Origin of the sequence: Mesorhizobium sp. M0904 (assembly GCF_040319475.1) — a bacterium.
Classification (GTDB): domain Bacteria; phylum Pseudomonadota; class Alphaproteobacteria; order Rhizobiales; family Rhizobiaceae; genus Mesorhizobium.
The window spans coordinates 1-57,671 of sequence record NZ_JAMYOC010000009.1 but is presented as its reverse complement, the minus strand read 5'-3'; the positions used below and the strand labels follow the sequence as shown (position 1 = coordinate 57,671).

The following is a 57,671-nucleotide window of genomic DNA, read 5'->3' as shown; positions in this document are numbered from 1 at the left end:
GGCGGCATCGGCGACGAAAGAGCCGGTCATCTTCACATCGGCCCGCGCCGCGCTTGCGCCAGCAAACGCAAGAAACACCGTCCCCCATATCGCCCAAATCCGCATTCCGGCACTCCTCGTGATTCACGCCGCAAGCTAGAAACTTGCGACATGTCAGAATTACGATTTCTTTCGCCGGCCGTAAAAACAATCGCCAGCGCATTGAGAGGCTCCCGCGTGGTCGATCAGGATCCGCCCGCCTCCACCCGTTCCGTCAGGGTGCGCAGCAGATCAAGCGAGGCTTTCAGCGCGTCGGCGTCCATACCCTCCGAAATGCGGTTCGCCCAAACATGCTGGCGTGTGCCGATATTCTTGACCGCTGCCCGGCCGGCATCGGTTATCGACAACAGCTTGGCGCGGCGATGCGCCGGGTTGTCGGCGTAGACGGCAAGCCCCTCCGCAGCCAGTATGTCGGCCAGCCGCTGTACACTCTGACGGGCGAGACCCATGTCGCGGGCGATGTCGGCCACAGATTTCGGCTCCTTCAAAACTGCACCCAAAACCTGCCAGCGCGCTGCCGTCAGCCCGGTTGGAGCGGCCAGCCGGTCGGCCGCGTCCAGAAGACTGCCGTTCATCCTGAACACGGCAAGCACCAGTTCGGTGAGCACATTTGCCGCTTCGGTCCTGGTCGTCATTTCTGGCCGGCCTCGATGGTCGCGACGAAATTATTAACGGCTTCGGCTACGACCTCGGGCTTGTCAAGCATCACCCAATGGCCGCTGCCCGCCACGATCTGGCGCGGAATGTCCGTGCGCAGCCGGTGGAGCGCGGCTGGAGTGTCACTGGCCTCGGTAGCCAAAACGAACATAGGCCCGCGATACGCATCGAGTGCCGGCTCCGGGTTCCATTCGGCCAGCGCCTTGCCGACACCTGCCCTCGCCGCCGGATCGACCACTGCCGCATCGGCCAGAACACGCTGGCGAACAGCCGCGTTAGGGCCGGCAATCGACGTGTAATAGGCGTTCAGGACATCACGGCCTTGCGGACCGGCCAGATCGCGGACAAAGCCGTCACGAATCGCCTGCGGCAGCGCACGAGGATCGGTCGCCGGGTCGACGAGCAAGACACCGGCGACCCGGTCGGCATGGCTGGCGGCATAAGCGAGCGCCACGCCACCGCCGCCGCTGTGCGCGACAATGAGAAACCGCTTCAGGCCAAACGCGTCGGCCACGGCACCGACATCCATTGCACGACCGTCATAACCGTAGTCACCGTCCTGCGCCGGCGCGGAGGCGCCATGACCGCGAAAATCGAAGGCTACCGCCTCGCGGCCTTCGACGGAGAGCTGCATCACGCGGTCCCAGTGGGAAGCGCGGCTGCAATCTCCATGCAGGAACATGATCGGCAGGCCATTGCCGGCCTTGATCCTGTAAGTGGCAAGCTGGCCTTGCGGGCCTGGAACAGTGGACGTCATCATGGTCATCTCCCTGGTTTCCTGACTGAAAGCAGCAATCCCTGACAACAGGGTGGCCGTCGTGAAGGCGAAGCCCGCCAGCAAGATTGCACGCCGCGAAATGGCCCCGGTGGTTTTCACAGTCATACCGCCAATCTGCCGCTGACCATTTGACAGTATGCTGTCATGCAATCACATTGACAGCATGCTGTCAATTACGTCGAATGGGCACCTACGTCCCTTGACGTCGATCGCTGCGTCGCCCAACAGTCGCCGACGGGAGCGAGACATGCCATTTGACAAGCAGAGGATGCTGGCATCGCCGACGGGCGCCGAGCTCAACCTTTATGTGAAACACGCCAGCGGCCAACCGCACGCCATTGTCCAGATCAATCACGGGCTGGCCGAGCACGCGGCGCGCTATGCCCGCTTCGCCGATTTCCTCGGCGAGCGCGGCTACCAGGTCTACGCGCACGACCACCGTGGCCACGGCGCCACCAAGGCGCCCGATGCGCCACCGGGCAGGTTCGCCGATGCGGATGGCGGTGCCAAGGTCATCGCCGATGTCGCCGCCGTCCATGATCTCATCGCCAGGGAACAACCTGGCCTGCCGGTCATCGTCTTCGGTCACTCCTTGGGCGCGTCGGTCGCGCTGAACTTTGTCCTCCGCCACTCGCCACGCATCCATGCCGCCGCGATCTGGAACGGCAATTTCTCGGCCGGACTGCTCGGCCAAATCGCGCTGGGCGTGCTTGCCTGGGAAAGGTTCCGGCTTGGCTCAGACGTCCCGTCGCGCATGCTGCCCCGGCTGACGTTCCGGGCCTGGGGCAAGGCAGTGCCCGATCGCCGGACGCCATTCGACTGGCTGTCGCGCGATGCCGCCGAAGTCGAGAAATACATCGCCGACCCGCTCTGCGGCTGGGACGCATCGGTGTCGATGTGGCAGGACATCGTCAAGATGACGCTGCATTGCGGCAGCGACCGCAATTTTTCCGGCGTGCGGCGCGACCTGTTCGTCAATCTGGTCGGAGGCGAGCAAGATCGGGCCTCGGACAGCGGCAAGGCGGTCAGCCATCTTGCCGGCCGGATGCACATGATGGGTTTTTCGAATCTCGTTTCAAAGGTTTACGCCAAAACTCGCCATGAAAGCCTGAACGAGATCAACCGAGACGTCATCATGGAGGATTTTGCCGCCTGGGCCGACCGCGTGCTGAGGGCACAGTGATACTGGCCCATTGCAAGGGCCGTGACAGCGGCGCGCGGGATTGATAGAGGCTGCGCTTTCGACCAACCATGGTGATCCATGACTGAGCCGCCGCTCAAAGGCATCCGCGTCATCGAACTCGCACGCATCCTTGCCGGGCCATGGGCCGGGCAGCTGCTTGCCGACCTCGGCGCCGACGTGATCAAGGTCGAGAGCCCGGACGGCGGCGACGACACCCGCAAATGGGGACCGCCCTTCGTCATCGGCCATGACGGCGAGAACCTTTCAGCCGCTTATTACCATTCCTGCAACCGCGGCAAGCGCTCCATCGCTATTGACTTCTCGACGCCCGAGGGTGCCGAGACGGTGCGCCGGCTGGTCGCGACATCGGATGTGCTGATCGAAAACTTCAAGGTCGGCGGACTGAAGAAATACGGCCTCGATTATGACAGCCTGAGGAAAATCAACCCACGGCTGATCTATTGCTCGATCACCGGTTTTGGCCAGTCGGGGCCGTACGCGCCGCGCGCCGGCTATGATTTCATCATCCAGGGCATGGCCGGCATGATGTCGATCACCGGCGAAGCCGGGCGCGAACCGCAAAAGGCGGGCGTCGCTATATCGGATGTTTTCACCGGGCTTTATTCGGTCATCGCCATCCAGGCGGCGCTTCCCCATGCCGAGAAGACGGGCGAAGGCCAGCATATCGACATGGCGCTCTACGACACCCAGATCTCGACGCTCGGCAACCAGAACCTCAACTACCTCGTCTCCGGACAGTCGCCGGTGCAGATGGGCAATGCGCATATGAACATCGCGCCCTACGAAGTGGTGCCGGTGAAAAATGGCCACATCATCCTGGCGGTCGGCAATGACGGCCAGTTCGCAAAGTTCTGCGCTGCCGTCGGCCTCGACGAGCTGGCGTCGAATCCTGACTTCGCCACCAATCCCGCCCGCGTCGCCAACCGGGCAAAGCTGCGCGAGCACATGATAGAGGCGCTGAAGGCCTTCGATCGCGATCCGCTGCTGGCCAGGCTCGAAGCCGCTGGGGTTCCTGCCAGCCCGATCAATAACATCGGCCAGATGTTTGCCGACCCGCAGACCATAGCGCGCGGCATGCGGCTCGACCTCGATGACGGCCATGGCAATCTCTTGCCCTCGGTGCGGGCGCCGATGGTCATGTCCGGCACGCCGCTGGTCTATGAACGTCCGTCACCGCGTCTCGGCGAACACACCGAAGAAATCCTTGCCGAACTGGAGAGGTCAGGAAAATGAAGACCGGCGGACAACTCATCGTCGATGCGCTCGAAGCCAACGGAACGGACCGTATCTATTGCGTGCCCGGCGAATCCTATCTGGCGGTGCTCGACGCGCTGCACGACTCGCCGATCCGCACCATCGTCTGCCGCCAGGAGGGCGGTGCCGCGATGATGGCCGACTGCCACGGCCGCCTGACCGGCAAGCCCGGCATCTGCTTCGTCACCCGCGGCCCAGGCGCCACCAATGCCTCGGCCGGCATCCACATCGCGATGCAGGATTCGGTCCCCCTGATCCTGTTCATTGGCCAGGTCGCCAGCCACGCCAAGGGGCGCGAGGCTTTTCAGGAAGTCGACTACGTCAGGTTCTTCGGTGATATCGCCAAATGGGTGGTCGAGATCGACGACGCCGCACGCATCCCCGAATTTGTCACGCGGGCCTTTTCGGTGGCGACCTCCGGCCGGCCCGGCCCGGTCGTCATCTCGCTGCCCGAGGACATGCTGACCAGCCTCGCCGAGGCACCGCAAGCCCGGCATTACACCCCTGTCGAGACGCGGCCCGGCGAAGTCGAGCTCGACGCGCTGGAAGTGTTGCTCAACAAGGCAAAGCAGCCCTTCGTCATCCTTGGCGGTACGCGCTGGGATGCGCAGGCTGTTGCCCAGATGCGGACGATAGCCGAAGCCTGGTCGCTGCCGGTCGGCTGCTCCTTCCGCCGCCAGATGCTGTTCGACCATCTCCACCCGAATTATGCCGGCGATGTCGGCATCGGCATCAACCCCAAGGTAGCAACCGCCATCAAGCAGGCCGACCTCGTGCTGCTCATCGGCGGCCGTATGGGCGAGATGCCGTCATCCGACTACACGCTGCTGAAGAGCCCCTACCCCGACCAGACGCTGGTCCATGTCCATGCCGACGCCGGCGAGCTTGGTCGCGTCTACCGGCCGGCGCTGGCGATCAATGCCTCGCCTGCCGCTTTCGTCGAAGCCTTTGCCCGGAGCAAGCCGGCTGCAACGCCGGTGTGGGCGGCTGAGGCAGCGAAGCTGCATTCCGCCTATCTCGACTGGTCAACGCCTCCGGAGAGCGGCCCCGGCGCCGTCCAGATGGGGCCGATCATGAATTATCTCGAAACGATACTGCCGGACGACGCCATCCTCACCAACGGTGCCGGCAACTACGCCACCTGGGTGCATCGTTACCATCGCTTCCGGCGTTTCGGCACGCAGGCAGCACCCACATCCGGCTCGATGGGCTACGGCACGCCGGCGGCGGTCGCCGCCAAGCAGCTCTATCCGGATCGCGACGTGATCGCCTTTGCCGGTGACGGTTGTTTCCTGATGAACGGCCAGGAATTCGCCACCGCCGTGCAATACGCACTGCCGATCATCGTCATCGTCGTCAACAACGGCATCTACGGCACGATCCGGATGCACCAGGAGCGCGAATATCCCGGCCGTGTCGTCGCCACGGATCTGAAGAATCCCGACTTCGCGGCGCTCGCGCGTGCCTATGGCGGTCATGGCGAAACAGTCGAGAAGACCGCCGACTTCGCGCCGGCCTTCGAACGCGCCCGCGCGAGCGGCAAACCGTCGATCGTCGAGATCAGGCTCGATCCCGAGGCAATCACGCCGACGCGGACCATGACCCAGATACGGGACAGGGCCTAAGCGCCAAAGGGATAGGTCGAATTCCCTTCCCAAACTTCAACAGGTTGATACAGCGCTATGATCGCTGCGCTACATCGTCGATGGCGCCTTTTCGATCTGCCCGCGGATCTCGCCATCCGCGTGGGCCGCGGTGTGGATGTTGACGTAGTACTTGCCCGCCTCCAAATCGGTCGCCTGGGCATCGGTCAACGTCGCCGAGCCCTTGATCGGGCTCCTCAGCTTGCCTTCGAACGGTATCACCGGGTCGGCGTTTTCGCCCTTTGCCGCCGGGCCGTGAATGTGTGCGGCCTTCGCCGGCCCGCTGAGGCCGGAATATCTCACTGTCCAGCTGAGTTTCTTGGTTGTGGTGTTGAACCTGAGCGTGGCGGTGCCCTTGCCCTTCGTTGTGACGGGCGGGCTCTGCTGAGCACCATCGAGCGTCGCAGTCATCTTTATGGTTTCGGCCAGGGCCGGTGAAGCAGAGAAGATGGCTGCAGAAATGGCCAGCGCCGAAAGCATCGGCGTGAAGGACTGGATGCGCATGGAAACCTCCGTTGTGACACCCTTGAGGCGGATGCACCGGCACAACGATTTTGCGAGCGGATGTTTCCGCCGGTAACGTTCATTTTACATCCCACTAAAAAGGGGCGGTCGCCCGCCCCTTTTCCGCTACAAGCCAGTTTGACAGCCCTATTTGATGGCCTTGTCGGTGATCGCCGTCGTGTAGGCGCCGGTAGGCTCCTTGCTGATGATCTTCTGGTCGAGCAGCGCCTTGGCGGTGCGCTCGTAGGTCGCCGGATCGAGCTTGCCATCGGCATTGTCGATCAGCTTGGCGACTTCGCCCATCATGCGTTTCTGGTGATTCTCGTCCTGGCCGCCATTGTCCATGACGATGCCGGCCGCTTCGTCGGAATTGTCGACGGCGTATTTCCAACCCTTCATCGAAGCGCGCACGAAACGCACCATCTTGTCCTCGAAGGCCGGATCCTTGAGCTTGTCCTCCAGGGCATAGAGCCCGTCTTCGAGCAGATCGTTGCCCATGGCGGAATAGTTGAAGACGGTCAGCTCTTCCGGCTTGTAGCCGGCGTCGATGAGCTGCCAGTACTCGTTATAGGTCATCACCGAAATGCAATCCGCCTGCTTCTGGATCAGCGGCTGCACGTCAAAGCTCTGCTTGAGCACGGTGACGCCGTCCGGCCCGCCATCGGTCTTGAGGCCAAGCTTGTTCATCCAGGCATAGAACGGATACTCGTTGCCGAAGAACCAGACGCCGAGCGTGTGGCCCTTGAAGTCGGCTTCTGTCTTGACCGGCCCGTCCTTCGGGCAGACCAGCTCCATACCGGCTTTCTTGAACGGCTGGGCGATGTTGACCAGCGGCACGCCCTTTTCGCGGGCAGCCAGCGCGCCGCCCATCCAGTCGACGATAACGTCGGCACCGCCGCCGGCGATGACCTGCTCCGGCGCAATATCAGGACCGCCGGGCTTGATCTCGACGTCGAGGCCTTCGGCCTCATAGAAGCCCTTGTCCTTGGCGACATAATAGCCGGCAAACTGGGCCTGCGTGACCCATTTCAGCTGCAGCGTCACCTTGTCCGCGGCCATCGCCTGGAACGCGGCAAGCGACATCGCGCCGGCCAGCATCGAAACAACTAGTCTTTTCATGTTTTTACCCTCTGAAGTTAGCGCCCTAAACCCACCGCCCCTATCCACCACGGACAGAGGGATGCCAAAACGTGATTGCTCTCTCGAAAAAAGCGACCACGCCATAAAAGACCGAACCCGCAAGTGCTGCAACTGCGATTTCGGCCCACACCATGTCGATGTTCATCCGGCCGACTTCCGTCGAAATGCGGAACCCCATGCCGACCACCGGGGTGCCGAAGAACTCGGCGACGATGGCGCCGATCAGCGCCAGCGTCGAATTGATCTTCAACGCATTGAAGATGAAGGGCGCGGCCGCCGGCAGCCGCAGCTTGAACAGCGTCTGCCAATAGCTCGAGGCATAGGTGCGCATCAGGTCGCGCTCCATATGGCCGGAGGCGGCAAGCCCGGCGACGGTGTTCACCAGCATCGGGAAGAAGGTCATGATGATGACCACCGCTGCCTTCGACTGCCAGTCGAAGCCGAACCACATGACCATGATCGGCGCGACGCCGATGATCGGCAGCGCCGATACCATATTGCCGATCGGCAAAAGCCCGCGCCGCAGGAACGGCACGCGGTCGGCGGCGATGGCAACGAGGAAGCCGGCGCTGCTCCCCACCACATAGCCGAAGATGACCGCCTTGAAGATGGTCTGCCTGACATCGGCCCCCAGCACCGGCAGCGAGCCGACGATGCGGGCACCGATGGCGCTTGGCGGCGGCAGCAGGATGAAGGGAATGCCGGCACCACGCGTCACCGCTTCCCAGATGATCAGGATCCAGGCGCCGAAGATGGCCGGAATGATCAGGCGCAGGGCGGTTGACGCCCAGCGCGATATCGGGCGAAACGACGACAAGACCGTGACGCAGCGCCAGGCCAAAAACCACGCGGCGGCGAGCAGCAGATAGAAGGATGCGCGAGCGCTGCCCTCATTGCCGGTTATGCCGGCGAGCAGCATCCACGCCGCGCCATGCGCGCCAAGGAACAGCAACATCACCCCGATCATCGGTGGAAAGTTGTCGGCCTCGATTGCCACGAGCAGCAGAATGAAAATCGAAAGCGTAGTCGCCATGCCGTAACCGGGCGTAGCACTGACGAGCGGCAAAACAAGCAGCGCGCCGACAAACAGGACAAGCGCGGCATACCCCTGCCAGGATCGAGGCGTGATTGAGGAAAGGCTCAGGAGCGAGCTCATGCCGGCCTCCCGCCCATGGCGCGGTCGACAAGGCGCCCGGCAATGCCGACCAGCATAACCAGCAGCGCCGCGACCACCGACCCGGCAACCAGCGCCGACCAGATGTCGATGGTCTGGCTGTAATAGGCACCGGCGAGCAGTTTGGCGCCGATGCCGGCGACGGCGCCGGTCGGCAGCTCGCCGACGATGGCGCCGACCAGGCTGGCGGCCACCGCCACCTTCATCGAGGTGAACAGGAACGGCACCGAGGCCGGCACCCGCAATTTCCAGAAGGTCTGCGAAGGACTGGCATTATAGGTGTGCATCAGGTCGAGATGGGTAAGCTCGGGCGAGCGAAGCCCCTTCACCATGCCGACCGCCACCGGGAAGAAGGACAGATAGGTCGAGATCAGTGCCTTCGGGATCAGCCCGGTGATGCCGACAGCCGCCAGCACAACGATGATCATCGGTGCCACCGCCAGGATCGGAATGGTCTGCGACGCGATGATCCACGGCATCAGGCTGCGGTCGAGCGTCGCCACATGCACGATGCCGACGGCGATGACGATGCCGAGCGCCGTGCCGAAGGCAAAGCCGAGCAGCGTCGACGACAGCGTCACCCAGGCATTGTAGACAAGGCTGCGGTTCGAGGTGATGCTGCGCAGAAAGGTGTTTTCGAAAAAATTCACTGCCACCTGATGCGGCGCCGGCAGCGTCGGCTTCGGCTGCGCCAGCGTCTTGCCGATGAATTCCACAATACCCGGTGTCTGATTGGCGCGGCGGTCGAGATCGCGCTGGAACGGCGTGTTGAGGATGACAGCCATAACGTACCAGACGACGACGACGCCCAGGAGGATCGAGGTCACCGGAACGATCTTGTCGCGAAACGAGTCCATTCTAGCAGGCCTCGCCGGGTAAGCGCCCTCCTCTCCCCAACGGGGAGAGGGTGGCTGGAGCGAAGCGGAGGCCGGGCACTTTCGCCCCGGCATTCGTTTCTTTCGAAGGGCGGAGCAGCCGCGAAGCGGCGTGCGTAAAGGGCGCCCCCAACCACCCCTTCGTCATCCTAGGGCGCAGCGAGGAGCGAAGCGACGCGGCGCAGACCCAAGGATCCATTCCGTTACCTTCCCGTTCCGAAGCGGTGCTGAAAATAGCTCCCTCTCTGGAAGGAACGGCGCTTGCGCTGGCTTGCCCGGCGCTTATTCTCGACCGCTTGCGCGTTTCGGCCGACGTCACGGCATGGATCCTAGGCTCTGCGCACGCCGCTTCGCGGCGGCTCCGCCCTAGGATGACGAATGCACGGTTAGCGCCTCCCTCGCGAGGGCGATGCACCTCCGAAGGCGCAAGCCCGTTCCGCGCCGCCTCAATCATCATAGCTGTGCCCTGCTCTCAGCCCGTCGCGCACCCGTGCGGCGATCGCCAGGAACTCCGGTGTCTCGCGGATGTCGAGCGGCCGCTTCTTCGGTAGCGTGGAGTCTATGACGTCGCTGACGCGGCCGGGGCGCGGCGACATGACCACGATGCGCGTCGACAGATAGACCGCCTCGGGGATCGAATGGGTGACGAAGCAGATGGTCTTGTTGGTCCGTTCCCAAAGCTCCAGCAGCTGTTCGTTGAGATGGTCGCGCACGATCTCGTCCAGCGCACCGAACGGTTCGTCCATCAGCAGAAGGTCGGCATCGAAAGCGAGCGCCCGTGCGATCGAGGCGCGCTGCTGCATGCCGCCCGACAGCTGCCAGGGATATTTCTTCTCGAAGCCCGAGAGGTTGACGAGATCGAGCGTGCGCTTGATGCGCGCCGCCTGCTCGGCCCTGGACAGGCCCATGATCTCCAGCGGCAGCGCCACATTGCGCTCGATCGTGCGCCACGGATAAAGTGCGGCCGCCTGAAAGACATAGCCATAGGCGCGGCTCTGGCGCGCCTGCTCGGGCGTCATGCCGTTGACGGAGATGGCTCCCGATGTCGGCTTCTCCAGATCGGCGATCACGCGCAGCAAAGTTGTCTTGCCGCAGCCGGAGGGCCCGATGAAGGACACGAATTCGCCCTTGCCGATGGTCAGGTCGACATTAGACAGCGCCTGCACCGGACCATCGTTCGTCTGGAAGGTCAGGCCAAGCTTGCTTGCCGAAACAACGGCTGGCGATACTCCCGTCATCGGCCGTAGCCTGTCGCTTCCGGCCACTGCGGCGCCGGCCGGAATCCCATTGATTTTACCCCGATGTTGCTTTCCACTCGCCCAGTCCTACTCGCCCCAGTTCGACGCGCCCTTGTCCCATCAGATAGACGCCCGGAGTTGCCCCGATGTCGCCCAAACCGACGTGCCATCTTATCCGCCCTGAAAGCTCTTATGAAGGCAAACAGGGCCTGAGTTATTTCGCCGGCATCGCCGCCGAAACAGTCGGCTCGTCCGGCATCTGCATGCATCTGCTGACCATGCCGCCGGGTGCCCGCGCCAAGGCGCATTTGCACGAAAACCATGAAACCGCGATCTATGTGCTCTCCGGCGAAGTCCATACCTGGTATGGCGACCGGCTTGAACAGCATATCGTGGTCAAGGCCGGCGATCTTTTCTACATTCCGGCCGGCGTGCCGCATCTGCCGGCCAATCTGAGCGACAGCCCCGCCTCGGCGGTCATTGCCCGCACCGATCCCAACGAACAGGAAAGCGTCGTCCTGCTGCCGGCACTGGACGGGTTGGTCGCCTGAAGCCGGCATCGAGGCGGCGGCCGTCATCGGCACCGTCACGAACATGATTTCAGCGGCCCTATCTCATCAAGGCCGGGGATGGTCACGAAGAAACCGTCCTCTCGTTTGTTGACGACCTTGACGACATCCGTGGTCGTCCCCTCCTCGCCCTCGGCGAAACAGGTGGAGTTCAACAACTGGGTGCCAGGCATCGTCGTCAATCGCTGTGCGAACTCGCAGCCGCTGCCATAGGTTTCGACGCCGTCGGCGGTCAGCACGACATAATCGTCGCTGTCCTGATAACCGAGCCGTACGCCGGCGCAACCGACCTCATTGCCATAGGAACCGGCAAGGACGTCAGCCGCCGCCGGCCCGGCGGCAAGGATCACCGCGGCCAGTGAGATAATCACACCGTGGCTCGCCAAGCTCAAACGCCCGTCGCCGGGATGCCTGTACGTTCCACCTTGCGCGGCGCGGAAATCTCCTTCCAGGTCGACAGTGCCCGGTTGACCGCCGCGTTGGGCTCGCGAGCGACGAACTCGCCATGGCCGGGCTTTGCCTTGACTTCGTTTTCCTCGATCGACAGTTCGCCGCGCGAGAAGACGAAGCGCGGCAGGCCGGTCACCTCGAAACCTTCGAAGACGTTGTAGTCGATCACCGACTGCTGCTTCTTGGCCGTGATCTTCTTCTTGCGCTTCGGGTCCCAGACGAGGATGTCGGCGTCCGCGCCTTCGACGATGGCGCCCTTCTTCGGGTACATGTTGAGTATCTTGGCGATGTTGGTCGAGGTCACCGCGACGAACTCGTTCATCGTCAGCCGGCCGGTGTTGACGCCGGTCGTCCACAGCACCGGCAAACGATCCTCGAGCCCGCCGGTGCCATTCGGAATCTTGGTGAAGTCGCCGACGCCGTTGCGCTTCTGTTTGGTGGTGAAGGCACAATGGTCGGTCGCCACCACTTGCAGCGACCCGGCCTGCAGGCCGGCCCACAGCGAATCCTGGTGCCATTTGTTGCGGAAGGGCGGGCTCATGACACGGCGCGCCGCATGGTCCCAGTCCTTGTTGAAATACTCGCTCTCGTCCAGCGTGAGATGCTGGATCAGCGGCTCGCCGAACACCCGCATGCCTTTCTGCCGCGCGCGGCGGATGGCCTCGTGCGCCTGCTCGCAGGAGACATGCACGACATACAGCGGCACGCCAGCCATGTCGGCGATCATGATGGCGCGGTTGGTCGCCTCGCCTTCCACTTCCGGCGGGCGCGAATAGGCGTGCCCCTCCGGGCCGTTGTTGCCCGCCGCCAGCAGCTTCTGCGACAGGGCGGCCACCACGTCGCCATTCTCGGCATGGACCAGCGGCAGCGCGCCAAGATCGGCGCAGCGCTGGAACGACGAATAGAGCTCGTCGTCGTCGACCATCAGCGCGCCCTTGTAGGCCATGAAATGCTTGAACGAGGTAATGCCCCTGTCGACGACGGTGGCCATTTCGTCGAACACCTGCTTGCCCCACCAGGTGATCGCCATGTGGAAGGAATAATCGCAGGACGCCTTCGAGGTCTTGTTGTCCCACATCTGCAGGGCCTCGAGCAGCGATTGCTGCGGCGACGGCAGGCAGAAATCGACGACCATCGTCGTGCCGCCGGCAAGGGCCGCGCGGGTGCCGGATTCGAAGTCATCGGCCGAATAGGTGCCCATGAACGGCATTTCGAGATGGGTGTGCGGATCGATGCCGCCCGGCATCACATAGCAGCCGCTGGCGTCGAACTCATGGTCGCCGTGAAGATTGGAACCGATGGCGACGATCTTGCCGTGCTGCATCAGCACATCGGCCTTCCAGGTGCGGTCGGCTGTGACGATGGTGCCGTTTCGGATGACTTTGGTCATTTTCTTGTTCCCTTGTTCTCTCGCGCTTCTTGTGAGCGTCTTGTTGGTGTTACAGGTGGGGTCAGGACCAACGGGGCTGTAAATGGCCTCTACATGACTCCAACTTCCCGCAGTATCTCTTCGATACACCCGTCGAAAGATTCCGCCAGATCTCCGGTCGAAAACCGCAGCACACGATAGCCCTGCCGGCTAAACCATGCATCGCGTATCCGATCCTTGTCCATTTGCTCCGGCGTGAAGTGATGCTCTCCGTCTACTTCGATGACGAGGTTCTTCTCATGCAGAACGAAGTCCGCAATGTAAGGCCCGATTGGCGCCTGCTTCCTGGCATGCAGGCCGTAGAGATGACGGAACTCTTTCAATTCCGACCAGAGCTTGCGTTCGCCATCCGTCATGTTTCGGCGTAATGCCCTGGCACGTTTGATGGCGGCGGGGTCGATACCGGTCGGTGCCAAAACGAGTACCCCCACCCTCAATCTCTTCCCGCAAAGGCAGAGAAATCGCGTACGAATTTTTTGCGAAGAGGGACCCCCACCCTAACCCTCCCCACAAGGAGGAGGGAATGCTGCCGCGCAATCCGACTTACGACCTTGGCGTTGGAAACGTTGGTAATTTGCCGCAAATCGGCGCTGACAGGAGTTCCCTCCCCCTTGTGGGGAGGGTTAGGGTGGGGGTCCCTCTTCGCAAGAATCCGTCTGCTCCAGCCCAAACCTCTCACCCTACGATCTCCGCCGTGTCCACCACCGCATGGAACAGCACGTCGGCGCCGGCCGCTGCCCATTCCTTGGTGATTTCCTCGGCCTCGTTGTGGCTGAGACCGTCGACGCAAGGGCACATCACCATTGCGGTGGGCGCAACGCGGTTGATCCAGCAAGCGTCATGGCCGGCGCCCGAGACAATATTGCGATGCGTATATCCCAAGCGCTCCGCCGCATCCCGCACAGCCTTGACGCAGCCCGCGTCGAAGGTGACCGGGTCGAAATGGCCGACCTGCTCGATTTGATATTTGATGTCGAGCGCCTCGCAGATCGTGTCGATGCCTTCGCGGATGCGCCCGTCCATGGCGTCCAGCACCTCCTTTTCCGGCGAGCGGATGTCGATGGTGAAGACGGTGCGCCCGGCGATGATGTTGCGCGAGTTCGGATAGACCTCCATATGGCCGACCGCGCCGACGGCGTCGGGTTGGTAGTCCATGGCGATCTCGTGCACCAATTCGATCACCCGCGCCATGCCGAGCCCGGCATTGCGCCGCTTCGGCATCGGCGTCGAGCCGGTGTGCGCCTCCTTGCCGGTCAGCGTCACCTGTAGCCATTTCAACCCTTGCCCATGGGTGACGACACCGATGTCGATGCCCTCGTCCTCGAGGATCGGGCCCTGCTCGATATGCAATTCGAAGAAGGCGTGGATCTTGCGGTCACCGACTTTCTCGGTGCCCTTCCAGCCGATCCGTTCGAGTTCCTCGCCGAATTTCTTGCCGTCCTTGTCGACATGTGAATAGACGTCGGCCTGGTCGAGCACGCCGGCGAATACCCCCGACGCCATCATCGCCGGCGCAAAGCGCGCGCCTTCCTCGTTGGTCCAGTTGGTGACGACGATCGGGTGCTTGGTCTTGATGCCGAGATCGTTGAGCGAGCGCACGACCTCCAGGCCGCCGAGCACGCCGAGCACGCCGTCATACTTGCCGCCGGTCGGTTGGGTGTCGAGATGGCTTCCGACATAGACCGGCGGCAGGCTGGGGTCGGCGCCTTCCCGACGGGCAAACATCGTGCCCATCTCGTCGACGCCCATTTCGAGCCCCGCCTCATCGCACCAGCGCTTGAACAGGTGCCGCCCTTCGCCGTCCTCGTCGGTAACGGTCTGGCGATTATTGCCGCCGGCGATGCCGGGGCCGATCTTCGCCATCTCCATTATCGAATCCCACAAACGGTCTGAATTGATTCGCAGATTCTCGCCGGGGGCGGCCATATTCTAAAACCTCATCGGTTGCGGCACGCCAGCCTCCCCCTCCCCCTCGAGGGGAGGGTGGCCGCGAAGCGGTCGGGTGGGGTCGGCTGACATGCGCGCGACCTTCTCCTTGACCACCTGTGCGACATGCCAAGCGGTGTTTATGACATCGGGCTCATCGACGCGAAAGATATCGAACCCAAGCGATCGCAGATAGGCATCACGGACGGCGTCGTGCCGTTTGCCCTTCTCCTGTTCGTGCAAGTCGCCATCCACTTCCACCACCAGCTTTACAGCGAGGCAAGCGAAGTCGACGATATACGGTCCGATGGGGCACTGGCGCCGGAACTTGATGCCGGCCGATTTCAGCTCGCGCAGTTCATACCAAAGCAGGGATTCGCCCTTGGTCGCGTGAACTCGCAGCGCCCGTGCCTTTTGGCGCATTTCGAAGCTCACACGGGTACGGGGCATCAAAAACGACCTCGCAGCAAAAGATCAGGTCGGCGCACTGCCGCACCGACCCCACCCGGCCGCTTCGCGGCCACCCTCCCCTCAAGGGGGAGGGATATCCGCGCCCGGTTCTTCAATCCACCGCCCTCAGCACTTCGCGCACATGGTCGATCAATTCGTTGATCTGGCCTTTGGTGATGATCAGCGGCGGTGACAGCGCGATGATGTCGCCGGTGGTTCGGATCAATGCACCGCGCTCGAACGCCTTCACAAAAGCCGAGAAGGCGCGTTTCGTCGGCTGGCCGGCGATCGGCGCCAGTTCGATCGCACCGATCAGGCCGATATTGCGGATGTCGATGACATTCGGCTCGCCCTTCAGCGAATGCAGCGCGTCCTCCCAGTACGGCGCCAGTTCCTCGCCGCGCGTCAGCAGCCCCTCTTCCTTGTAGGTGTCGAGCGTGCCCAGCGCCGCGGCGCAGGCGATCGGATTGCCCGAATAGGTGTAGCCGTGGAAGAACTCGATCATGTGCTCGGGCCCGGTCATGAAGGCGTCGTGGATTTCCTTCTTCACGAACACCGCGCCCATCGGGATGACGCCGTTGGAGACGCCTTTGGCGGTGGTCATGATATCGGGCGTGACGCCGAAATAGTCGGCGGCAAACGGCGTGCCGAGACGGCCGAAGCCGGTGATGACCTCATCGAAAATCAGCAAGATGCCATGCTTGGTGCAGATCTCGCGAAGCTTCTGCAAATAGCCCTTCGGCGGCAGGATGACGCCGGTGGAACCGGCAACCGGCTCAACGATGACGGCGGCGATTGTCGAGGCGTCGTGCAGGGCAACGATACGCTCTAATTCGTTCGCCAGTTCGGCGCCATGTTCGGGCACGCCCTTGGTGAAGGAGTTCTTTTCCGGCAGATGGGTGTGTGGCATGTGATCGACGCCGCCGAGCAGCGTGCCGAACATCTTGCGGTTTGTAACGATGCCGCCAACCGAAATGCCGCCGAAATTGACGCCGTGATAGCCGCGTTCGCGGCCGATCAGGCGGGTGCGCGAGCCCTCGCCTTTTGCGCGGTGATAGGCGATGGCCATCTTCAGCGCGGTCTCGACCGATTCCGATCCGGAATTGGTGAAGAACACATGGTCCATGCCCTTCGGCGCGATATCGACCAGCCGATTTGCAAGCTCGAACACGATCGGGTGACCCATCTGGAACGCCGGCGCATAATCGAGCTCTGCCGCCTGGCTCTGGATCGCCTCGGTGATTTTCGGACGGCAGTGGCCGGCATTGACGCACCACAGGCCGGCGGTGCCGTCGAGAACCTTGCGCCCGTCGCTGGTCGTGTAATGCATGTCCTTGGCGGACACGAACATGCGCGGCGCCTGCTTGAACTGCCGGTTTGCCGTGAACGGCATCCAGAATGCGCTGAGATCGTTCGGCGTGACTTTCAGCCGGTTGGACATGACCAAGACTTCCCCTTGTAACCCGTTTCGGTGCGGCTAACGCCTGGTCTTTCCAACACTTGGTCTTTGCTGCGTTTTCGTGCTACGCAAATTTTTGACCGGTTGGACAAACGTTAGCACCGCCTTATCAGCGGTCAAGGGATTACTAGCGGAAATGCGGCTTTCGAAGTGCGCTCCACAGGGCGGAGAAAAACTGGTCCAGAGAATTGGTCCAGACACTCCTCGCGGCGAAGGTTTTTCGAGGTGACGGGGGCGGTCGAAAGCTCCGCTCCTCGCCGCACCCGCATCCAGCTGGAAAAGCGCGAGCTCATCCTAGAGGCAGCGCTCGAAGTCTTCTCCACCAACGGTTTTCGCGGCTCGACCATCGACCAGATCGCCGAAGCCGCCGGCATGTCGAAGCCGAACCTGCTCTATTATTTCCGCCGCAAGGAGGACATCCACGAGACGCTGATGCAGCGGCTTCTCGACACCTGGCTGGCACCGCTGCGCGAACTCGACGACATTGGCGATCCCTTGACCGAACTGCGCAGCTATATCAGGCGCAAGCTCGAAATGGCGCGCGATTTCCCGCGCGAGAGCCGGCTGTTCGCCAACGAGATCCTGCAGGGCGCGCCGCGCATCATGCCGATGCTGGAGGGCGAATTGAAGACATTGGTCGACGAGAAGGCCAACGTCATCAAGGGCTGGATGCGCGCCGGCAAGATTGCCCGCACCGACCCCTGGCACCTGATCTTCTCGATCTGGGCGACGACGCAGCACTATGCCGATTTCGACGTCCAGGTCCGCGCCGTGCTCGGCCCCGATCGCGGCGGTGACGGCCGCTTCGAGGATGCCGCAAGGTTTCTCGAGCAACTGTTCATTGACGGGCTGAAGCCGAAGGGCTGAGGCTTCAGCGAAGCGATGGGCATCACGCGCTGCGCCGCTCGGCCGGAAGCGTCTCCAGCAGTTGTTCGAGCTTGGCGATCGAGTTTTGCTCGGCGAGCGGCGTGTAGACGATCAGCTTCATGTCCGAGCCGTCGTCGATCGACAGGCTCATATGCTCGAACGCCATGGCGCCCGCTATCGGGTGCCGGACATGCTTCACACCCGATAGGTTGCGGGCCACGTCGCGTAGCGGCCACCAGGCGCGAAACTCCGGGCTCGAGCGCGTCATCAGCGCGATCAGCCGCTCGAAATCCGGATCGCCGACATATCTGGCGCTTTCTGCCCGGAATGACGCCAGCACGGCACGCGCCAGTTCCTCCCAGTCGACGAGCAGGCGCCGGTGCTGCGGGCTGGTGAAAACCATATGGACGATGTTGCGGGCATCGCCCTCCAGCAGACCATAGTCGCCGAACACGGCTGCCGCGGCAGAGTTCCAGGCCAGCACGTCCCAGCGCCGCCCAAGGACATAGGCCGGCTGCAGGACCAGGCTCTGCAGCATGTGCAGTAACGGGCTATCGACTTTTTCCGGCGCGTCGACGCGACGCTCCGGCTGCGGTCGGCCGGCAAGGATGAACAGATGCCGTTGCTCGGCCGTGTCCAGGCGCAGCGCCCGGCTGAGCGCCGTCAGCACCTCTGCCGATGGCCGAACGTCGCGGCCCTGCTCCAGCCAGGTGTACCAGGTCGTGCCGACGCCGGCGATCATCGCCACTTCCTCACGCCGCAGCCCGGGCGTGCGCCGGCGCAATCCGGTCGATATGCCGGTGGCCGAAGGCGTCAGCCTTTCGCGCCGCGAGCGCAGGAAGGCGCCAAGCTCGCGGCGGCGGCTGTCTTCGGCGGAATGCGTGGTGGAATCCATCGGCGCTATTATAGCAGTACCGATACCAGGATAAAGTTTGAACTGTTTGGCAAGTGGCTGGTGCCCCATCTTTCCGCTCAGAGCTACGAGATGGAGGCTCCGAACATGGAACTGAAAAACAAGACAATCCTCATCACAGGGTCTACCGACGGCGTCGGCCGCGTCGTCGCGCAAAGGCTCGGCGCCGGCGGTGCGCGCATCCTGGTGCATGGCCGCGACGCGACAAGGGGCAAGGCGATCGGGGCCGAAATCGAAGCCGCCGGCGGCAAGGCCGAGCTGCTGGTCGCCGATCTCTCCTCCCTGGCGGAAGTTCGCCGCCTCGCCGAGGCCGTGCGCGCAAGGACCAAGCGGCTCGATGTCCTCATCAACAATGCCGGCGTCGGCACCGCCGGCCCAAACGCGAAACGGCAGGTCAGCGCCGACGGCTACGAGTTGCGCTTTGCCGTCAACTATCTCGCCGGTTTCCTGCTCACCACGGAGCTGCTGCCGCTGCTCAAGTCCAGCGTGCCGGCGCGCATCGTCAACGTCGCCTCGGCCGGCCAGCAGGCGATCGACTTCGACGACGTCATGCTGACCCGCTCCTATGGCGGCGTCCGTGCCTACTGCCAGAGCAAGCTGGCGCAGATCATGTTCACCATCGATCTGGCGGAGCAGCTGAACGGCACCGGTGTCACGGTCAACAGCCTGCATCCGGCAAGCTACATGAACACTACGATGGTGCGGCAGGCGGGCATCACACCCTGGAGCTCCGTCGAAACCGGCGCCGAGGCCATCATCAACCTCGCCACATCGCCGGCGCTTGAGGGGCGAAGCGGCCTCTATTTCGACGGCCAAAGAAAATCCCGCGCCGATGCGCAAGCCTATGACGCTAAGGCGAGGCAGCAGTTGCGCGAATTGAGCCTCGGCCTTGTCGGGCTCGCACCCGCTTCCGCAACATCGAAGAAAGAAAATTCATGATCGAGAAAACGCAGCACGCCGTGATCGTCGGCGGCTCCTCCGGCATCGGCCTCGCCACCGCGACAAAGCTGCTCGGCCCGGGGATGAAGGTGACGATCACCGGGCGCAGCAGGGAAAAGCTCGACAACGCATGGCAAAGCCTTGGCGGCACAGTCGAAAAAGCTGCCTTCGACGCCGCGAAGCCGGACGAGGTTCGCCGGTTCTTCAGCGATCTCGGCCCTTTCGATCACCTGGTGCTGGCCGCCAGCGGCGGCAAGGGCCTCGGCGCGTTCGAAACGCTTGACCTGACCGACATCGGCGGCGGCGTCGACGAGAAAGTCCGGCCACAGCTCTCCTGCCTGCAGGCCGCCTTGCCGACGCTGAACAAGAGCGGCTCGGTGACTTTCATCTCGGCGGTGTCGGCGCAATTGTCGGCGCCGGGTGTCGCCGGCATCGCCGCCGTCAACGGCATGCTGCTGACCGTGGTGCCGATCCTGGCAATGGAGCTGAAGCCGTTACGCGTCAATGTCGTGGCGCCAGGTGTCATCGACACGCCCTGGTGGGACTTTTTACCCGATGAACAGCGCCATGCGGTGTTTGCCGATTATGCCGGCAGGACGCCGGTCGGCCGCATCGGCCGCGCCGAGGACGTCGCCGAGGCGATCGCGTTCCTGGTTTCGAACAGCTTCGTCACCGGCCAGATCCTGACCTGCGACGGCGGCTTGCGGTATGCGGCGTGAGCGGCTGCCTCCAAGAGGCATCAGTCGTTGTCAAAGCGACTGCGCGATCAGCGCCAGAAATCCTCCGGCCAGCGCGACGTTGCCGACAAAGCCATTGATGCGGGACGCGCGCTCCGGGCCCTGATGATGCCAGAAGTTATGGAACATCGGCGTGGCGACGATCAGGAACAGGATCAGGCATGCCGCCGCCGGAGCGGTCCAGATGCCCGCGATCACCAGTGCTCCGGCGATGATCTGCAGGACGATCCCCAGCCACAGCACCGGCCGTGCCTGCGGCACGCCGCGCGTCGTCATCAATTGGCTCACCAACGCCGCATTCTGGATGTTGCGCAGGCCGGCAAAGACAAAGGCGCCGCCAAGCAGCAGGCGGGCGGCGAATAGGATCTCACTATCAAAGTTTAAAAACATGCTGTCGGGGGTCCTTGGGCAGAAAAGAGGCGCGCGGCGCAAGGCCGCGCACCTTGTCCTCAGGCGGCCAAGACCGCTGGCATCGGATGGATTGCATGGAACGGAACGCAAAGCCGGTTCCAGGTGTTGATCATGCCGAGCGCCACCGAGAGCTTGACCAGCTCCTCTTCCGAGAAATATTCGAGCGTCCTTGCATAGAGTTCGTCCGACACACCGTTGTCGGCAATCCTGGTCAGCGCGTCGGTCCAGGCCAAGGCCGCGCGTTCGCGCTCTGAAAACAGCGGCGATTCCTTCCAGGCGGAGACGAGATAGAGCCGCTGCTCGCTTTCGCCGTCGCGGCGCGCTTCGCGGCTATGCATCTCGACGCAATACGAGCAGCCGTTGATCTGCGACGCCCTGAGCTTGATCAGATGCAACAGGCTTTTTTCGAGCCCGCATTCGTCGACTGCCTTGTTGAGCGCCGACACCGCCTTCATGATCTCCGGCGCCGCGCCGAAAAATTGCAGCCTCTGTTTCATCGTCTGTAGCCTTTCATGCTTGCTTGGTTGAACTTGATTTCTGCGGCCGCCGATGGCGCTCGACGAAGGCGCAGTTCGCGGCGACCGAACGGGGATCGGCATCGGCCGTGTATTCTGCAACGATGTCGGACAGCCGGGCGTCGGCGAGCGCGGCGCGATAGGCACGCTCGGCCTTCAGCATGGCTACGTTGATGCCGCAGGGTTTGACATAGACCGAGGCATCGAGCTTCGCTGGGCCGCGCTGGCGGATTTCGGCGCAGCGGAACGCCGGTTCACGCCCCTCGACGGCCAGCACGATATCGAGCAGCGTTATGCGCTCCGCCGGCCGCGCCAGCCGGTAGCCGCCGGACGGCCCCGGCACTGAATCCAGAATGCCGGACGCAGTCAGCGCGTTGAGATGCTTAAGCAGATAGCTCGGCGACAGCCCGAACGCTTCGGCCATGGCAGCACCTGGCAAGGTCGCGGCGCCATCAACGCCGGCAAGCATAGCGGCGCAATGAATAGCCGCCTCGACCCCTTCGCCCAGCTTCATTTCGCTCTCCTGTTCATGGATATAGATTATCGTGGATAACTTTTATCTGCAATAGGAAAGTTAAAAAGCGGCGCCCATGAACGCCGTTTTTTTTCCGCAATGCTACTCCGCCGCCACCTTGGCCATCGGATTGTTCGGATGCGTCGTCCAGTTGGCATAGATCGGCGACACCGGCCTGCCGGTGCGCTGGTCGATCACGCCGGCCGCCAGCGGCTCCATGGTGATGCAATTCTCGACCGGACAGACATTGACACAGAGATTGCAGCCGACGCATTCGGCCTCGATCACCTCGAAATGCCTGACGCCGTCGACCATGCTGGTGATCGCCTGGTGCGAGGTGTCCTCGCAGGCGATGTGGCAGCGGCCGCATTTGATGCAGGCGTCCTGGTCGATATGCGCCTTGGCGACGTAGTTGAGGTTGAGATACTGCCAGTCGATGACGTTGGGCGTGGCGCGGCCGACGATGTCGTCCAGCGAGGCATGGCCCTTCTCGTCCATCCAGTTTTCCAGGCCGGCGATCATCTCCTGCACGATCTTGAAGCCATAGGTCATCGCCGCCGTGCACACCTGCACATTGCCGGCGCCGAGCGCCATGAACTCGGCGGCGTCGCGCCAGGTGGTAATGCCGCCGATACCGGAGATCGGCAGGCCATGCGTTTCCGGATCGCGCGCGATCTCGGCCACCATGTTCATGGCGATCGGCTTCACCGCCGGGCCGCAATAGCCGCCATGCGAACCCTTGCCGTCGATCGTCGGCTCCGGTGCGAAACTATCGAGATTGACGCCGGTGATCGAATTGATGGTGTTGATCAGCGATACCGCGTCGGTGCCGCCGGCAAGGGCAGCGCGTGCCGGCTTGCGTATGTCGGTGATGTTGGGCGTCAGCTTGGTGATGACAGGCATGCGGGTGTTGGCCTTGCACCAGCGCACCACCATTTCGATGTACTCCGGCACCTGGCCGACTGCCGCACCCATGCCGCGTTCCGACATGCCGTGCGGGCAGCCGAAATTGAGTTCGATGCCGTCGGCGCCTGTCTCCTCGACTACCGGCAAGATCGCCTTCCAGGCATGCTCCTCGCAAGGCACCATCAGCGAGACGACGATCGCCCGGTCGGGCCAGTCCATCTTGACCTGCTTGATCTCGCGCAGATTGACCTGCAGGTCGCGGTCGGTGATCAGCTCGATGTTGTTGAGGCCGAGCAGACGACGGTCGGCGCCCCAGATCGCGCCGTAGCGCGGACCGTTGACGTTGACCACCGGCGGGCCCTCTTCGCCGAGCGTCTTCCATACCACGCCGCCCCAGCCCGCCTTGAAGGCGCGGATGACGTTATAGGCCTTGTCGGTCGGCGGCGCCGAAGCCAGCCAGAACGGGTTCGGCGACTTGATGCCGACGAAATTGTTGCGGATGTCTGCCATGCTCATGCCCTCCCGTTCGAGGTCAGTGCCCGATGAATGCTCTCCGCCGCATCGCGGCCTTGCGCGACAGCTGAAACAGTCAAGTCATCGCCGCCGAAAATGCAGTCGCCGCCGGCCCAGACGTTTGGCAGCGAGGTGCGCCCTTCCGCATCGACCTTGATGCGGCCGGCTTCCAGCGCGACCTCCGCACCGCTGCCGTTGAGCGCAGCCGGGACAAAACTCTGGCCGATCGCCTTGAACACCTGGTCGGCGGTCAACGTCAGCCGCTCGCCGGTGCCGACGAGCCGGTCGCCGTCCATCGCGGTGTATTCGAGCTCGATCGCCGACACCTTGCCAGCGTCGGCAATGACCCGCTTCGGCTGCAACCAGTGCCGGATGATGACGCCGTTGGCTGCAGCCAGATCCTGCTCGAATTCGGAGGCATTCATGTGCTCCGGGCCGCGCCGATAGCAGATCGTCACCTCTTCGGCTCCGAGCAGCTTCGATTGCACCGCCGCGTCGATCGCCGTCATGCCGCCGCCGATGACGACAACACGCCGGCCGACCGGCAGGCTGGCCAGATCACTGGCCTGACGAAGCTCGGCAATGAACTCGACAGCATTGCTGACGCCCGGGGCCTCCTCGCCATCCGCTCGCAAGGCATTGACGCCGGCAAGCCCCATGCCGAGGAACACCGCATCGTAATTCCTGGTCAGGTCCGACAGCTGGTAATCACGGCCGAGCGCCTTGCCGTTCTGGATGTCGATGCCGCCGATCGACGTGACATAGTCGACTTCGGCCTGGGCAAAATTGTCGACGCTTTTATAGGCGGCTATACCGTACTCATTGAGGCCGCCGGGCTTCGGGCGGGCTTCCAGGATGGTCACGTCGTGGCCATGACGGGCAAGCCGATGCGCGGCCGCAAGCCCGGCCGGTCCGGCGCCGACCACGGCGACCGTTTTGCCGGTCGGTTCGGAGCGCTTGTAGAACTGCTTGTTTTCGGCCATGGCGACATCGGTGGCGTAGCGCTGAAGGCGACCAATCTGCACCGGCTTGCCTTCGGCCACCTCGCGCACGCAGACTTCTTCGCATAGCGTCTCGGTCGGGCAGACGCGGGCGCACATGCCGCCCAAAATGTTTTGGTCAAAAATAGTCTTGGCCGAGCCGATCGGATTGCCCGTCGAAATCTGGCGAATGAACAGCGGGATGTCGATCGAGGTCGGGCATGCATTCATGCACGGCGCATCATAGCAGAAATAGCAGCGGTCGGACTCGACCAGCGCCTCGTGATGATCGAGCGGCGGGTGCAGGTCGGCGAAATTGTCGGCATATTGGTCCGGCGAGAGCCGCCCGCCGGCAATGCCTTGCTTGAACTGGCCTTCTGGCATCGTCAGTTCCCCATGTTCTTGTTTTGGGGAAGGCTAGCACGTTTTATTTTTTTATCAATTGGTCAATTTTCGGCGCAACTCGCTGAAACCTCTCGATAAAAACATGATAAATGCGCTCATGTTTTTGAGCACCGTCCGTTGCGCCTCAATGGATGCGGCGCCCAGAATTGGCTACCAGTGGCGACAAGCTGTTCGAAAGCGCTTACGGGGCGGTAGGCGCTTGAGCATCGTGCGCGATTTTCAAACATTGGAGAAGGTGATGGACATTGTTCAGGAGGCGGTTCAGCGGTGGGAGCCTGTGGAAGATTTACCGCTGGCTGCCTGTCAGGTGTGACGTCTGAAATCCGACAACTACTTTGAATTGGCCGTCGAAGGCGACTTCTTCGTCGGGGCATCCGAACGAACCCTCAAGATCAACTTCCACGGAGTGCTAGCACTTTCGGCTCATGACGACATGTTGGGAGTGACCCATGTCAGCGCTAGCAGCTCAATCCCATTGATTGGCTCTGGCGGGCAAGCCTCCTATAGATGGCCCCTCCTCCGAGTCGAGAACTCGCACTGGTTGCGATCAATACCCGGGCCGACAGACGACTGTTCGCATTTCCTATTGCTCAGTCTCGAATGCACGGTAGAGGTGATCGCTCGTGAAGCCATAGCTGCTTGGATCTGACCCCTCGCTTCGCACCACGCCTTCCACAACCATTCCGGGCAGCGGGATAGGCCTTAGACTGGTGATGGTCCGCTCTGGTCAGGGAATGAGCGACATCCGGCGCATGGATCAACAACCCCTCGTTGACTGAGAGCAAAGTCGAAAACCGCAGGGCGCGCAACCCGGTAACATTTCCAATTTGCCGTCATCTTTTTTGGCCGCTGTCGGATTTTCGTCGTGAAGATCGTCCTAGAATGGATCGCGCATGATCGATGTACAAACCGCAAGGAGCACGACAATGCCACAGTCCCCCATGCCCTTCTTCTGGTACGAGCTGATGACCACCGATCTCGACGCCGCCGAGGCGTTTTACACCTCCGTGGTGGGCTGGAGGGGGCAGCCTTTCGAAGGGGCCCAGGGCATGCCGCGCTATATCGTCATGAATGTCGGCGAGCGCGGCGTCGGCGGGTTGATGACGCTGCCCGATGACGCGCGCAAGATGGGCATGCCGCCGGCCTGGGTCGGTTATATCCTCACCAGGGACGTCGATGCCGCAACGGCCTCCCTCAAGAAGGCTGGTGGCGCGGTTCACCGCGAACCCGACGACATTCCTGGCGTCGGCCGCTTCGCCGTCGTTGCAGACCCGCAAGGCGCGATGTTCAACTTCCTGCAGCCCAGCGGCCCCGACCAGCCGCCGCTACCGTTGGCGACCCCCGGCAACATCGGCTGGCATGAGCTCTACACGTCAGACTGGAAGGCGGCGTTCGATTTCTATTCCAGCCAGTTCGGCTGGGAGAAGGGCGACGCCATGGACATGGGTCCGATGGGCGTCTACCAGCTTTTCGCCTTCGGCGGCGAGCCCGTTGGCGGCATGATGAACAAGCCCGAGCAGATCCCGGCGCCGGTCTGGCAGTTCTATTTCAACGTGCCCGGCATCGACGCGGCAGCCAAGCGCGTCACCGACAATGGCGGCAAGATCCTGATGGGTCCGATGGAGGTCCCCGGCGGCAGCTGGATCGTACAGTGCACAGACCCGCAAGGTGCCCATTTCGCGCTGATGGCGCCGGTGCGGTAGGCGTCCTGACCAACCGAGTGCTGCTGCTGGATCATTCCAGCATCAGCACCGCAACTTTGAGACCGGCCTTTTTGGCGCCTCAAAGAACGTCTGCGCACTCATGGGCGAGGGTGTTGAGAGACCTTCAGACTTTGATGGCATCGGCTATGTGTCGTTCGGCGACGGCAAGAATTGGGAGCGCGAGTTAGCGAAAGAGCTTCGGGGAGCCGGAGTACCATTCGATCCGGGTGACGTTCTTTAGGCGAAATCTATCGTGCCCATGGCGGCGGTTCGCCCGCATTTCGCGCTGATCGCGCCGGGACGCTGAACCAGCCCGATACCTATCAAAATTGAACAGCCGCACCGCACCGTTGGTGCGATGCGAGCAAATGAATTGTCTCAGGGCGCAAAGTCATTCCGGCGCCAGCACCGCAACCTTGAGGGTCTCTTTCTTGGCGCCGCTGAGCTGGATAGTCGCCGGGCCGGCGGCCAGCTTAAAGCGCACGCTCTTGCGGATCCCCGGACGGGTCTTCATACCACTGAACCCCGCCGACTTCACGGCTTTGCCGTCCTGAACGACATCGATCCAGGCCTCATTAGACAGGCTGATCTGGAGCTCTCCCTCCAGGGGCACGGCCACGCTTGCCGTCGCGCCGAATGTACCGGCTGCAGGCGCACGTTCCGGCGGAACAGCAAAGCCGATCGTATCGACCGCTGCGAGCGTGAAATCCACCGCCTGCCCGATCGTCAGGGCACCGCCGGACTGTGCGGAGGGCAATGCCGGAAACAATGCCTGCTCGCGTGTCACCGGCCATTTGAAGGCATCACAGCCGGCGTCCCCGGCCATGGCGAAGCTGGTACCTGCAAGGATTGCGAATAGGCTGATGACGACTTTTTTCGTGGCGAAGTGAACCCACGTGTCTGGAGTATCTATGCATCAATACAACCATAGATATGTAAATGCAACCATAGAGAGAGCACATATGAAAGTCAGACTGGGGAATCATTTTCAATCACCGATTGTTGATGGCAGGCCATGGGAAGTGAGTAGTCCATTTCCGGGCGATAATTTATGGCCGGTCCGGGAGGGGTAAAATGGAGTTTGGATGAAGCTTTTTGACGGTCTTGCCAGATATCAGCCGCAGGCTTTGGCCGCATTGCGCATCATGACGGCGCTGCAGTTCATCGAGCATGGTACCCAGAAACTGTTCAATTTTCCCGTCAGCGATCACGCGGGCGCTCTGACCGGGCTGACGCTGACCGCTGCCCTACTTGAATTCGCCGGTGGCATCCTGCTGGCATTGGGGCTTTTGACCAGGCCGGTGGCGTTCCTTCTCTGCGGCGAAATGGCGATCGCCTATTTCATGGCGCACATGCCGCAGGGTTTCTTCCCGGTCAACAATGGCGGCGATTCGGCGATCTCGTTCTGCTTCATCTTCCTCTATCTGGTGTTTGCCGGCGCCGGCGCCCTGGCGCTGGACAACCGCCGCGGTGCCTGAAACGTCACCCACGCATCCGCTCGAAATTCGCGTCGAACAGCGGGATCGGCTGCATGCGCGCAGCGTGGCGTTTGCCCAGAAGCTCAATCTCGAAACCGTAGGCCTCGTCGGCGATCTCTTTCGGCACATAACCGATGGCGACAGATTTTTTGGAATGATGTGCGTAGCCGCCGGACGTGACCCAGCCGCGCACGGCGCCGCCATACCAGATTGGCTCGTCGCCGATGACGTCGGCATCGGCAGCATCGACGACAAAGGCCCGCAGCCGCAGTCTGCCGCCTTGCTTGCGCTCGGCCAGCGCCGCCTGCTTGCCGATGAAATCGGCCTGCTTGCCGTAGGCGACGAAGCGGTCGAGGCCGGCCTCCAGCGGCCCATAGATCGGCCGGTATTCGCGCGCCCATGAGCCGTAATTCTTCTCGAGCCGCAGCGCATTGAGCGCGCGCGAGCCGAACAGGCCGATGCCGAATTCCTCGCCCGCCGCCATCAGCGCCTGATAGGCGGCACGCTGATATTCCGGCGCCACCCAGATTTCGTAGCCGAGGTCGCCGGTGTAGCTGACGCGCCCGACCAGGCACGGCGCCATGCCGATATCCATCCTGCTGATGGCCATGAATGGAAAGGCCGTATTCGACACGTCAGATCGTGTGACCTTTTCAAGAAGCTTCCGCGCGCTCGGCCCGGCGATCGATAAGCCGGTGAGTTTTGCTCCCAGCGCCTCGATGCAGACAGAGCCGTCCTCCGGCAGATGCGCTTCGAACCAGCGCATATGGTACTGCTCGGCGACGCCGGAGCCTGCCAGGAACCAATCGTCACTTTTAGAATTGCCGAGATTGGCCAGCGTGAAATCGCCGATCAGCCTGCCGTCTTCCTTCAGCATCGGCGCCAGCGTCATGCGGCCGGATTTCGGCAGCTTGCAGGCAAGCAAGCGGTCGAGCCAGGCCGCAGCGCCCTCGCCGGTTACCCTGTATTTGGCGAATGACGAGATTTCCGACAGACCAACGCCTTGCCGAACCGTCTCCACTTCTTTCGCGACATGCTCGAAATCACTCGAGCGGCGCCAGGAGAATTCGTCCTTGACCCCTTCGGGCGCGTACCACAGCGGCACCTCCAGCCCATAGGCGACCCCCCATTGCGAGCCCTTCGCCGACAACAGATCGTAGACCGGTGTCGTCTTGAGCGGCCGGCCGGCCGGTAATTCCTCGTTTGGGAAGCGGATCGAAAACCGCCGCGAATAGTTTTCGCGCACCTTGGCGTTGGTGTAGGCCATTGTGGCCCAGTCGCCGTAGCGCGAAACGTCCATCGCCCAGATATCCGCGCCGGGATCGCCTTCGATCATCCAGTTCGACAGCGCCAGCCCGACGCCGCCGCCCTGCGAGAACCCCGCCATGACACCACAGGCCACCCAGAACCCCGGCAGGCCGCGCACCGGCCCGACCAGCGGATTGCCGTCCGGCGCAAAGGTGAAGGGTCCGTTGATGATCTGCTTGATGCCGGTGTTCTGGAACGCCGGGAAATGCCGGAACCCGACCTCCAGCGACGGTGCGATGCGGTCGATGTCGGGTTCGAGCAGTTCGTGGCCGAAACTCCATGGCGTCTGGAACTCGGACCATGGCTTGTTGGCCTTTTCGTAAGTGCCCATCAGCATGCCGCCGCGCTCCTGGCGCAGATACAGCTCGCCGTCGAAATCGACTGCATGGATGATCTCCGTACCAGTCTTCTGGTTCCAGGCGGCGACTTCCGGCATGTCCTCGGTGATCAGGTACATGTGCTCCATCGCCAGCACCGGCAGCTCCAGCCCGACCATGCGGCCGACCTCACGCGCCCACAGGCCGCCGGCGTTGACGACATGCTCGGCCACCACCTCACCCTTGTTGGTGATGACACGCCACAACCCGTCGGCGCGCCGCACAATGTCCTCGACCTTGGTGAAACGCTCGACCTCGGCACCAAGCTTCCTCGCCGCCTTGGCGTAGGCATGGGTAACGCCGGACGGATCGAGATGACCGTCCTCCTTGTTGCGCACGGCACCGACGAACTGCTTGGGATCGAGCAACGGCATCAGCTCGGCCGCCTCGTCAGGCGATATCTCCTCGAGCTCGATGCCGAGATAGCGGCCCTTGGCGACGACGCCGCGCAGCCAGTCGAGCCGCGCCTCCGTCGCTGCCAGCAAGACGCCGCCAGTCAAATGCACGCCGGTCGCCTGGCCGGACAGTTCCTCGATCTCCTTGTAGAGCGAGATTGTGTATTTCTGCAGCTTGGCGACATTGGGATCGCCATTGATGGTGTGCATGCCGCCGGCGGCGTGCCAGGTCGAGCCGGAGGTCAATTCATCGCGCTCCAGAAGCACGATGTCGGTCCAGCCGTGCCGGGCCAGATGGAACAGCACGGAGCACCCGACGACGCCACCACCGATAACCACGACCTTTGCATGCGATTTCATGGGATTCTCTCTGACGTCAACGAGTTGGATGGAAACGATGAATTCGGGGAGGAGCCCCACGAGCGCGAGCCTTCGATCATCACGGCTCGCTTTGCCCGATCGCTTCCTTGCGCTTGGCCACGTATGCCTCCAGCGCTTCGCGCCTGGAGATTTCCATCACCGGCTCGACATAGTCCTCCAGCGCCTTCTTCCAAAGCCTCGTCGCCCGCGCCGTGGCATCGAGCCCGCCAGCCTCCTGCCAGGCCTCGAAATTTTGCCAGTTGGACAGCATAGGCTGGTAGAAGGCCGTGGCGTAGCGCTCCAACGTGTGCGGCTCGCCGAAGAAGTGGCCGCCGGTCGGTACCGCACCCAGAGCTTCGACGGCGAGCTCGGCCTCGTTGACTTCGATCGGGCGCAAAAACTCCATCATGTGCTGGATCATCTCGACGTCGATGATGAACTTTTCGAACGACGCAGTCAGCCCGCCCTCCTGCCAGCCGGCGGCGTGGTAAATGAGGTTGCCGTGGCCGAGCACCGCGCCCCACAGCGCCATCAGCGTCTCATAGGCGCCTTGCGCGTCGGCGGCATTGGAAGCCGAGCCCGGCGTCGTGCGGTAAGGCAGCTTGTAGCGCCGCGCCAACTGTCCGGACGCTATATTCGCCTTGGTGTTTTCAGGCGTGCCAAAAGCCGGCGCTCCCGATTTCATATCGACATTGGAGGTGAAGGCGCCATACATCACCGGCGCGCCGGGGCGGACGAGCTGCGTCAGCACCACGCCGAACAGCGCCTCGGCATTCTGCTGGGCGAGCGCGCCGGCAAGCGTCACCGGGCTCATCGCCCCCATCAGTGTGAATGGCGTTACCGCCACCGACTGGCCGAACTCGGCCATTGTCATCAGCCCCTCGGCCATCATCTCGTCGAAGCGGCGCGGCGAGTTGACCGAAATGATCGTGGTGACGCCGGGATCGTCGCGCATCCCGTCAGGCGTCAGTCCGCGCGCGATTGCCATCATTTCGATGCCGTCGAGCGCCCTGCCGCGACCGATGGCCGAGACGTGAAAGCTTTTGTCGGTCAGTGTCAGATTGGCGAAATAGGTGTCGAGATGACGGGAATTCGCCGGCAATTCCACCGGCGCGCAGACCTGGTTGCCTAGCATGTGGATGCAGTTGAAATGCTGCGCCAGCCGGACGAGATCGGAATAATCGCGCAAATTGCCGGCACGGCGGCCGCGCTCCATGTCGTGCACATTCGGCGGCCCGGCGACAAGCGTGAAGTTGATGGTATTGCCGCCGAGGTGGACGGCATGGGCGGGATTGCGCGGCGTAAGCGTATAGCTGGACTGCGTCGTCTTCAGCGCTTCCTCGATCATGCCGCGATCGATGCGGACGTTCATCGAGGCATGATCGACCTTGGCCCCGGCCTTCTCGAATAGCCACAGTGCCCGCAGGCTCATCACCTCGATGCCGAAATTCTCCAAAATATGCATAGAGGCTTCATGGATCGCCTCGATCTGGTCGGCCGAGAGCATCGCCATCGGCGGATAAGGGTTTGTCACCCGCCTGAGCGGCAGTTGTGGGATGGCGGTCGGTCCCCTGTTGCTGGTTCGCTCGGCGCCGCGCTTGCGTCTTGGTTCGCTCATGCGGCGCATCAAAGCGCCGGCATGAGCATCGGGCTGTCAGAAATCCGCCATTTGCGGGCGTGATTTTAGCCAAGGCGCCATTGTGAGAATTTCACGTCGGTAAAAGCGACAGCAAACGTCGGAATATTTATACCTGTTCAGTGTCGGCCAAAGCGGCCGATGAGCCGTTAAGGAAGACAGCAAGATTCCTTTTATGTTTTCGGCCTAATGCTTTTCCAATGCGTAGGTCGAGTTTTAGTAAAATTGTAGCGATTGCCGTGCCGCTGGCGCTTTCGGCCTGCGCGACGCCGCCGAACCACATCAACGATGTGTGCGCCGTTTTCGACCAGAATGACGGCTGGTTCGACAATTGGCAGGCGGCGGCACAACGCACCGAGCAGAAGTACGGTGTGCCGGTTCCCGTGCTGATGGCGACGGTGCGCAAGGAGTCCGGCTTCAAGAGCAATGCCAGGCCGCCGCGCACCAAGCTGCTGGGCTTCATTCCCTGGAAACATATCTCCAGCGCCACCGGCTTCTCGCAGGCACTCGACGGGACCTGGGCGCAATACCAGAACGAGACCGGCAGCTGGGCGGCGCGCCGCACCAGGTTTGCCGATGCCGTGGATTTTGTCGGCTGGTATCATTCCAAGACCGCCGACACGCTCGGCGTCGCCCGCAACGACACATACAATCTGTATCTCGCCTACTATCTCGGCTGGAATGCCTATAAGCGCGGCAATCGCGGCGACGCCGACGTGCAGCGCTATGCGCACGCCACGGAGCAGATGGCGCAGGACTACGCCGCTCAGCTACGGCAATGCGCGCCCTAGCCTACTAACGGCTCTCAGCCGCCCTTGGGTTTGCGTGGCTTGCGCGTGGCGTCGTCCGCCTGGCGGCCGTCGCCGACTGTCGGCGGCATGATTGGTGCCGACGCGCTATCGGCAGAGCTTGAGGTGCCGCCGGTCTCTGAAACCTCGTCGCGAACCTCATGACGGCGGGCTTTGGCGACCGCTTCTCCATTCTCCGCTACCTCGCCCTCGGCATCGGCTTCAACGCTGCCAGTCTTGCCATGCGGGCGCTTGGGCGGATCTCCGGCAAAGCCCGGGCCAACACCGTGGTTTGCATCATCCGGCACGCCCTCATTCGCGGCGTGCTCCTTGTCGAATTTGATCACCGGCTCCATTTTCGCCAGCACGTCGTCGGACAGCCAGCACAAGCTCATATGGCCGTCGCCGAGATTTTTGACTGGCGGCACCGTGGTTTCGCAAAGGTTGTCCGGCACCAGTTTCTTGTAGCCGCAGCGCGTCTGGAACGGACAGCCGGACGGCGGGTTCATCGCCGAAGGGATGTCGCCCTCCAGCACGATGTGCTTCTTGACCACGCTTGTGTCGGCGATCGGGATCGCCGACAGCAATGCCTCGGTATAGGGGTGATAGGGCGGCGCGAATATCTGGTCGGTCGTGCCTTGCTCAACGATATAGCCGAGATACATGACGACGACGCGGTCGGCGATGTAGCGCACCACCGACAGATCGTGGCTGATGAACAGCATCGTCGTCTTGTTCTTGCGCTGGATGTCCATCAAGAGCTCGGTCACCGCGGCCTGGACCGACACATCCAGTGCCGAGACCGGCTCGTCGGCCACCACCACCTTGGCGTCGCCGGCAAAGGCACGCGCAACGCCGATGCGCTGTTTCTGGCCGCCTGAAAGCTGGCGCGGCTTGCGCGACTCGAACGCCCTCGGCAGCTTCACCAGGTCGAGCAATTCCAGCATCCGCTTGCGGCGGTCGGCCACCGTGTTGCCGACATTGAACTTTTCCAGCGTACGGATGATCTGCGAACCGACCGAATGGCTGGGATTGAGCGTGTCGAACGGATTTTGGAACACCATCTGGATCGATGACACCGTGTCGACGCTGCGCTTCTCGATCCCGGTCGACTGGATCTCCTTATTGCCGAGCTTGACGCGGCCGGAGCTTGCCGTTTCGAGGCCGAGCAGCACCTTGGCCAGGGTCGATTTTCCGCAGCCGGATTCGCCGACGATAGCGACGGTCTCGGATTCGCGCGCCATGAACGAGATCGTCTCATTGGCCTTGACGACACGGCCCTCGCTCGAGCCGAACACTTCGCTGCCGCCGACCTTGTAGTACTTCCGGAGGTCTTCGATCTGGAGCACCGGCGCACCGGGCACCACCCGCTCGTTGACCTTCTTGGCGCCGGGTGGCAGCGCCTCCCAGTCGATCTCGTTGAAGCGCACACAGCGCGAGAAATGCCCGTCATGGCCTTCGACCGCGATCATCGGAATTTCGGCGGCGTTGCAGACGCCCTCGACGAAATGGTGGCAGCGCGGGCCGAAATTGCAGCCCTTCGGCCGCTCGTGCGGCAGCGGCAACTGCCCCGGGATCGAGATCAGCGGCCGCGAATTCTTGTCGGCGCCGGGCAGCGGGATCGAGCGGAACAGGCCTTGCGTGTAGGGATGGCGCATCCGGTCGAAGACGTCCTTGATCTTGCCGGTCTCCACCGCTTCGCCCGAATACATCACCGTAATGCGGTCGCAGGTCTCCAGGATCAGCCCGAGATTGTGCGATACGAAGATCATCGAGGTGCCGAACTTCTCGCCCAGCCCCTTGACCAGGTCGACGATGCCGGCTTCCACCGTCACGTCGAGCGCTGTCGTCGGCTCGTCGAGCAGGAGCAGCGCCGGCTTCGACAGCAGCGCCATGGCAATGACGATGCGCTGCTGCTGGCCGCCCGAAAGCTGGTGCGGATAGGAACGCATCATGCGTTCGGGATCCGGCAGCTTCACCGCGCGCACCATTTCCAAGGCGCGTTTATAAGCTTCGTCCTTCGACACCTTGTCGTGGATCAGTGGCACTTCCATCAGCTGCTGGCCGACCTTCATTGCCGGGTTCAGACTGGCCATCGGCTCCTGGTAGATCATCGCGATCTTGTTGCCGCGGATGGCGCGCAGTTCCTCATCGGACAGTTCTCCCATGTCCTTGCCCTGGAACTTGATCTTTCCGCCGACGATCTTTCCGATGTTGGAGAGGTCGCGCATGATGCCGAGCGACACGGTCGACTTGCCGCAACCGGATTCGCCGACAATGCCCATTGCCTCGCCGGGCATGACGGTGCAGGAAAAATCCATGACCGCCGGGATCTCGCCCTTGCGGGTGAAGAAGGAGATCGACAGGTTCTCGATCTCGATGATCGGCTCATTGGTCGGCCCACTGGTCGGCTTGGCGGGATTTCGAACTGCCTCATTCATGGGTCGCTCCAATCCTTGTTCTTCAGGCACGTCGGGCCGAACCCGGCATCGGTCTTCCCAGCGTCAATCTTTCCCGGCATCAATCTTTCCCGGCATCAATCTTTCATAGACTGTTCGCGCAGCGAATCCGCCAGGAGGTTGAGGCCGAGCACGAACGACATCAACGCGATCGTCGGCGGCAGCGCCGGGTGGATGAAGGAGCGCAGCAGCCGGCTTGCATCCTTGATCGCCGTGCCCCAGTCCGGGCTTTCCGGCGCTAGTCCCAGCCCGAAATAGCCGAGCGTGCCGAGCAGGATCGTAGTGTAGCCGATGCGCAGGCAGGCGTCGACGATCAGCGGCCCGCGCGCATTGGGCAATATCTCCCACAGCATGATGTACCAGGGCGATTCACCGCGCGTTTGAGCCGCCGCAACATAGTCGCGCGTTTTGATGTCCATGACCAGGCCGCGCACGATGCGGAACACGCCCGGGCTGGAGGCGAACACCACCGCCACGAAGATGTTGAGCTGGTTGGGATCGATGTGGATGATTTTGAACGGATCGGCATCGAAGACAAGGCCGGCATAGATCCAGCCGCCAAGCACCAACGTCAGGCCAAGCAGGATATAGAGGCGGTCGGGACGGTTCTTGTAGCGCGTCCAGAACAACACACTGAAGAAGATGATCGGAAACAGGAAGAACAGCCCTGCCATCGCGTAGGGGATCGGCGTGTCCATGATGCCCGGCGTCACCAGCAGGTAGAACAGCAAGATCACCGGGAAGGCCAGCACAAGGTTTGCGAGGAAGGACAGCACCGTATCGATCCTGCCGCCATAATAGCCGGCCGGCAGGCCGAGCGTAATACCGACCATCAGCGCAAAACCGGTCGCCGCCGGCGCGATGATCAGCACGATCTGACTGCCATAGACCATGCGGGAGAACACGTCGCGGGCGAGCTTGTCGCCGCCGAAATAGTATACAAGTTTCGACGCCGGCTCGATCGCGCCCGGCAGCGCGTCCTTCATGATCGGCACCTGGGCAAGCGGATCGAAGGGCGAGATGGTCGACGCGAAGATCGCCGTAAACAGCCAGAACAGGCAGATGCCAACGCCGACGATGCCGACGCCGCTGTCGAAAAGCTGGCCGTAAAGGCCTAGTTTCTTCTTGTAGCCGAAGCTCGCTCCCATCACCAGGGCGAGAGCGATCCAGACCGGCCAGAAGCGGGCAAGCACGCCGAGTACGACGTTGAGGGCGCTGAGATATTCGACCTGCATCCGCCCGGTCTCCTATTGAACTCTGATGCGCGGATTGAGGAACGCGTAGCCGACATCGGAGATGAGCTGTGTGATCAGGACGATAAACACCGAGACCAGTGAACAGCCGAGCAGAAGATCGATGTCGTTGTTGCCGGCAGCCTCGACCAGCGTGTAGCCGAAACCCTGGTAGCGGAACATCACCTCGACGATAACGACACCGGTGAGCAGCCAGGGAAACTGCAGCATGATGACCGTGAACGGTGCGATCAGCGCATTGCGCAGAGCGTGCTTTATCACCACGCTGCCGAAGGAGAGGCCCTTCAGCCGGGCGGTTCGGATATATTGCTGTGTCATCACCTCCACCATCGAGGCGCGGGTCATGCGGGCGATGTAGCCGATGCCGTAGATCGCCAGCGTCATTACCGGCAAGGTGAAATTGTAGAAGGTGATGCCCTGGCTGGCCGAGGCCGCCGAACCGTTCAGCACGCCGAGCCAGGAGGCGAAGATCACGGTGAAGATGACGCCCGAAACGTATTCGGGCGTCGCCGTCGAGGCGATCGAAGCCACCGACAATGTACGGTCGGTGCGTGAGCCCTCGCGCATGCCGGCGAGAATGCCGATCAAAAGCGAGACCGGCACCATCACGGCCAGCACGCAGAGCATCAGGATGCCGGTGGCGCTGAGCGCCGGGAAGAGTTTCGAAGCGACCGTCGTCTTGAACTTCGTCGAGCAACCGAAATCGCCTTGCAGGATGCCGGAGAATGTCGGCACGACCGGATCGTTGCAGAAGGAGAAACGCTGTGCGGGCTTGCCGGTCGCCGGGTCGGTCACCGGCTGCTTTGGCATGATGCCCAGCCATTGGCCGTAGCGGACAAAGAAATTCTGCCGATAGCCATGGTTGACCAGCCAGGCCTCAAGCTGCTCGGCGGATGTGTGCATTTCGGTCTGGCTGATCGCCAGCTTCTTCAGATTGGGCCCGAGATTGACCAGGAAGAAGACGATCATCGTCAGGCACAGCATCGTCAATGCCATGGTGCCGAGACGCCTGATAACGAAAGAAAGCATGGCGGTCCCCTGCCGGTCGGGTTGGGGGTTGGAACCGGTTTGCAAGCCGCCCTGCCGCCACGGCAGAACAAGCCTTCAGACCAGTCCCAGATGCAATACCCTTTTTATTGCAGACCCCGGCCGAAGAGTCCGCAACTTTTTGCTGCGCCGACTTCCGGTCCATGGATCATGCAAAGAGCGACGGAAAGGGGCGAGACGCCCCTTTCCGGATCGTCCGGTCAGGCCTGCTCGAGCCAGACCTTGCCATAGTCGCGCTCGAAGGTCGGGTGCATCTTGTAGTTCTGCACCGCCTTGACCGAATGGCTGTAGAGCTTGCGCCAATAAGGCTGGATGATAATGCCGGAATCCTGCAGGATCTGCTCGATGTCCTTCATCATTTCCTTGCGCTTGGCGGCGTCGGCGACTGCGAGCGCAGCGTTGAGCTTGGCATCCCACTCCGGATTCGACCAGGCCGTCTCGTTCCAGGCTTCACCTGTGCGGTAGCCGATCGCCAGAACCTGGACGCCGAGCGGCCGCATGTTCCAGTTGGTCATCGACAGCGGATACTTCGTCCAGTCGTTCCAGAAGGTCGAACCCGGCAGCACCGTACGCTTCACCTTGATGCCGGCGTCCCGCATCTGCGCGGCGATCGCATCGCCTGTATTCTTGTGCCAGTCCTCGTCGACCGTGATCAGCTCGTGCTCGAAATCGGCCTGGCCGGCTTCCGCCATCAGCGCCTTCGCCTTGGCCGGGTCGCGAGCAATCTTCGGCAGTTCGTAGTATTCCGGATGGATCGGGGCGACATGGTGGTTTTCGGCAACCGTGCCGGCATTGCCGTAGCCGAGCTGGAGGACGACATTGTTGTCGACCGCGAGCTGCAGGGCGTTGCGAACCTTCTGGTCGCCATAAGGCTTGTTGGTCACATTGGTGCGGCAGACGATCGTCGAGGCGGTGACGATCTCCGACTTCACCAGGTCCATGCCGTCGAGGATCGACACATAGTCGGCCGACGTCTCGAAATTGGTGTGTACCTCGCCTGCTTCGAAGGCGCTGACCATGGCCGCCGGATCGGTGCCGTAGTCGATGAACTCGATGCCGTCGAGGAAGACCTCACCATCCCACCATTTGTTATCTTCGCGGCGCTTGTAGACCACTTTCTGGCCGACATCGTAGGAGACCAGCTCGAACGGCCCAGTGCCGATCGGGCAGGACTTGAAGTCGCCGCCTTTTTCATCGAACGTCTTGTGGACGATGAGGCCGGGATAGTCGCACACGTTGGGAATGAGGGCGATATCCGGCTTGCTGAGCGTCAGCTTGATCGTGTGGTCGTCGACCTTGGTCACCGCGCTCTCATCCAGTTTGTCGTCCTTGACCAGCGAACCGAGGCGACCCGGCATGGAATTGCCCTCGGCCTTCTTGTCGGCCCAACGCTTGAGGTTGAAGATGACGTCGTCTGCGGTGAACGGATCGCCGTTGTTCCAGGTGACGCCTTTGCGCACATGCAGCGTGTATTCGGTAGCGTCGTCATTCACGTCCCAGCTCTCCAGCAGATAGGGACGGAATGTGTATTCGGTGGTATATTTGACCAGCGGCTCGAGCGCCTGGCGCTCGGCATTGGCGATTTCCGACCAGTCGGCCTTGCGCGGATCCTTCGGATCCTTGATCCATTGGGCGACCTTCAACACGCCGCCTTTCTTGCCCTGGACCTCTTCCGCCTTGGCCGGCGTCGGGTCTGCAAGGCCAAGCATGCCATAGGCCATCGCCGTCGAGGCGCCGAAGACGCTGGCGAGAGCCAGAAATTCGCGACGATCCATCTTGCCTGCCTTGGCGTCTTCGGCCATGGCCAGGATGTGATCGGGAACGCGGTCGCCGTTACTCTTGTAGATCGTCATGACTAACTCCCATTGTTGGCTTTCTGCCTTTTAACATTCCGCATCCGCGCCATGATGTCAAAGACGGCACGGATTGGGAACATGCCAAGGAATGTGCAACTTTGAAAGCAAGCCGGTTCGCGCGATAACGACAGTCTTGGCGCAAATTTGCTACTGCGCCAGGGATTTCGCCCGAAATCTCCACGGGCAATTAAACCGGGACATTCGCTGCTGCGCCGCTCGTTCTTCGGGCGACCAGTTGTTCTGCGCGAACGCCCGGTTTCAATATTCACGTTCGTAGAAAACACCGCCTTTGGCTTCGCCGGCGTCGGTTGCCTCGCCACGCAGCTTGACGCCGCGCCCAACGTCGAGATCGACGGTTGCCTTGCCCGAGCCCGGCCTGTCGCCCTTCTGGATCGTCACGTAAGTGCGGTCGTTGAGATATTTGCCCGCCGAGACGGCGGTGCCGCCCTCTTCGTCGGTGATCACGTCGAGGTCGTCGACGCCGATCGCGCTGCGCAGGTTCTGCAGCAGGGAGGTCGAGCCGCCGATGCCGGCCAGTTGTCCGGCAGCCTCGGCAAGCTGAGCGATCTGCAGCGGCGACAGGTTCGACATCGAACGGCCGAAGATCAGCTGCGCCAGCACCTCGTCCTCCGGCAGCGCCGGTACCGACGAGAAGGTGAATTTCGGGTTGGTCGCCTCGCCCGACACCACGATGGTCACGGTGGCGCTGGTCGTCTTCGATTGCGCCGTGAGATTGAGGTAGGGCACCAGAGAGCCGGAAAAGCCGACCGTGCCTTCGGTGAAGGTCAGCCGCTTGGCAAGGATCGTCAGCCGCCCTCGCCGCAAGGTGAAGGTGCCGACCGCCTGGGGTGACGATGCCGGGCCGGTCAGCCGCAGCGACCCGCCGAGTTCGGCGTCGACGCCCCTGCCCTGGATGAAGATCTGGCTCGGCGCATTGACCGTGACGTCGAGAATGAGGCCGCTGCCGCCGCCACCGCTGCTTGCAGCGGCCGGGCGCAACGCCTTGTCCTGCGCACGCACGGCGGCCGGCGCATTCTTGTGCTTTACGTTGAGCTCGGCCAGCGAGCCGGGCAGCTTTTCGGGTACGGTGATGACGGTCTTGGCCAGGTTGATGGTACCGGAAATCACCGGCGCGGAGGTGAGTGGTCCCTTGACGGTCAGGTCGCCGCCAAGATTGGCGGTGACCACCTTGCCGTCGGTATAGCGGCCGTCGACGAGCTTGATCGACAGATCGGCCGGAAAACCCTTAGCCGGATCGATGCCGACGGTGCCGCTGGCCGAAAGGCTGCCGCGCGTCGACAGCGTGCCGGTCAGTCGATTGATCCTTGCCACGCCGCCACCGACGGCGACATCGGCAGTGATGTCGTTGATCGCAAGCCCCGAACGCGCGTCGAGCAGGCGGGCGCCTGACGTGCGGACCGTGCCTGAGATCACCGGCGACGTTGCCGGGCCGCGTACCTGTATATCGACGTCGGCCGTGCCGCTCAAGGACAAGCCTTGCGCGGCGAGTGTCCTGGTGAGGAAGGCGAACGGCACCTTGCCGGAAAAGTTGAGATCAAGCGTGGGCGCGCCTGATGTCGTCATCGTGCCGCCGCCCTTGAGACCGAGGCCGGCGGCATCGCTCATGTTGGCGTCGAAGGTCAGTCTGTTGCCCGAATACGTACCTGAGGATAAAACGCCCATGGCGCCGAAGCCTGCACCACGGGTCTGCGACGTCTGAACGCCTGCTGCATCGATCTTGAAAGCAACGGCCGGATTGGCCGGCGCACCCGTCACCTTCACCGTGCCCGAGATGGAACCGGCGGCATCGAGGCCCGGCGAAAAACTGTTGGCTATCGAGATCGGGACGCGGGCCAGCGTCGCGTTGAGGTCGAGCGCCTGCCCAGCTTTGCCTGTGACCGTCGCAGTGCCGCCGCCAAGGTTGAGCACCAGCCTGTCGAGACTGGGCACTCCATTGGCGATGTTGATGGTCGAGGCCTGGGCGATAGCCGCCTTGATGCCGCGGATGGTCGCCTCGCCGGAGGCAAGTTCGACCGTCGTCGTGCCCTTGACCGCCTTGACCCGCCCACCGGCTTTCAGCGGAATATCCTTGACGGTGGCGCCACCGGAAAAACCGGTCCATTCGCCGTCGCGCTTGAGATCGATGTCGACGCCACGGATAACCGTGCCGCCGGAGGTCACGCTGTCGGCACGGATTTTCCCCGAGATCACCGGTGCCGCCAGATAGTTGGCGATCAGCGCATCGATGGTCACGGCCTTGGCCGAGACATCGCCGCGCGAGATCGAGCCCGTCATCGCCTTGACGGCGACCTGCGGCACGGCGCCCAAGTTGGAGAAGGCGATCGTGCCGCGCACATCGCCATCGGCCTTTTCCAGTGCCAGGGCAGCAAGCGGACCGATATCGGGCAGGTCAAGTGCCACCGTGCCGACCGGGACGAAGGCATCGTCAAGCGCCAGGTCGCCGGAAATACGGTTCTTGCCCAGCGACAGCAAAAGCCCGTTGATGGCGCGTTTGCCGTCGGATGTCGCCAGCACGGCGCTGCCCTGCAGCGGTTGACCCGCGACGTTTCCGGTGAGTTGCACATTCGCAGCCGGGTTGGCGGCATCAGCCTTGCCGGTGGCAGTGAGCTTCAGGCCAGTGATCTCGCGCGCCGCGACCGAAAGCCTGTCGCTGTTGACAGTCAGGGACAGATCCGGCGCAGTGCTGGCGCCTTGCGCATTCAGCGCGAAAGAGATGGCGCCTTTGGCGTCCTTGGATACCAGCGAGACGTCGCCCAGCGCGCCTTTGACGTCGGCGCTGAGCTTGTTGGCGGCAAGGCTCGCCTGCCCGTCTGCCGTTAGCGAACCGGACGACAGCCTGACGGCGTTGGCGGTGACATTGCCGTTGGCGTCTCGCTTCAGCGCGGCACTGAGTTGTGTTCGCGCGGCGAGCACGCCACGTACCGCCGCCGGCAGCGCCGCCGACGCGGCATCCGCCTTGAGATTTAGATCGATGGCGCCGTCGGCCAGCGAGACCCGCCCGTTGAAGCCGCTGTTCAACGCGTCGCTGGTCACTGTGCCGCTATCGATGATGACAGCGTCGGCGGCAAGGCTGCCGGCGAGTTTGGCAGTGACCTTGCCGGCGATCAGCGGTGCGACTGTCGGATTGTCGATGCCGATTTTTTCAGCGGTCACGGTGCCGGAGATCGGCCCGCTCCGGGCTTTCACGTCGAAGCGATCGGAGTGCAGCGCCAGCGTGATGCCCTCGACCTTAGCCAGATTGGTGGCGGCCGATGGCAGCGTCGCGGAGATGTCGAGCTTCGGCTGCGTGCCCTGCCCGGCCGCCTTTAGCGATATCGCCTGCAGCTCGAGCTTGATCGGACTTGCCTTGCTGCCGAACGACAGCGGCAGGCTCGGACCGGTCGAGGCGAGGTCGAGCGAGAAATCGCTGGCGCCGTTCGGATTGATGGTGCCGGCTGCCTTGCCGGAGATTTTCTCGCCGGCAAGCGTCGCCTGCTCGATGGCCAGGCCGCTGACCGAGGAGAAGCGGCCTGCCGCATCGAGATCGAGCGGCCCGAGCCCGGCCCGCCGGGTCTGGTTGGTTTCGGCGCCGCTGAGCCGGGCGTTGAAACGGACGTCGGGGGCAGCCGACGATCCCGTGACCTGCGCGGTGCCGCTGAGCGCGCCCACGGCATCGAGACCCGGTGAAAAATCATTGGCAAGCGCTGCCGGCACCGCCGACAAGGTGGCAGCGAGATCGAGCGTCTGGCCAGCCGTACCCGACACGGCAACCGAACCGCCGCCGACACCGAGCGCCAGGTTCTCAATGCTCACCATGCCATTGGCGATTGTCAGCGCCGACGGCTGTGCGATCGCTGCCTTGATGCCGCGGATGATTGCCTCGCCCGAGGCAAGCTCGATGCTGGTGATGCCGTTCGCGATCCTGACCCGCCCGGCCGCGCTGGCCGGAATGCCGGCGACCGTGGCGCCGCCGCTAAAGCCGGTCCAGTCGCCGTTGCGCTTCAGGTCGACATCGATGCCGCTGATCACCGTGGTTCCGGAAGTGATCATGTCGGCCTTGACTTTGCCGGCGATCGCCGGGGCTTTGAGATAATTGGCGACCAGCGCGTTGACGGCGATTGTCTTGGCCGCCAGTTCGCCGCGCGAAATCGCGGTGCTCGTCGCATCGATCGCGACCGTCGGTGCTCCATTGTCGTTGGCGAAGCGGATCGTGCCACGCACGTCGCCGGCTAGCGTTTGGCCGGCAAGTCTGGCCAGCGGGGCAATATCGGCGGCATCGAGGGCCAACGTGCCGAGCGGCAGCAGGTTGTCGTCGAGCCCGAGGTCGCCGGAGACCTTGTTGTCGGCCAGCGAGACGGCAAGTCCATTGATGGAGCGCTTTCCGTCGGTCGTGACCAGCGATGCCTTGAGGTCGAGCGGCTGGTCGTCGACCGAGCCGGTCAGCGAGACATCGGCGGCGGGACTGGCGATATCGGCCTTGCCGCGCGCGCTCAGCTTGATCTGCTTCACCGCATGGCCGGACGCCGTCAGGCTGTCGCTGCTGGCCGAAACCGAGAAGTCCGGCGCGGTGCGCGCACCGCTTGCGGTCAGCGCGAAATCGACTGCGCCGCCGACCTTCGCGCCAACCAGCGGCGACAGCACCGACACGTCGCCGAGCGTTCCTTTGATATCGGCTCGGATATCGGTGCCCTGCGCGCTGGCGGTGCCGCTGGCGTTGAGCGTGCCGGAGGTGAGCTGCAGTGCATTGGCGGCAAACGCACCGTCCGGGTCGCGGGTCGCGGTTGCGGAAAACTGCACGCGCTGGCCGAGAACCGAACTGATCTGCGGCGGCAGCGCCGTCGAAGCCGCGTCGGCATTCATCTTGAGCGTCATCGACAGATCGGCCAGCACCACGGTGGCCGTTACGGACGCATTGAGCGCGTCGCTGCGCAGCGTGCCTTGGTCGACGACGACCTGGTCCTTGCTGACGGAGCCGGCGAGACCGGCGCTGACCCTGCCCGTTATCAGCGGCGCCAACGTCGCAACGTCGGTGTTCAGGCCGGCCGCCGTCAGCTTGATGGTGACAGGCCCGCTACGGTTCTGGATGTCGAAACCATCCGAATGCACTTGCCCGATCAGGTCGTCCACCCGCGTGCCGCCCGCCACCACCGAGACCAGCGACGCGCCGATATCGACCATCGGCGCCTTGCCATCGCCGAAAGCGCGGGCCGTGGCGTCCTTGATCGCCACGGTTATCGGCTGCGCCTCGCTGCCGAGACTAAGCACGATCGGCGGCCCCTTTGCGGCGAGCTTAACGGAAAGATCGCTGGCACCGTTCGGATCGACAGTGCCGGCGGCCGTCGCGTGCACGGCATCGCTGTCGATATTGGCGCGCTCCACGTCGACGCCGCCGGCCGCGGTCGCTGTGCCGGCGAGGTCGAAGCTGGTCTTGCCGGCAAACAGCGGCTTCAGATTTTCGGGCAGGAAGCGCTCGAACTCGCCGTCACCCTTGGCCTCGACATAATGACCCTTGTTCGTGAGCTGATGACGACCGGTAAGCTGGGTGACGATCCGGCGATCGACGACAAAGGTCCCGATGCCATTCCAGTTGGCGAGCGGTCCGGTGCCGGAAACGACAATCTCGACCGGCGGCGCGCCCGGCAGCTTGAGCAGGTTGGCGATGATGCCGCCGGCCGGCTCGGATGCCCTCAAGTCGAGGTCGAGCTTGTTGTCGGCCGGCGCGAATTGGGCTTTGGCGTCGACCGTGCCTTGCTTGCCGTCATGGCGAACGATGTTGAGATTGGTCTCGATAGCCAACGGCGAGGCATCCGCCTTGAGCGCTCCCTTGGCTGCGAGCTCGGCAACACCGCTGCCGGCCAGAGCCTGCCCGAGTGCGATTTCGGGAAGGTCGAGCTGCTTGACATCGATGGAAACCGGCAGCGTGGTCGCCCCGCTTTGGCGCGGCTGTGTATTGGCCATCGGCAGCCTTGCCAACTCGATACGCTCGGCCCCAATGCGATCGGCGCTGAAGCTCTTCGACAGGAGTGCCAGCGGCGACCAGTCGACGGCCACCTTGCGCGCCACCATCCAGGCGCCTTCGCGATCCTCCAGAACGACATGATCGACCCTCAGCGCGCCCGACCAGATACCGTCGATGCCGACGACAGTGACCTTGCGATCACTGGTCGAGGCCATGGTCGAGATGATGCCGGCAAGGTTTTCGCGGCCGCGCTCGGTCTTGGTCAGCACGACGAGCGCCCCCACCGCCGCTGCCACGACGATGAGCAGCGTGTAGAAAAGGATACGAAGGATGCGCCTGAATATTGCCATCAGAATGCCTGGCCGATGCCGGCATAAATGCCGAAATGAGGATCGTCGGGGCCGCGGTTGAGCGGCACTGCCGCGTCGATGCGGAGCGGCCCGAACGCCGTCAGATAGCGCAAGCCTACACCCGCGCCGACCTTCATGTCCGAAAAATCGGGAACCTGCCTCGTCGACACCGTGCCGGCATCGACGAACGGCACAACGCCGATCTTGTCGGTGACGGCGATGCGCATCTCGACCGAGGTCTCGAAGAAGGAAAGCCCTCCGATCGGCTCTCCATTGCTGTCCTTCGGGCCGATGCCTTGATAAGCATAGCCGCGCACCGAACCGCCGCCGCCTGAGTAGAAGCGGCGATCTGCCGGAACATCTTGAAGACTGGCGCCGATGATAGAGCCGATGGCGACACGTTCGGCGAAAACGAATTTCGAGGCCGAATCGAGCGACTGGTAGGCCGACCCCTCGCCCTTCAGCTTGACGAAGGCAGCCCCGCTCAAAATGTCGTAGCTCGGCTCGGCATAGGCCAGCACCCTGAAGCCCCGGGTCGGATTGAGCTTGCTGTCGCGATTGTCGTAGACATATTGCAGTGGAATGCTGGCGATCAGATAGGTGTGCTTGCCGAAAGCGTCGTGGATCCTCGAATAATCCAGCGCGACTTGCGCGGAAACCGTCTGCTTCTTGTCGAGTTCGTAGGATAGGCCGGTACTGCCCTTGACCGAGAAATGGTCATAGGCGTCGGGGTGCTCCAGCACAGCATTGACGCTGGCAATGAATTTCGACGCCGGCCCGACCACGCCCGGCTTTTCGAACATGACGCCGGCATTGTAATTGAGCTGGGTCAAGTCGTTGCTGCCGATGCCGCTGATCTTGCCGTCGATGCGCAGCTTTTCGGCGCGGCCAAACAGATTGCGATGCCCCCAATAGCCTTCGAGGCCCAGCCCTTCGGTGTTTGAGAAGCTGCCGCCAATGCCGAAATAGCGCGGCTTGCGTTCGCTGACCTGGACACCGATCGGGACATTGCCCTCGGCGTCGAGGGCGTCGGCTTCCTTCACCGTCACGCTGTTGAAGACCTCGAGGCCGAGCAGCCGGTCGCGTGCATCGTCGATCTCATCGGGCGAATACTGGCGGCCACGCTTCAGACCGGTCATATATTCGGTGAAGTCGCGGTCGACCTTTTCGGTACCCTCGACAGTGGTGTCGCCATAGCCGGCGACCGGGCCGGCCGCGACGGTGAGCGTCACGTCGAGCGTCGAACCGGTGTGCTCGGCGACGATCTCGCGGCCCGTCACCTTGGCCAGCGGCCTGCCTTCTTGCTTGAGTGCCCGCACGATCGCCGCCTCGGCCTTGAGCACGGCGCCCGAACTGGCGTCACCGCCGGCGATCAGACCGAAATCGGCACTTGCCAGCCCCGCTGCATCGCCTTTCAGTCTGATGTTGCCAAGCGTGAATTTCGGCCCGGCCGCTATGCTTATCACCACCGGAATCGGCTGCGGGCCGGAAAACTCGGCATCGGGCGGCAGATCGTCGAGCGGCTTGCCCTGAATAGTGATGGTGACGACCCCCTCGTAGCGGGCGTCCGCGTAGAGCGCGGCGACAAGTTGCTCACGGTCGCTGCGCGCCTTGGCCAAAAGACCCAGCGAACCTGATACCGGGTGTTCCTCGTCGGCTTTCAGCGCCGAGGCGTTTTCGAGCTTCTCGGCGAGATCCTTGTCGGCGTCGGGCGTCTCGATCGTCACGGCATAACGCAGCGGGTCAACGATGTCGGCATCTTCGTCCTTCGACGATCCCCATAGCTTGATGCCGAAAATCTCGAAGGCTGCCGCATTTCCGGTCTCGACAATAAGTACCGCCGAGCACAGCAAGGCGAAAAGCAGGGCGCGCGAAAGCGCGCGCCGTTGCGCGGTTCCTCCCGACATCTGCCTTTCATACGCCGGCATTACGCTCCTAGCCTAGCTCGCAAACCTAAAATTGGAATGAAGTTCTGAAGCACTCGTAAAGGGGCCACAATCCAATTGCTGAAATAGACAGGGCTTGGAACTCACACCTTCTGCGTCGCCGCAAGAAAGCGTGATCCCCTGTCCTATGGAGCTACTACCGGTCATCGGCCGGAAAGCAAACCGTTGGCAGGCGGATCCTGCCGCGTCCTGATGTTGACAAGCGCCACTGAAGCTTGAAGATTTCTGGACGTCAGCACTTGTCTGGAGGGGTTTATGGCAATGCGCGCGGCTCGTGGTCTATCGATTCTTTTCCTTCTCTTTTTTGCCTGGAGCGGTGTCGCGCAAGCGGCCGAAGCCCGGCGGGTGGTGACATCGGACAATTCCGACTATTTCGGTTTCGATCTCAGATCCGACCAGAATGTCAGCCTCGACCAGTGCAAGACCACCTGCCTCGGCGACCCGGCCTGCCGCGCCTTCACCTACAACCTCAAGGCCAAATGGTGCTTTCTTAAATCCGATTACAACTCGTTGAAACCCTTCAGCGGCGCCGTCGCCGGCAAGGTCGTCAACATCGATGGCGATCCCGACATCGGCGCGCCACCCGAACTCGCCTTCTTCCCGAACTGGATGGCAGACCAGGCCCAGCAATACCGCAACAAGCTCACTGGCCCGACCTACACCAAGCCGACCGAGGGGCTGACGGCGCTGAGGGCCGCCGCCGAACAGTCGGCGCTGACGGGCGATCATCGCGCGGCCATGCACAAATACGAGGCGGCGGTTTCGGCGTTGCCTGATGACGGCCAGCTCTGGCTCGAGCTGGCGCGCGAAACGCTTGCCGTCCATCCGACCGCCAACAGTTCGGAGCCGTCGACGCTGCCGGCGAACGCCACTTCCGCCGCCTTCAATGCCTACAAATTGCTGCGCACCACCAGGACGCGCGCCGACGTGCTGGCGCTGCTCGGGGACGGCCTTGATCGCCGCGATCTCTACAGGCCGGCCCTGCAGGCCTACGAGGCGAGCCTCGCTCTCGTCAATTCGCCGGCAGTCAGGGCCGCCTACCAGGATCTCAAGGCCCGCAAGGGCTTCCGCGTCATCGATCATACCGTCGATGCCGACACGAGCGCGCCACGCATCTGCGCGCAGTTCTCCGAGGAGCTGGTCAAGACCGGCGTCGACTACTCGCAGTTCGTTACTGTCGACAACGCCGCTCCCAAGGGCGTCGAAGCCAAGGACAAGCAGATCTGCGTCGAAGGGCTCGAGCACGGCCAACATTATGACGTGACCTTCCGCGCCGGCCTGCCGGCCGCCATTGGCGAGGTCACCGCGGCACCGGTGGTTCTATCGATATATGTGCAGGACCGCGCGCCTTCGGCCCGCTTCACCGGCGACAGCTTCGTGCTGCCCGCCGGCGCACGCCGCGGCATACCGGTCGTCACCGTCAACATGAATGCCGCCGAAATGAAGCTCTTCCGCATCGGCGACCGCTCGCTGGCCCAACTTCTGTCGGGATATCAGTTCCTGCGCCAGCTTGACGGCTACGACATTTCGAACATCTCCGAACAGATGGGCGAGCCGGTCTGGCAGGGCCAGCTCGACATCGCCAACGACCTCAACAAGGAAGTCACCACCTCCTTCCCAATCGATGAGGCGTTGCCGAAGCGCAAGCCCGGCGTCTATGTGCTGACCGCACAAGCCGTCGACGATCGCAGCGACGACTATGATTCGCACGCCACGCAATGGTTCGTCGTCTCCGATATCGGCCTGTCGACCTATACCGGACAGGATGGACTGAACGTCTTTGCGCGTTCGCTCGCAACCGCCAAGCCGATTGCCGGCGCCGAGCTGACGCTGCTGGCCAGGAACAATGAAATCCTCGGCACCGCGACCACCGACGCGGAAGGGCGGGCGGTGTTCAATCCCGGCCTGACGCGCGGCGACAGCGGCATGGCGCCGGCCGTGCTGATGGCCAAACAGGGCGACGACGATTTCGTCTTCCTCGATATGGGCCGCGCCGGCTTCGACCTGTCCGACCGTGGCGTCGCCGGACGGCCGGCACCTGGCGCGCTCGACGTCTATGCCTGGACCGAGCGCGGCATCTACCGCGCCGGCGAAGATGTCCATGTCGCGGCTCTTGCCCGCGACAGTGCCGCCAAGGCGGTCGAGAACCTGCCGCTGACCTTCATCTTCTCGCGGCCCGACGGCGTCGAGGACCGCCGCATCGTCAGCGACGGCGCGTCGGCCGGTGGTCACGCGGTCGACCTGCCGCTGGAACCCAACGCCATGCGCGGCACCTGGACGGTGGCGATCCATACCGATCCCAAGCAGGCGGCGGTTGCCAGCCAGATGTTCCTGGTCGAGGACTTCGTACCGGACCGCATCGAGTTCGACCTGTCCTCCGACAAGCAGGAGATCGCCCAGGGCGAGACCGCCAACATTACCGTCGACGGCCGCTTTCTCTACGGCGCGCCGGCCGCGGGCCTCGCGCTCGAAGGCGAATTGACGCTGTCGACCGCCCGCGATTGGGACCGCTTCAAAGGCTATTCCTTCGGTCTCGCCGACGAACAGTCGGCTGAACCGACAGTGACGCCCTTCACTGGCCTGCCGGTGGTCGGCGAGGACGGCAAGGCGACCTTCCCGGTCTCCGTCGATCAATTGCCATCCACCACCAAGCTGGTCGATGCCAAGATCACGGTCAGGATGCGTGAAACCGGCGGCCGTGCCGTCGAGCGCTCGCTGAATATCGGCATCCGCCCGCAGGGCCACATGATCGGCATCCGCCCGGATTTCGACGGAGACGAGGTGCCGCAAGGCGGCACGGCCAAGTTCAGCCTGGTCGCCGTCGACCCAGACGGCAAGCGTGAGGCGCTGAAGGGCGCACAGTGGTCGTTGGTCAAGGTCGAGCGCAGCTACCAGTGGTATCGCTCGAGCAACTCCTGGAACTATGAGCCGGTCACCTTCACCAAGGCGGTGGCCAACGGCCAGGTCGACCTGAGCGCCGATGGCGAGGCTACGGTGTCGCTGCCGGTCGACTGGGGCCGCTACCGGCTCGAGATCGAGACAGCGGATCCGGAAGGCCCGGCCACCAGCTATGAGTTCGACGCCGGCTGGTATGTCAGTTCCACCACCACCGAAACGCCCGACGGCCTCGAGATCGCCCTCGACAAGGATACCTATGCGGCGGGTGAAGTGGCCAAGCTCAAAGTGTCGCCGCACTTTGCCGGCGAGTTGCTCGTCACCATCGGCGCCGACAAGCTCCTGAAGACCGTCACCGCCAGCGTGCCGGCCGGCGGCAGCACTGTCGACATCCCGGTCGGCGACGACTGGGGCGCCGGCGCCTACGTCACGGCAACGCTATTCAGGCCGGGCGATGCGCAAGAGACACGCATGCCGGCGCGCGCCATCGGCGTCAAATGGCTGAAGCTCGATCCCGGCTCGCGGAAGCTTGCGGTCAGCTTGGCGACGCCGGGCAAGACCATGCCGCGCCAGCAGCTGTCGATCCCGGTCGCCGTTGCCGGCGTGCAGCCCGGCACCAACGCCTATGTCATGGTCGCGGCCGTCGACGTCGGCATCCTCAACCTGACCAACTACAAGGTACCGGATCCGGAGAACTGGTTCTTCGGGCAGCGCATGCTCGGTCTCGAGGTTCGCGACATCTATGGCCGGCTGATCGACGGCTCGCTGGGCACAACCGGTAAGCTGCGCACCGGCGGCGACGGCGCCAACATGCAATCGCAAGGCAGTCCGCCGACCGAAAAGCTGGTCGCCTTCTTCTCCGGCCCGGTCCAGCTCGACGCCGACGGCAAGGCGCGGATCGACTTCGACATTCCGCAGTTCAACGGCACCGTGCGCGTCATGGCCGTCGCCTGGACCAAGGAAGCGGTCGGCCATGCCCAGTCCGACGTCATCGTGCGTGATCCGGTGGTAATCACCGCCGGCCTGCCGCGCTTCCTGGCGCCCGGCGATTCCGCCCTCATGCGGCTCGACGTCGCCGACACCGACGGCCCCGCAGGCGACTACAAGCTGACCGTCAACACGACAGGCGACCTGTCAACCGGCAATGCCGCCTTGCCTGAAAAGCTGACGCTCGCCAAAGGCAAGCGGCAGACACTGACCGTGCCGTTGATTGCGCAGACCGCAGGCAACGCCTCGATCACCATCAGGCTTGCGCATGCCGACGGCACCGCCGTCGAGCAGACGCTCTATGTGCCGGTGCGCCCGGCGCAACTGCCGGTGACCACCCGCATGGTCGTCGACCTCAAGGGCAATGGCGGCGCGCTGCGCGTCGACAAGGAACTGCTGGCGGCAAGCCTGCTCGATGGCGCTTCGGTCAGCGTCGGCGTTTCGCAGGCGGCTGCCTTCGACGTGCCGTCGCTGCTGATGACGCTCGACCGCTATCCCTATGGTTGCGCCGAACAGACCACCAGCCGCGCCATGCCGCTTCTCTACGTCAACGACATGGCTTCCGGCATCGGCATGGCCAGCGACCCCGATCTGCATGGCCGCGTCCAGGACGCCATCTACAAGGTGCTGAGCTACCAGGCATCGGCCGGCAGCTTCGGCCTGTGGGGTCCGGGTTCCGGCGATCTGTGGCTCGACGCCTATGTCACCGATTTCCTGACCCGGGCGCGCGAGCAGAAATACGACGTGCCGGCCTTGGCGATGAACCAGGCGCTGAGCAATCTGCAGAACGCGATCGGCTACGATCAGGACGTCCAGGATCGTGGCAGCGAGATCGCCTACGCGCTCTATGTGCTTGCCCGCAACAAGAAGGCCTCGGTCGGCGATCTGCGTTATTATGCCGACACCCAGCTCGAGGCCTTTACCAGCCCGATGGCCGTCGCCCAGCTGGCGGCGTCTCTCGCGCTCTACGGTGACACGCAGCGCTCGGAGGCAACCTTCCAGGCCGCGCTGCAACTGGCCAAGTCGACACCCGAATATGACTATTACCGATCCGACTATGGCTCGCCGCTGCGTGACGGCGCGGCGATCCTGGCGCTTGCCGCGGAAAGCAAGCCGGTTCCGACCATCGTGCCGGCGCTGATCCAGTTGGTGACCAGGGAACGCGCCGACGCTAGGTGGACCAGCACGCAGGACGAGTCCTGGATGCTGCTGGCGGCCCGGGCGCTGAAGGCCGGCAATGATTCGATCGCGCTGACCGTCAACGGCGCACCGCATGCCGGCGGCTATTCGGACCAGATCGCCGGTGGCGACCTGGCCGACAGTCCGCTGACCATCGTTAATACCGGCAGAAATCCGCTGCAGGCGGTCGTCACCACTGTGGCCTCCCCGATCCAGCCTCTGCCGGCCGGCGGCAACGGCTTTACCATCAGCCGTACCTACTACAAGCTCGACGGCACAGAGGCCAACGTGACGGAGGTCAAGCAGAACGAACGCTATGTCGTCGTGCTCAAGGTTTACGAGCAGAACACCTGGCCTTCGCGGCTGCTGATCACCGACCTGTTGCCGGCCGGCTTCGAGATCGACAATCCGGGCCTGGTCTCCAGCGCTCAGTTGACGAACTTCTCCTGGCTGGCTCAGACCGATGCCGCCCATCTCGAATTCCGCGACGACCGTTTCGTCGCGGCGTTCAATCCCAACGACGGCGACGGCGACCGCAACATCACGCTCGCCTACGTCGTGCGCGCGGTGACGCCGGGCACCTATGCCCACCCGGCGGCAACGATCCAGGACATGTACCGGCCGCAATATTCGGCCCGCACCGCCACCGGCATGATGGAGGTCAAGGCGCCGTAAGGCAAAAAAGGGCGGATAGGAATATGGCGATGGCACCGTCGCAAAGGATTTCGCCAATCTTCAGCGTTGCAGAAAGGGAGCCGAGGTCGCGGCCGGCTCTCCCTTCTCCCCTTGTGGGAGAAGGTGGCCTCGCGAAGCGAGGTCGGATGAGGGGTGTTCCAGCTTGGCACCAATAGCGCTCTGGCCAGCACTCCTCAACCGTCTCGGCGCTGCGCGCCAATCCACGTTCTCCCACAAGGGGAGAAGGGAGAAGGGCGGTGCCGTGCTCTCCAGAAGATTCCTCCGCCGAACTGCCATCACCGCCGCCGCTTGCGCCGGCCTCGTGGCCATTTCCGCCGTCGCCCTCTGGCAGCTCGACCGCGCATTTCCGCCGCCGCTGCCGGCTGCTTTGACGGTCTCGACCGAGGTGCAGGACCGAGACGGCCAACTGCTGCGCGCCTTCGCCACGCCGGACGGCTACTGGCGGCTCGCTACCAGCCTGGACCAGATCGACAAGCAGTTCGTCGACATGCTGGTCACCTATGAGGACAAGCGTTTCTGGGGTCACCAAGGCATAGATGTGCTGGCACTGGCGCGTGCCGCCGGCCAGTTCGCGACCAGCGGCCATATCGTCTCCGGCGGTTCGACGCTCTCGATGCAGCTCGCCCGCCTGATCGAACCACGCGACAGCCGCAGCCTCGGCTCGAAGATCAAGCAGATGCTGCGCGCCCTGCAAATCGAACGGCGGCTTTCCAAACGCGAGATCCTCGAACGCTATCTGACGCTGGCGCCCTATGGCGGCAATCTCGAAGGTGTGCGCGCCGCTTCGCTCGCCTATTTCGGCAAGGAGCCGAAACGGCTGACGGTCTCGGAGGCCGCCCTGCTCGTCGCCTTGCCGCAATTGCCGGAAAAGCGACGCCCTGATCGCAATCTCGAGATTGCCCACGCTGCCCGCGACAGGGTGCTGACCCGCATGGTCTCGGCAGGCCTGCTCGGCGAACGTGAGGCCGCGCGTGCCGCGCTCGAGGATGTGTCGGGGCTGCGGCGCACCTTGCCTGCGCTCGCTGCCCATGCGGCCTATGCAATGCTGCCCAAGGCCATCCCCGGCCAGAAGCTGCAACTGACGATCCGCAAGAGTGTCCAGGAAGGGCTGGAGCAGGTGGCGAAAGATGCAGCCGCCAGGCTCGGCCCTCGCCTCTCGGTGGCCATGGTGCTGGCCGATGCCCGCACCGGCGATATCCTTGGCGAGGTCGGCTCTGCCGATTTCTTCGATGCCACCCGTTCGGGCTGGATCGACATGACCAAAGTCGTCCGCTCGCCTGGCTCGACGCTGAAGCCGTTCATCTACGGCCTCGCCTTCGAGCAAGGCCTTGTGGCGCAGGAGATGCTGATCGAGGACAGCCCAACCGATTTCTCCGGCTACCGGCCGAAGAACTTCGACATGGGCTATCAGGGCGATGTCAGCATCAGGCAGGCGCTGCAATTGTCGCTCAACGTTCCGGCAATCCGCGTGCTCGACGCGGTCGGCCCGGCCCGGCTGATGGCGCGCTTTCGCCAGGCCGATGTGATCCCTGTACTGCCCGTCAACGAGGCGCCTGGCCTGGCAATCGGCCTCGGTGGCGTCGGGATGACACTGCGCGACCTGGTTCAGCTCTATGCCGGTCTTGCCAATGGCGGCAAGGCACACACGCTGCGTGACGGCACCGAGCCGGAGAATGCCGAACGCTCGACCACAACCATTCTCGACGGACAGGCGACCTGGCAGATCACCGACATCCTGTCAGGCGTCAAGCCGCCTCAGGGTGCCGCCCAACGCGGCATCGCTTACAAGACCGGCACCTCCTACGGCTATCGCGACGCCTGGTCGGTCGGCTTTGACGGCCGCTATGTGCTCGGCGTATGGGTCGGCCGCCCCGACGCCGGCGCGGTGCCCGGCCTGTCCGGCTACATCTCGGCGGCGCCCATCCTGTTCGAAGGCTTTGTCCGTTCCGGCCTGGCCGCCGTACCACTGCCAAGCCAGCCGTCCGGCGTCCGGCGTCCGAAACGCGAGGAGCTGCCGGTGACGCTGACGCGCTTCGGCGCCGGCACCGATGGGCTGGTGCAGGCGACGCCGACCGAGCCTGCGCCAACCATCATCTTTCCGCCAGACGGCGCCCGCGTCGACCTCGGCACTTCCTCGGCCGACGCCTCGCCGCTGGTTCTCAAGCTGCAGGGCGGCCGCGCACCGTTCCGCTGGCTGGCCAACGGCAAGCCGCTGGTCGGCATCGACCGGCGGCGCACCGCAACCTGGCAGCCGGACGGCGCCGGCTATTCGACCCTGACCGTGATCGACGCGGCGGGACGCGCGGCCAGCGTAAAGGTTTTTGTCGAGTGAAAATTTCCCTTGAATAGATTCCGGCAGGTGATTCAAGGGATTGGGGTTTACGCCTTGCTTTCCGCCGCCGGTATTTCCTCGGCCTTTGCTGACACCCTCCCCGCCGGCTTTGTTCGGCTGGCCGACATCGATCCCAGTATCCGGCAGGATATCCGCTATGCCGGCCTCGAAAATTTCCTGCATCGCAAGGTAAGCGGCTACGATGCGCCGGTATGCGTCCTCACCAGGCAAGCGGCGCAAGCGCTTTCGGCAGTGCAGAAAGCGATTGCTGCCGAAGGGCTGACGCTGGTCGTGTTCGACTGCTACCGCCCTGCGCGGGCTGTCTCCGACATGAGTGAATGGACAAAAACGGGCGGGCCACCGGACCCGCAATGGTATCCAAAGGTCAAGCGCAAGGATCTCATCGCCAAGGGTTATATCGGCGAACTGTCCACCCATTCGCGCGGATCGACGGTCGATGTCGCGATCGCCCGGGTCAACCATAAAAAACAGGCCGGCCGCACGAGCGCTCCGAAACCGGCCTGCGGCGCGACCGATGCCGACACGCTCGATTTCGGCACCGGTTTCGACTGTTTCGATCCGGCGAGCGAAACGGCTCACCGAGCGATAGACGATGAAGCCGCGGCTAACCGCAAAAGACTTGTCGAGGCGATGCGCGCCGGCGGCTTCAAGAATTACCCACGCGAATGGTGGCACTTCACGCTGGAAAACGAGCCGTTTCCAAGAGAGCGCTTCAACTTTCCCGTTACCGGCGAATAAGCTGCCGAAACCTCGTTCGGACGAGACGCAGCCATTGCCGAAGAGCTGGCCGTCTCTAGTTAATCGCGTCGGGAGCGCGATCATGGTCCATGCGGGAAAATAGTTCCTCGCATCGCCGAAACCAGGCGAAAAATTGCTTCAATGAGCCAAAAAAGGCAACATTGATTGCATCTAAATTCTATCAATTCGGTAGATTTGGCGCGAGTTCAACGGAGGCGGAAATGACCAAACCTCATTTCAGGAAACTGCTCGGCGCACTGGTCGCCACATCCGTCCAGTTCGGCACGCTCGGTTTCGCGTTTGCCGACACCACCATTCTCAACGTGTCCTATGATCCGACGCGTGAGCTCTATAAGCAATTCGATGAGGCCTTCATTGCCCACTGGAAGGCAGAGACAGGCGAGACGGTCACCGTCCAGCAGTCACATGGCGGATCCGGCGCGCAGGCTCGCGCCGTGATCGACGGCCTCGACGCCGACGTGGTGACGCTGGCGCTCGAAGGCGATATCAACGCCATCGTTTCGAAAGCGAAGAAGATCAATCCAGACTGGCGGACGAAATTCGAAAACAATTCGGCGCCCTACACCTCGACCATCATCTTTCTCGTCCGCAAGGGAAACCCCAAGGGCATCCATGACTGGGGCGATCTGGTCAAGGACGACGTCCAAGTGATCACGCCGAATCCCAAGACCTCCGGTGGCGCGCGCTGGAACTACCTCGCCGCCTGGGCCTATGCCAGCTCCAAGGATGGCGGCGACGAGGCCAAGACCAAGGAATTCGTCGGCAATCTCTATGCGCATGTCCCGGTTCTCGACACCGGTGCGCGCGGCGCCACCGTGACCTTCGCGCAAAAAGGGCTGGGCGACGTGCTGCTCGCCTGGGAAAACGAGGCCTATCTGGCGCTCGATGAGTTCGGCGCCGACAATTTCGATATCGTCTACCCGCCGACCTCGATCCTGGCCGAGCCGCCGGTCGCCGTGGTCGACGCCAATGTCGACGCCAAAGGCACACGCAAAGTTGCCGAAGCCTATCTGAGCTATCTCTATTCCAAGGAAGGCCAGACGCTCATCGCCAAGAACCATTATCGCCCTTCGAAGCCCGACCTGGTGCCGGCGGAGGACTTGGCCAAGCTGCCTGAGATCAAGCTGATCACCATCGACGACCCGCTTTTTGGCGGCTGGAAGAAGGCACAGCCTTATCATTTCGGCGATGGTGGTATATTCGACCAGATCTACAAGCCGGCCCAGTAGCATTTAGATCAGGACGACATGACCACAGCACCCGCCAAGGCGGGGTGGCGATTCAGGCAGCCGAGCGTCATTCCGGGTTTCGGGTTGACGCTCGGCTTCTCGCTTGCCTACCTCACCCTCATCATCCTCATTCCCCTGTCCGGGCTGATCTGGCGCTCGGCGGCGCTCG

General features: G+C 63.0%; 43 protein-coding genes and 1 pseudogene (1 of these 44 running past the window's edge). 15 read left to right on the top strand and 29 right to left on the bottom strand.

Annotated elements, in window-relative coordinates; all coding sequences use genetic code 11:
• The 3 genes from NKH80_RS11570 to NKH80_RS11560 form a co-directional block, all read right to left on the bottom strand.
• Window positions 1-105: the 5' end (the start) of a ribonuclease T2 gene (locus NKH80_RS11570; RefSeq protein ID WP_352505571.1), read on the bottom strand. 909 nt of this gene lie to the left of the window's left edge; only the first 105 of its 1,014 coding nucleotides appear in the window; its start codon is at window positions 103-105; the stop codon falls past the left edge of the window.
• A 119-nt stretch (window positions 106-224) separates the two neighbouring features.
• The gene (locus NKH80_RS11565) at window positions 225-674 is read right to left on the bottom strand and encodes a MarR family winged helix-turn-helix transcriptional regulator (RefSeq protein WP_352505570.1); all 450 of its coding nucleotides are present in this window, start codon (window positions 672-674) and stop codon (window positions 225-227) included.
• A complete protein-coding gene (locus NKH80_RS11560; protein ID WP_352505569.1) occupies window positions 671-1,456 on the bottom strand; it encodes an alpha/beta fold hydrolase in 786 nt (261 codons plus the stop codon). Before NKH80_RS11560 ends, NKH80_RS11565 begins: the two co-directional genes overlap by 4 nt.
• Before the next feature lie 265 nt (window positions 1,457-1,721).
• Here NKH80_RS11560 and NKH80_RS11555 point away from each other — a divergent pair, with 265 nt between their 5' ends.
• The 3 genes from NKH80_RS11555 (at window position 1,722) to NKH80_RS11545 (ending at window position 5,557) form a co-directional block, all read left to right on the top strand.
• Window positions 1,722-2,657, top strand: coding sequence for an alpha/beta fold hydrolase (locus NKH80_RS11555; protein WP_352505568.1), 936 nt, complete (start codon window positions 1,722-1,724; stop codon window positions 2,655-2,657).
• A 78-nt stretch (window positions 2,658-2,735) separates the two neighbouring features.
• A complete protein-coding gene (locus NKH80_RS11550) occupies window positions 2,736-3,911 on the top strand; it encodes a CaiB/BaiF CoA transferase family protein (RefSeq protein WP_352991632.1) in 1,176 nt (391 codons plus the stop codon).
• Window positions 3,908-5,557 (top strand): thiamine pyrophosphate-binding protein, encoded by a 1,650-nt coding sequence (locus NKH80_RS11545; RefSeq protein ID WP_352823308.1) that lies wholly within the window; start codon window positions 3,908-3,910, stop codon window positions 5,555-5,557. The genes NKH80_RS11550 and NKH80_RS11545 overlap by 4 nt, the downstream gene beginning before the upstream one ends.
• A gap of 69 nt (window positions 5,558-5,626) precedes the next feature.
• On the opposite strand, the gene NKH80_RS11540 is transcribed toward NKH80_RS11545, so the two are convergent.
• The 5 genes from NKH80_RS11540 to NKH80_RS11520 form a co-directional block, all read right to left on the bottom strand.
• A complete protein-coding gene (locus NKH80_RS11540; protein WP_254819028.1) occupies window positions 5,627-6,079 on the bottom strand; it encodes a CHRD domain-containing protein in 453 nt (150 codons plus the stop codon).
• 147 nt (window positions 6,080-6,226) lie between these two features.
• A complete protein-coding gene (locus NKH80_RS11535; protein WP_254819029.1) occupies window positions 6,227-7,198 on the bottom strand; it encodes an ABC transporter substrate-binding protein in 972 nt (323 codons plus the stop codon).
• A 40-nt stretch (window positions 7,199-7,238) separates the two neighbouring features.
• Complete coding sequence (locus NKH80_RS11530) at window positions 7,239-8,375, bottom strand: ABC transporter permease (protein WP_352740440.1); 1,137 nt, start codon at window positions 8,373-8,375, stop codon at window positions 7,239-7,241.
• Window positions 8,372-9,250: an ABC transporter permease gene (locus NKH80_RS11525; RefSeq protein ID WP_254819031.1), complete on the bottom strand. Its 879-nt coding sequence runs from the start codon at window positions 9,248-9,250 to the stop codon at window positions 8,372-8,374. The genes NKH80_RS11530 and NKH80_RS11525 overlap by 4 nt, the downstream gene beginning before the upstream one ends.
• 464 nt (window positions 9,251-9,714) lie before the next feature.
• Complete coding sequence (locus tag NKH80_RS11520; protein WP_352823311.1) at window positions 9,715-10,506, bottom strand: ABC transporter ATP-binding protein; 792 nt, start codon at window positions 10,504-10,506, stop codon at window positions 9,715-9,717.
• A 146-nt stretch (window positions 10,507-10,652) separates the two neighbouring features.
• On the opposite strand from NKH80_RS11520, the gene NKH80_RS11515 reads away from it, so the two are divergent.
• Entirely contained in the window at window positions 10,653-11,057 is a 405-nt protein-coding gene (locus NKH80_RS11515; protein ID WP_254819033.1) for a cupin domain-containing protein, read from the top strand.
• Between the two features lie 35 nt (window positions 11,058-11,092).
• Here the strand turns inward: NKH80_RS11515 and NKH80_RS11510 are convergent, their stop codons facing one another.
• From NKH80_RS11510 to aptA, 6 genes are all read right to left on the bottom strand, one after another.
• Entirely contained in the window at window positions 11,093-11,446 is a 354-nt protein-coding gene (locus NKH80_RS11510; protein WP_352823314.1) for a hypothetical protein, read from the bottom strand.
• A gap of 17 nt (window positions 11,447-11,463) precedes the next feature.
• Complete coding sequence (hydA, locus tag NKH80_RS11505; protein ID WP_352823317.1) at window positions 11,464-12,915, bottom strand: dihydropyrimidinase; 1,452 nt, start codon at window positions 12,913-12,915, stop codon at window positions 11,464-11,466.
• An 89-nt stretch (window positions 12,916-13,004) separates the two neighbouring features.
• Window positions 13,005-13,385: an endonuclease domain-containing protein gene (locus tag NKH80_RS11500; protein WP_352823320.1), complete on the bottom strand. Its 381-nt coding sequence runs from the start codon at window positions 13,383-13,385 to the stop codon at window positions 13,005-13,007.
• A gap of 244 nt (window positions 13,386-13,629) precedes the next feature.
• Window positions 13,630-14,880: a Zn-dependent hydrolase gene (locus NKH80_RS11495; RefSeq protein WP_352823323.1), complete on the bottom strand. Its 1,251-nt coding sequence runs from the start codon at window positions 14,878-14,880 to the stop codon at window positions 13,630-13,632.
• A gap of 3 nt (window positions 14,881-14,883) precedes the next feature.
• Window positions 14,884-15,303, bottom strand: coding sequence for an endonuclease domain-containing protein (locus NKH80_RS11490; RefSeq protein WP_352823325.1), 420 nt, complete (start codon window positions 15,301-15,303; stop codon window positions 14,884-14,886).
• A gap of 139 nt (window positions 15,304-15,442) precedes the next feature.
• Window positions 15,443-16,771 (bottom strand): omega-aminotransferase AptA, encoded by a 1,329-nt coding sequence (gene aptA, locus NKH80_RS11485; protein WP_254819041.1) that lies wholly within the window; start codon window positions 16,769-16,771, stop codon window positions 15,443-15,445.
• A gap of 243 nt (window positions 16,772-17,014) precedes the next feature.
• Here aptA and NKH80_RS11480 point away from each other — a divergent pair, with 243 nt between their 5' ends.
• On the top strand, window positions 17,015-17,656 hold the full coding sequence (locus NKH80_RS11480; protein ID WP_254819042.1) for a TetR family transcriptional regulator C-terminal domain-containing protein: 642 nt from the start codon (window positions 17,015-17,017) through the stop codon (window positions 17,654-17,656).
• A gap of 22 nt (window positions 17,657-17,678) precedes the next feature.
• On the opposite strand, the gene NKH80_RS11475 is transcribed toward NKH80_RS11480, so the two are convergent.
• Window positions 17,679-18,551: a helix-turn-helix transcriptional regulator gene (locus tag NKH80_RS11475; RefSeq protein ID WP_352687538.1), complete on the bottom strand. Its 873-nt coding sequence runs from the start codon at window positions 18,549-18,551 to the stop codon at window positions 17,679-17,681.
• A gap of 105 nt (window positions 18,552-18,656) precedes the next feature.
• Between NKH80_RS11475 and NKH80_RS11470 the strand changes: the two genes are divergently transcribed.
• Together NKH80_RS11470 and NKH80_RS11465 are read left to right on the top strand one after the other, a co-directional pair.
• Window positions 18,657-19,508 (top strand): SDR family NAD(P)-dependent oxidoreductase, encoded by an 852-nt coding sequence (locus NKH80_RS11470; protein WP_352505558.1) that lies wholly within the window; start codon window positions 18,657-18,659, stop codon window positions 19,506-19,508.
• Window positions 19,505-20,227: an SDR family oxidoreductase gene (locus tag NKH80_RS11465; RefSeq protein ID WP_352505557.1), complete on the top strand. Its 723-nt coding sequence runs from the start codon at window positions 19,505-19,507 to the stop codon at window positions 20,225-20,227. Before NKH80_RS11470 ends, NKH80_RS11465 begins: the two co-directional genes overlap by 4 nt.
• Before the next feature lie 30 nt (window positions 20,228-20,257).
• On the opposite strand, the gene NKH80_RS11460 is transcribed toward NKH80_RS11465, so the two are convergent.
• The 5 genes from NKH80_RS11460 to NKH80_RS11440 all read right to left on the bottom strand — a co-directional run bounded on the left by NKH80_RS11460 (window position 20,258) and on the right by NKH80_RS11440 (window position 24,468).
• Entirely contained in the window at window positions 20,258-20,635 is a 378-nt protein-coding gene (locus NKH80_RS11460) for a DoxX family protein (RefSeq protein ID WP_352991741.1), read from the bottom strand.
• A 59-nt stretch (window positions 20,636-20,694) separates the two neighbouring features.
• Window positions 20,695-21,153 carry a carboxymuconolactone decarboxylase family protein gene (locus tag NKH80_RS11455; protein ID WP_352505556.1) on the bottom strand — a complete coding sequence of 153 codons (459 nt, stop codon included), beginning with the start codon at window positions 21,151-21,153 and terminating at the stop codon, window positions 20,695-20,697.
• A 13-nt stretch (window positions 21,154-21,166) separates the two neighbouring features.
• Complete coding sequence (locus NKH80_RS11450) at window positions 21,167-21,685, bottom strand: RrF2 family transcriptional regulator (RefSeq protein WP_352505555.1); 519 nt, start codon at window positions 21,683-21,685, stop codon at window positions 21,167-21,169.
• Window positions 21,686-21,787: 102 nt separating this feature from the next.
• The gene (gene preA / locus NKH80_RS11445; protein ID WP_352687536.1) at window positions 21,788-23,101 is read right to left on the bottom strand and encodes an NAD-dependent dihydropyrimidine dehydrogenase subunit PreA; all 1,314 of its coding nucleotides are present in this window, start codon (window positions 23,099-23,101) and stop codon (window positions 21,788-21,790) included.
• A 2-nt stretch (window positions 23,102-23,103) separates the two neighbouring features.
• Window positions 23,104-24,468, bottom strand: coding sequence for an NAD(P)-dependent oxidoreductase (locus NKH80_RS11440; RefSeq protein WP_352505553.1), 1,365 nt, complete (start codon window positions 24,466-24,468; stop codon window positions 23,104-23,106).
• A 947-nt stretch (window positions 24,469-25,415) separates the two neighbouring features.
• On the opposite strand from NKH80_RS11440, the gene NKH80_RS11435 reads away from it, so the two are divergent.
• The gene (locus NKH80_RS11435; RefSeq protein WP_352505552.1) at window positions 25,416-26,192 is read left to right on the top strand and encodes a VOC family protein; all 777 of its coding nucleotides are present in this window, start codon (window positions 25,416-25,418) and stop codon (window positions 26,190-26,192) included.
• A 391-nt stretch (window positions 26,193-26,583) separates the two neighbouring features.
• On the opposite strand, the gene NKH80_RS11430 is transcribed toward NKH80_RS11435, so the two are convergent.
• Window positions 26,584-27,018 carry a hypothetical protein gene (locus tag NKH80_RS11430; protein ID WP_352505550.1) on the bottom strand — a complete coding sequence of 145 codons (435 nt, stop codon included), beginning with the start codon at window positions 27,016-27,018 and terminating at the stop codon, window positions 26,584-26,586.
• A gap of 259 nt (window positions 27,019-27,277) precedes the next feature.
• Between NKH80_RS11430 and NKH80_RS11425 the strand changes: the two genes are divergently transcribed.
• Window positions 27,278-27,670 carry a DoxX family protein gene (locus tag NKH80_RS11425; protein WP_352687533.1) on the top strand — a complete coding sequence of 131 codons (393 nt, stop codon included), beginning with the start codon at window positions 27,278-27,280 and terminating at the stop codon, window positions 27,668-27,670.
• 4 nt (window positions 27,671-27,674) lie between these two features.
• On the opposite strand, the gene NKH80_RS11420 is transcribed toward NKH80_RS11425, so the two are convergent.
• Together NKH80_RS11420 and NKH80_RS11415 are read right to left on the bottom strand one after the other, a co-directional pair.
• Entirely contained in the window at window positions 27,675-30,110 is a 2,436-nt protein-coding gene (locus NKH80_RS11420; protein WP_352991627.1) for a GcvT family protein, read from the bottom strand.
• Between the two features lie 79 nt (window positions 30,111-30,189).
• The gene (locus NKH80_RS11415) at window positions 30,190-31,728 is read right to left on the bottom strand and encodes a trimethylamine methyltransferase family protein (protein ID WP_352505547.1); all 1,539 of its coding nucleotides are present in this window, start codon (window positions 31,726-31,728) and stop codon (window positions 30,190-30,192) included.
• A gap of 218 nt (window positions 31,729-31,946) precedes the next feature.
• On the opposite strand from NKH80_RS11415, the gene NKH80_RS11410 reads away from it, so the two are divergent.
• On the top strand, window positions 31,947-32,537 hold the full coding sequence (locus NKH80_RS11410; protein WP_352991624.1) for a transglycosylase SLT domain-containing protein: 591 nt from the start codon (window positions 31,947-31,949) through the stop codon (window positions 32,535-32,537).
• Between the two features lie 14 nt (window positions 32,538-32,551).
• Here NKH80_RS11410 and NKH80_RS11405 read toward each other — a convergent pair whose 3' ends face one another.
• The 6 genes from NKH80_RS11405 to NKH80_RS11380 all read right to left on the bottom strand — a co-directional run bounded on the left by NKH80_RS11405 (window position 32,552) and on the right by NKH80_RS11380 (window position 47,386).
• The gene (locus NKH80_RS11405) at window positions 32,552-34,975 is read right to left on the bottom strand and encodes a dipeptide ABC transporter ATP-binding protein (protein WP_352991622.1); all 2,424 of its coding nucleotides are present in this window, start codon (window positions 34,973-34,975) and stop codon (window positions 32,552-32,554) included.
• A 95-nt stretch (window positions 34,976-35,070) separates the two neighbouring features.
• Window positions 35,071-36,228, bottom strand: coding sequence for an ABC transporter permease (locus NKH80_RS11400; protein ID WP_254819057.1), 1,158 nt, complete (start codon window positions 36,226-36,228; stop codon window positions 35,071-35,073).
• 12 nt (window positions 36,229-36,240) lie between these two features.
• The gene (locus NKH80_RS11395) at window positions 36,241-37,275 is read right to left on the bottom strand and encodes an ABC transporter permease (RefSeq protein ID WP_352475426.1); all 1,035 of its coding nucleotides are present in this window, start codon (window positions 37,273-37,275) and stop codon (window positions 36,241-36,243) included.
• 218 nt (window positions 37,276-37,493) lie between these two features.
• On the bottom strand, window positions 37,494-39,146 hold the full coding sequence (locus NKH80_RS11390) for an ABC transporter substrate-binding protein (RefSeq protein ID WP_352991619.1): 1,653 nt from the start codon (window positions 39,144-39,146) through the stop codon (window positions 37,494-37,496).
• A gap of 261 nt (window positions 39,147-39,407) precedes the next feature.
• Window positions 39,408-45,458 carry a translocation/assembly module TamB domain-containing protein gene (locus tag NKH80_RS11385; protein WP_352991617.1) on the bottom strand — a complete coding sequence of 2,017 codons (6,051 nt, stop codon included), beginning with the start codon at window positions 45,456-45,458 and terminating at the stop codon, window positions 39,408-39,410.
• The gene (locus NKH80_RS11380; protein ID WP_352505542.1) at window positions 45,458-47,386 is read right to left on the bottom strand and encodes an autotransporter assembly complex protein TamA; all 1,929 of its coding nucleotides are present in this window, start codon (window positions 47,384-47,386) and stop codon (window positions 45,458-45,460) included. The genes NKH80_RS11385 and NKH80_RS11380 overlap by 1 nt, the downstream gene beginning before the upstream one ends.
• A 273-nt stretch (window positions 47,387-47,659) precedes the next feature.
• Here NKH80_RS11380 and NKH80_RS11375 point away from each other — a divergent pair, with 273 nt between their 5' ends.
• The 5 genes and pseudogenes from NKH80_RS11375 to NKH80_RS11355 form a co-directional block, all read left to right on the top strand.
• A complete protein-coding gene (locus NKH80_RS11375; protein ID WP_352991615.1) occupies window positions 47,660-53,140 on the top strand; it encodes an alpha-2-macroglobulin family protein in 5,481 nt (1,826 codons plus the stop codon).
• 262 nt (window positions 53,141-53,402) lie between these two features.
• Window positions 53,403-55,493, top strand: coding sequence for a penicillin-binding protein 1C (gene pbpC / locus NKH80_RS11370; protein WP_352505540.1), 2,091 nt, complete (start codon window positions 53,403-53,405; stop codon window positions 55,491-55,493).
• Between the two features lie 54 nt (window positions 55,494-55,547).
• Window positions 55,548-56,252, top strand: a complete 705-nt coding sequence (locus NKH80_RS11365) for a M15 family metallopeptidase (protein ID WP_352505539.1) — start codon at window positions 55,548-55,550, stop codon at window positions 56,250-56,252.
• Window positions 56,253-56,473: 221 nt separating this feature from the next.
• Window positions 56,474-57,502: a sulfate ABC transporter substrate-binding protein gene (locus NKH80_RS11360; RefSeq protein ID WP_352505538.1), complete on the top strand. Its 1,029-nt coding sequence runs from the start codon at window positions 56,474-56,476 to the stop codon at window positions 57,500-57,502.
• 18 nt (window positions 57,503-57,520) lie between these two features.
• A pseudogene (locus NKH80_RS11355) lies at window positions 57,521-57,671 on the top strand (molybdate ABC transporter permease subunit); the annotation flags it as partial.

What these genes read in the sequence shown, in the direction of transcription:
- NKH80_RS11540 (WP_254819028.1), bottom strand. Translation starts at nt 6,079, where the DNA reads ATGCGCATCCAGTCCTTCACGCCGATGCTTTCGGCGCTGGCCATTTCT.
- NKH80_RS11460 (WP_352991741.1), bottom strand. Translation starts at nt 20,635, where the DNA reads ATGTTTTTAAACTTTGATAGTGAGATCCTATTCGCCGCCCGCCTGCTG.
- NKH80_RS11455 (WP_352505556.1), bottom strand. Translation starts at nt 21,153, where the DNA reads ATGAAACAGAGGCTGCAATTTTTCGGCGCGGCGCCGGAGATCATGAAG.
- NKH80_RS11470 (WP_352505558.1), top strand. Translation starts at nt 18,657, where the DNA reads ATGGAACTGAAAAACAAGACAATCCTCATCACAGGGTCTACCGACGGC.
- NKH80_RS11405 (WP_352991622.1), bottom strand. Translation starts at nt 34,975, where the DNA reads ATGAATGAGGCAGTTCGAAATCCCGCCAAGCCGACCAGTGGGCCGACC.
- NKH80_RS11390 (WP_352991619.1), bottom strand. Translation starts at nt 39,146, where the DNA reads ATGACGATCTACAAGAGTAACGGCGACCGCGTTCCCGATCACATCCTG.
- NKH80_RS11465 (WP_352505557.1), top strand. Translation starts at nt 19,505, where the DNA reads ATGATCGAGAAAACGCAGCACGCCGTGATCGTCGGCGGCTCCTCCGGC.
- NKH80_RS11400 (WP_254819057.1), bottom strand. Translation starts at nt 36,228, where the DNA reads ATGCAGGTCGAATATCTCAGCGCCCTCAACGTCGTACTCGGCGTGCTT.
- NKH80_RS11475 (WP_352687538.1), bottom strand. Translation starts at nt 18,551, where the DNA reads ATGGATTCCACCACGCATTCCGCCGAAGACAGCCGCCGCCGCGAGCTT.
- NKH80_RS11410 (WP_352991624.1), top strand. Translation starts at nt 31,947, where the DNA reads ATGCGTAGGTCGAGTTTTAGTAAAATTGTAGCGATTGCCGTGCCGCTG.
- NKH80_RS11550 (WP_352991632.1), top strand. Translation starts at nt 2,736, where the DNA reads ATGACTGAGCCGCCGCTCAAAGGCATCCGCGTCATCGAACTCGCACGC.
- NKH80_RS11565 (WP_352505570.1), bottom strand. Translation starts at nt 674, where the DNA reads ATGACGACCAGGACCGAAGCGGCAAATGTGCTCACCGAACTGGTGCTT.
- NKH80_RS11450 (WP_352505555.1), bottom strand. Translation starts at nt 21,685, where the DNA reads ATGAAGCTGGGCGAAGGGGTCGAGGCGGCTATTCATTGCGCCGCTATG.
- NKH80_RS11530 (WP_352740440.1), bottom strand. Translation starts at nt 8,375, where the DNA reads ATGAGCTCGCTCCTGAGCCTTTCCTCAATCACGCCTCGATCCTGGCAG.
- NKH80_RS11535 (WP_254819029.1), bottom strand. Translation starts at nt 7,198, where the DNA reads ATGAAAAGACTAGTTGTTTCGATGCTGGCCGGCGCGATGTCGCTTGCC.
- aptA (WP_254819041.1), bottom strand. Translation starts at nt 16,771, where the DNA reads ATGTCCAACCGGCTGAAAGTCACGCCGAACGATCTCAGCGCATTCTGG.
- NKH80_RS11525 (WP_254819031.1), bottom strand. Translation starts at nt 9,250, where the DNA reads ATGGACTCGTTTCGCGACAAGATCGTTCCGGTGACCTCGATCCTCCTG.
- NKH80_RS11520 (WP_352823311.1), bottom strand. Translation starts at nt 10,506, where the DNA reads ATGACGGGAGTATCGCCAGCCGTTGTTTCGGCAAGCAAGCTTGGCCTG.
- hydA (WP_352823317.1), bottom strand. Translation starts at nt 12,915, where the DNA reads ATGACCAAAGTCATCCGAAACGGCACCATCGTCACAGCCGACCGCACC.
- NKH80_RS11495 (WP_352823323.1), bottom strand. Translation starts at nt 14,880, where the DNA reads ATGGCCGCCCCCGGCGAGAATCTGCGAATCAATTCAGACCGTTTGTGG.
- NKH80_RS11425 (WP_352687533.1), top strand. Translation starts at nt 27,278, where the DNA reads ATGAAGCTTTTTGACGGTCTTGCCAGATATCAGCCGCAGGCTTTGGCC.
- NKH80_RS11380 (WP_352505542.1), bottom strand. Translation starts at nt 47,386, where the DNA reads ATGCCGGCGTATGAAAGGCAGATGTCGGGAGGAACCGCGCAACGGCGC.
- NKH80_RS11490 (WP_352823325.1), bottom strand. Translation starts at nt 15,303, where the DNA reads ATGCGCCAAAAGGCACGGGCGCTGCGAGTTCACGCGACCAAGGGCGAA.
- NKH80_RS11440 (WP_352505553.1), bottom strand. Translation starts at nt 24,468, where the DNA reads ATGCCAGAAGGCCAGTTCAAGCAAGGCATTGCCGGCGGGCGGCTCTCG.
- NKH80_RS11555 (WP_352505568.1), top strand. Translation starts at nt 1,722, where the DNA reads ATGCCATTTGACAAGCAGAGGATGCTGGCATCGCCGACGGGCGCCGAG.
- NKH80_RS11395 (WP_352475426.1), bottom strand. Translation starts at nt 37,275, where the DNA reads ATGCTTTCTTTCGTTATCAGGCGTCTCGGCACCATGGCATTGACGATG.
- NKH80_RS11415 (WP_352505547.1), bottom strand. Translation starts at nt 31,728, where the DNA reads ATGAGCGAACCAAGACGCAAGCGCGGCGCCGAGCGAACCAGCAACAGG.
- NKH80_RS11420 (WP_352991627.1), bottom strand. Translation starts at nt 30,110, where the DNA reads ATGAAATCGCATGCAAAGGTCGTGGTTATCGGTGGTGGCGTCGTCGGG.
- NKH80_RS11430 (WP_352505550.1), bottom strand. Translation starts at nt 27,018, where the DNA reads ATGGCCGGGGACGCCGGCTGTGATGCCTTCAAATGGCCGGTGACACGC.
- NKH80_RS11515 (WP_254819033.1), top strand. Translation starts at nt 10,653, where the DNA reads ATGTCGCCCAAACCGACGTGCCATCTTATCCGCCCTGAAAGCTCTTAT.
- NKH80_RS11385 (WP_352991617.1), bottom strand. Translation starts at nt 45,458, where the DNA reads ATGGCAATATTCAGGCGCATCCTTCGTATCCTTTTCTACACGCTGCTC.
- NKH80_RS11360 (WP_352505538.1), top strand. Translation starts at nt 56,474, where the DNA reads ATGACCAAACCTCATTTCAGGAAACTGCTCGGCGCACTGGTCGCCACA.
- NKH80_RS11545 (WP_352823308.1), top strand. Translation starts at nt 3,908, where the DNA reads ATGAAGACCGGCGGACAACTCATCGTCGATGCGCTCGAAGCCAACGGA.
- NKH80_RS11435 (WP_352505552.1), top strand. Translation starts at nt 25,416, where the DNA reads ATGCCACAGTCCCCCATGCCCTTCTTCTGGTACGAGCTGATGACCACC.
- preA (WP_352687536.1), bottom strand. Translation starts at nt 23,101, where the DNA reads ATGGCAGACATCCGCAACAATTTCGTCGGCATCAAGTCGCCGAACCCG.
- NKH80_RS11375 (WP_352991615.1), top strand. Translation starts at nt 47,660, where the DNA reads ATGGCAATGCGCGCGGCTCGTGGTCTATCGATTCTTTTCCTTCTCTTT.
- NKH80_RS11560 (WP_352505569.1), bottom strand. Translation starts at nt 1,456, where the DNA reads ATGATGACGTCCACTGTTCCAGGCCCGCAAGGCCAGCTTGCCACTTAC.